The following is a 55,486-nucleotide window of genomic DNA, read 5'->3' on the forward strand; positions in this document are numbered from 1 at the left end:
CCAGGTGGTCGGCGAACTGCCGGTGCTCGGGGATGTCGCCCCCTGGCGCCTCGCCGTGGTGCTCGAATCCTCAGGTGACAGTGCCAAGCTTGGCCTGCATCCGCTGCGCGACAATTCGGGCGCCCTCAACAAGAAGCGCGAGGTCCTCACCCTGGCCGCCGACGGCATCAAATGGACCCGTCGAGCCCGTGTTTCGCAGACCGTCTCCGTCGGCGACGTCGTCTATGTCGAGCCGATCGATAGCCGGCCGGGCTATGCGCGACTGCGGCAGCTGCCGGAGGTCAACGGCGCCATCACCGTCATGGACCCGTTTTCGGGCCGCGTGCTGGCGATGGTCGGCGGCTTCAGCCACGACCAGTCGGAGTTCAACCGCGCGACGCAGGCGATGCGCCAGCCCGGCTCCTCCTTCAAGCCCTTCGTCTATTCGACGGCGCTCGACAATGGCTACACGCCGTCGAGCATCATCCTCGATGCCCCGATCGAAATCGACCAGGGCCCCGGCATCGGCATGTGGCGGCCGGAAAATTTCGACGGCAAGTGGAGCGGGCCTCGTACGCTGCGCTACGGCATCCAGTTCTCGAAGAACCTGATGACCGTGCGCCTCGCCAAGGATGTGGGCATGCCGCTGATCGCGGAATACGCCCGCCGCTTCGGCATTTATGACGACCTGCAGCCCGTGCTCTCGATGGCGCTGGGCGCCGGCGAAACGACGGTGATGCGGATGGCGGCCGCCTATTCGATGCTCGTGAATGGCGGCAAGCGCATCCGCCCGACGCTGATCGACCGCATCCAGGACCGTTACGGCGCAACGATCTTCAAGCACGACCAGCGCGTCTGCGAAGGCTGCAACGCCGAGAAGTGGAGCAACCAGACCGAACCTCGCCTGATCGACAACCGTGAGCAGGTGATCGACCCGCTGACCGCCTATCAGATGGTCTCGATCCTCGAAGGCGTGGTCAACGCCGGCACGGCGACGGTCGTGAAGGCGGTCGGCAAGCCGCTCGCCGGCAAGACCGGCACGACCAACGATGCCAAGGACGTCTGGTTCTGCGGCTTCTCGCCCGATCTGGCGGCCTGCATCTATATGGGTTTCGACAAGCCGAAATCGCTCGGCACCTCGGCGACGGCCGGCCAGTATGCCGCGCCGATCTTCCGCGACTTCATGCTGGCGGCGCTGAAGGACAAGCCGGCGACCCCGTTCCGCGTGCCGGCCGGCATCAAGCTGATCCGCGTCGACCCGAAGACCGGCATGCGCGCCGGCGGCGAGGGCGGCATCCTCGAAGCCTTCAAGCCCGGCACCGCTCCGCCGGACAGCTATTCGGTGATCGGCGCTTCGGCCGGCGACGGCAGCACGCCGTTCGGCGTAGCACCGGGCGCCCGGCCGATCGGCTCGGGGACCGGCGGGCTGTACTGACGCGGTTTGGCGAGCAGCGCGGCCTGATGGCTGGCCGGTCGCCGCTCGCTGTACATCGGGCAAGAGCGTTTACAGCGCCGGCTTTCGCCCCTATCTCAAGCCCCGACAAGAACAGCGCCCCGCAAGGTGGACAGGACCGATGAGACCCGAAATTCAGACGCAGCTCGAAAACGCCAAGCAGTCGATCGGACTGCTGAGGAGGCATCTTTGACTGGGATCAAGCCCAGCGACGCCTCGCCGAACTGAACGCCCTCTCCGAGGGGCCCGACTTCTGGAATGATGCCGACGCCGCGCAGAAGCTGATGCGCGAGCGCACCTCGCTGGAAACGCAGATCGAGGGCATCACGAAGCTCGAACGCGATCTCGACGACGCCCTGACGCTGATCGAACTCGGCGAGATGGAAGGCGACGCCGCCACCGTCACCGAGGGCGAGCAGGCGATCAAGGCCGTCCAGGACGAAGCGGCCCGGCTGCAGGTCGAGACCCTGCTCTCGGGCGAGGCCGACATGCTCGATACCTATATCGAGATCCATCCCGGCGCGGGTGGTACGGAATCCCAGGACTGGGCCGAGATGCTGCTGCGCATGTATCGGCGCTGGGGCGAGCGGCGGAAGTTCAAGGTCGAGACCCTGGAATACCAGGATGGCGACACCGCCGGCATCAAGTCGGCCACCCTCCAGTTCAAGGGGCACAATGCCTATGGCTGGCTGAAGACCGAATCCGGGGTGCATCGCCTGGTGCGCATCTCGCCGTTCGATTCGAACGCGCGGCGGCAGACCTCCTTCGCCTCGGTCTGGGTCTACCCGGTGGTGGACGACCGCATCGTCATCGACATCAACGAGTCGGACTGCCGGATCGACACCTACCGCGCGCAAGGAGCGGGCGGGCAGCACATCAACACGACCGATTCGGCCGTGCGCATCACGCATATCCCGTCTGGCATCGCGGTGTCGTGCCAGCAGGAGCGCTCCCAGCACAAGAACCGCGCCAAGGCCTGGGACATGCTGCGGGCTCGCCTCTACGAGGTCGAGCTGAAGAAGCGCGAGGAGAAGGCCAACGCCGAGCAAGCCTCGAAGACCGACATCGGCTGGGGCCACCAGATCCGCTCCTATGTGCTGCAGCCCTACCAGCTGGTGAAGGATCTGCGCACGGGCGTGGCCTCGACGGACCCGTCAGAGGTGCTCGATGGTGCGCTCGACCCCTTCATGGAAGCGTCACTGGCGCAACGCGTCTACGGCACCGAGGTCGAGGTCGAGGATATCGACTAGGCGGGACGCATCATTCCCGGGCCGCGCTCGCGCGGGCCCGGGAAGCTCGTTCAGAAGACGGCACGATCGATGCCTGAAATGCTCGGGGCGCTCCCGAGCATTTCTGTTTCAGCCGAAGATCCCCGCCAGCTTCGCGCCGGCCCTGAGGAAGCGAGTCGGATCGACGGGCTCCTCGTTGACGCGAGTCTCGTAGTGCAGGTGAGGGCCGGTCGACCGGCCCGTCGAGCCGACCTTGCCGAGAACACTGCCGGCCTTCACGGTCTGGCCGACCGAAACCGAGATGGCCGACATGTGCGCGTAGCGGGTGCTCAGGCCGTTGGCGTGCTCGACCTCGACCATGTTGCCGTAGCCGCCGTTATATTCGGCCACCACGACCTTGCCGGGAGCCGTCGCCAGAATCGGCGAGCCCGGTTCGGCACGGAAATCGACGCCGGTGTGCATGGCGAGGCCGCGCGTGAACGGGTCGGTGCGATAGCCGAAGTTCGAGGTGAAATCGTGCTCTCCGCCCATCGGGCGGGCGAGCGGCATCTGCGAGACCACCCCCTTGAGGCGGAGCAATGTCGCCAGCCGCGGCTGGATGTCGTTGATGGCCGCGCCGAAGGGGCCGGCGGAGGTATCGAGCCTGACGGGAACGAAGGGGCCGCCCGTGCCGCCATCGACGCTCGCCGGGGCTGCCAGGCGGTCGATGTTCAGTCCGGTCTCCGCGAGCGCGCTCTTCAGCTGGGTCTGCGTCGCAGCCAGCTTGTCGTCCATGTCCTTCAGGGCCGCGAGCTGCGCGTCCGAGGTGCGGGCGATCGCATCGTCCAGGCGGGCCAGCGTCGCCTCGACGCGCTTGGCCGGCGGCTCCGGCTGCGGCGCCTCGCCCGATTGCCAGCCGCCCGAGGCCTCTGCCGAGCTCGGCCGCATCGGCAGTGGCGCGCGCTCGGGGGCCGGCATCGGCTTGCCGGGGAGGATCGGCGCGAAGCTGGTGACGCCGGAGGCACGGATCGGCTCTTCGGGCTTGGCGACGCGGGGGCGCAGGGGCAGCTTGTTCGCAGGCGCGATCCCGTTGCTCTGGAGCATATCGGCGAGGGCGCTGACCAGCGACTGGCGTGATTCGAGCTCCGCCTGGCGGGTGGCGAGTTCGTCGACGCGGGATTCGACGCCGTCCTGGTCGAGCAGCGCCTTGCTGGCGTAACGGTCGATATCGGCCCTCAGCGCAGCGATGCGATCCTCATAGGCGTATTGCCGGCTGGTTTCGCGGGCGATCATCCGCGCGGCCAGATCGTCCTTGCTGAGGATGTACCAGCCGGCCGTGCCGCTGCATGCGGTCATCAGAGCCAGCCAGCCGAGCCCGAGCAGTATCGTCGAGCGGCGCACAGTGTAGGTCTTGTGGACGATCAACCCCGCAGTCGGAAGGGCCGGGGCGGGGAACGCGTGGGAATGCATGAGCGGGACCGGAAGTTACGCTGCCGATACCGCTCATCAGGCATTGTTAGGGTTAATCTTTCGCAAACCGGCCAGGGCCTTTTCAGAGCGCCTGCGCCGCCTCGAGCACCTCCTGGGCGTGGCCGGCGACTTTCACCTTGCGCCAGATCCGGGCGATGCGCCCCTCGGCGTCGATCAGGAAGGTCGAGCGCTCCAGCCCCATGTAGCTGCGGCCATACATGCTCTTCTCGACCCAGATGCCGTAAGCCTCGGCCAGCGCCTGGCTCTCGTCGGCCAGAAGGGGGAAGGTCAGTTCATGCTTCTGCTTGAAGCGATCGTGCCGCTTGGCGGGATCGGGCGAGACGCCCACGATCGCCGTCCCGCAAGCCTCGAACGCCGCCCGCAGCCCGTTGAACGCGATCGCCTCCTGCGTGCAGCCGGGCGTATCGTCCTTGGGGTAGGCGTAGAGCACGAGCTTGCGCCCCCTGAAGTCCGCCAGCGACAATTCTCCGCCGCCATCGCGCGGCAGCCTGAAATCCGGGGCGGCGTCGCCTTCCTGCAAGTCCATCGAATTGCCTTCCTTTCGTCGCCTTCGCGGGGCAAGGACCCGGTCTGCCGCTCGGCAGGCCGGGGCGGCATCAACTGGCGACGGAACCGGCAAGCCCGGGTGGGGTTGCCGAATCGTATCGTCAGGCCACATCGACATCCATGACGTCGGGGAACAGGGCGGCAAGGGGTCATCGGCGCTGCCTGTTCGCATTGTGAAAAGTCTCCAGGAGATCACGCGGTTTTGACGGAGCAGCACCCAGCGGGACCGTGGCCGGAGGAAGCGAGGGCGCTCTCTTCCGATGCCGACGCTTGCGAGGCCGCGGTGGTGGAGCGGGCCCGCGCCGGGCTGGCGACGATCTGCGTCGCGATCGTGGTGGCGGTGATGGTGCTTGCCGCCTCCGCGGCCACGCTGCTCGTCACCGGCATCGTCCCGCTGTCCGGGCTGGAAGGGCGGATTTCGAGCGCGATCGAGGAGCGGCTCGGGCCGGGCTGGACGGTCGAGGCGGCCTCTGCCGAACTCGGACGCGCCGATGGCCATTCCCAATTGCGCGTGCGGCAAGTGGCCTTCCGCCACTCCAGCGGCGCCATCATCCGGGCCCCCGAAGCGGTGCTGGGCTATGATCCGCTCTCCCTGCTGCGCGGCGACATCAGGCTGACCTCGGTCGACCTGCGCGGCGTCAATGTCCGGCTTGGCGTGGACAAGGCGGGCGCGCTCGTCGTCAACGCCGATTCGGCGCCCGCAGAGGCGCCGCCTGCTCCCTCCCTGCCGGATGCGGCGCAGTGGAACGCCTTCACCGGCATCATGAGCGCGATCTCCACGCTCGCGCGCGGCGACGGCCTTCTAGGCGCGCTGGAGACGGCCGGCATGAACGGGGCGCGGCTCTCCCTTGTCGATCCGGACGGGCGGCAGACGGCGGGTCTGGAGGATGTCGAGATCAGGCTGAGCCGCGTCGGCGACAATGCGACCCGGCTGACGATGAAGGGGCGCACGGGGCAGCGCTGGAAAGAAATGGCCGTCGACATGTCCACCGACGCCGACGGCTCGCAGCGGGCGGACATCGACATCCGGCGTTTCGAGCCGGCGGAGATGGTGGCGCTGGCTTTCGGCACTGGCGGCGTGCAGCTCGAAGGCCTGCCCCTGCAGGGCCGGGCCACCCTGCGACAGGCGCCGGATGGCCGGAAATCGATCACGGCGTCGCTCGATGTGCAGGCCGGAACGGTGCGGTTCCCCGATGGGCCGCCGCCATTCAAGATCGATGCAGCGCATTTCGAGGTCGCCAGCGGGCAGGACCTCAGCCAGCTTTCGATCACGCAGGCCCGGGTCGATGCCGGGGCGACCCATTTCACGGCGACCGGCGCGCTGGGCGAGGAGGATGGCGGCTGGCGGCTGAAGCTCCAGTCCAAGGGGCAACTCGCCGGCCTCGATGCCGATCCGGCAGTGCCGATCGACCGGCTCGATCTCGAACTGAAGCTCGACCCTGCCAATTCGTCCCTGTCGATCGATTCGATGTCGCTGCGCGGGCCCAACGCCACGGTCGATATGCATGCCTTCATCCAGAAGGTCGGCGAATCGCCGCTGCAGCGCTTCCATGTCGAGGCTCGCGACTCCGATGCGCGGGCCCTGCTGGCGATCTGGCCGGGCTTCACCTCGCCCGATGCGCACGAGACGCTGCGTCGCCAACTCGCCGCCGGCCGGATGAAGTCGGTGGTCGTCGACCTGGACCTTCCGGCGGCCGACCATGCCAGGCTGGTACACGGCGCCGGCATGCCGGACGGTTCGCTCAGCGTGCTCATCGATGGCGAGCGGGTTCGCTACCTGCCCGACCCCGGCCTGCCGCCGCTGATCGACGCCATCGTGACCGGCAAGGTCTCGGGCCGCTCGGTCCAGCTGGCGATCGGCAAGGCCACGGCCGATCTCGGCAATGGACGCACGCTGCAGATGAGCGAGGGCAGCTTCGCGATCCCGGATTTCTGGGTGCATCGCGCGCCGGCCAGTGTCGGCTTCAGAGCGACGGGTTCGATGGATGCTCTGGCGGCGCTGTTCGCCTTTCCGAGCGTCAAGGATTTCAGCCCCGGCAAGATCGACCCGGCTGCGATCAAGGGGATGAGTGACCTCAAGGTCGGGATCACCTTGCCGCTCGCGCCCGACCTGAAGAGCGACGAGATCGCCATTTCCGGCAATGGCAGCCTGTCGAACGTCGCATCGGACACGCTGCTGGGCACCGAAAAGCTCGAAGGCGGAACGTTCGCCGCCAGCTTCGACCGCAACGGCCTGTCGATCCGCGGCGATGCCCGCGTCGGAGGCGACAAGGCGCAGGTCGACATCCGGCAGAATGCCAAGGGACAGGGTGAAGCGACGCTGCAGCTGGCGCTGGATGCAGCCGCCCGGCAGAGGCGCGGCTTCGGCCCCGACGCGGGAATCTCAGGCACGCTTCCGGTCAAGGTCGTGAAAGGCTTCGGCAAGAGCGGGGATGCTCCTCCCCATGTCGAGATCGATCTCGCCAAGGTCGGGCTCGATGCGCCGATTCCGGGCCTGAGCAAGGCCGTGGGCAAGCCCGGCAAGCTGGCGTTCAACTACCTGGTCTCGAGCGATGGACCGGATCTCGAGGACTTCCAGTTCGAGGCCGGAGCGGCGGTCATCAAGGGGCGCATCGAACTCGACAGGAAGAACGGTCTGGAGAGCGCGAGCTTCTCGCAGTTCAGGCTCTCTCCCGGAGACAGCCTGAAGGTCGACGCCAAGCGCGACGGCAGCGTCATCAAGCTGACGCTCCGCGGTTCCGTCGCTGATGTTCGCCCCTTCATCAAGGACCTGCAGAGCGGCGGCGCATCGACGACGCGTGCCGACCGGGCGGGTGGGCCGCAGGCGCAGCGCGGCGGAGACGTCGATATCGACCTCGACGTGCCGATCCTGACGGGCTTCAACAGCGAGGCCATCACCAACGGAACGCTGAAGCTCTCGCGCCGCAACGGCGATATCCGCTCGCTCTCCTTCCAGGGCCGCATCGGCAAGGCCGACGTCACCGCGAGGCAGCCGCGCACGGCCGACAAGCTCGTCGTCCAGTCCGAAAACGGTGGGTCGCTGCTGCGCTTCCTCGACCTCTACAACAAGGCCCATGGTGGCGATCTCGTCCTGACCATGGGCGGCGGCGAAAGCCAGAGCGGAGACCTGCTCTACCGCAACTTCATGGTGCGCAACGAGCCGGCGCTGAAGCGGGTCGTCGCCTCGCAACCCTCCGCCACCACGGGCGACGGCAGCGCCGCCGGGGCGGCACCGCGCATCGATGTCAGCGACGTGGAGTTCACCAAGCTGCGGGCCGAGTTCACCCGTTCGGCGAGCCGCCTCGACGTTTCCGACATGGTGATCTGGGGCCAGCAGATCGGCTTCACCCTGCAGGGCCATGTCGATTACGGGCGCGACAGGGTCGATATCGGCGGCACTTTCGTGCCGGGCTACGCCTTCAACAACGCGTTTGCGCAGGTGCCTGTGGTCGGCGCGCTGCTCGGCGGCGGCAGCCAGTATGGCGGGCTCTTCGCCGTGAACTTCCGCATCTCCGGCGCGGCGAGCGCGCCGACGATGTCGATCAACCCGCTGTCGGCGATGGCCCCCGGCATCCTGCGGCGCTTCGTCGATCCGCTCGGCGGCGCGCCGGCGCAGAAGCCGATCCAGCCCCAGCAGCCGGCGACGCGGCCCTGAGCCTGCGGCCGGCTATTCCGGCCGCAGAAGGACGTGCTTCTTCTTGCCGAAGGAGAGCTTGATCACGCCGTCGGCGGTCAGTTCGGGCAGGCCCAGCGTCGCGCGCTCGTCGGTGACCACGGCGTCGTTGACGCGCAGGCCACCGGCCTTCACCTGACGGCGGGCTTCGCCGGTGGAGGGCACGAGGCCCGCCTTGACGAAGGCGGTGAGCACGCCGAGCCCTGGCTCGAGTTCAGCGCGGGAGACCGCGACGCTCGGCAGGTCCGTCGCGGTTTCGCCCTGCTCGAAGGTCTTGCGGGCGGTCTCGGCCGCAGCCTCTGCGGCCTCGCGGCCATGGACGATGGCGGTGATCTCGGTCGCCAGAACCTTCTTGGCCTCGTTGATCTCCGAGCCGCCGAGCGCCGCGAGCTTCGCGATCTCGTCCAGCGGCAGGCGCGTGAACACCTTCAGGAAGCGGCCGACATCGGCGTCCTCGGTGTTGCGGAAATACTGCCAGAAATCATAGGGGCTGAAGACGTCGGCATTCAGCCAGACGGCGCCATTGGCGGTCTTGCCCATCTTGGCGCCGGAGGCGGTCGTCAAGAGCGGCGTCGTCACGCAGTAGAGCTGCGGCCCGCCCATCCGGTGCGAGAGATCGACGCCGTTGATGATGTTGCCCCACTGGTCGGAGCCGCCCATCTGCAGCCGGCAGCCATAGCGCCGGTTGAGCTCGACGAAGTCGTAGCCCTGCATGATCATGTAGTTGAATTCGAGGAAGGACAGCGACTGCTCGCGGTCGAGCCGGAGCTTGACCGAGTCGAAGGAGAGCATCCGGTTGACCGAGAAATGCCGGCCGACCTCGCGCAGGAACTCGACATAGTTCAGCTTCAGCAGCCAGTCGGCATTATTGGCCATCAGCGCATTGGTCGGCCCGTCGCCATAGTGCAGGATGCGGCCGAAGACCCGCTTGATGCTTTCGATGTTGGTCGCGATCTCCTCGACCGTCAGCAGCTTGCGCTGGTCGTCGCGGAAGGAGGGGTCGCCAACCATCGAGGTGCCGCCGCCCATCAGCGTGATCGGCCGGTGCCCGGTCTCCTGGAACCAGTAGAGCATCGTCAGCGAGATCAGGTTGCCGATATGGATGCTGGTCGCCGTCGCGTCATAGCCGACATAGGCGGTCTGGACGCCCTGACGGCAGAGCGCGTCGAGGCCCTCCGGATCGGAGACCTGGTGGATCAGGCCGCGCTCGTCGAGAACGCGCAGGAAATCGGATTTGTAGGTGCTCATGGTTTCGGCTCTGGTTTCGAGCGAGAACGGTACGGGTCGTCATGCCCGCCCTTGTGGCGAGCGCCCACGTCTTGAACACAGGTCTCGACCAGGAAAGACGTGGATGGCCGGGACGAGCCCGACCATGACGAGCGGGGACCGATCAGACCTGCTCCTGCTCGGACTTCATGATCTCGGGGCCGACATTGCGGTCGAGATAGGCGCCGACCTGGCTCATCAGCACGTCGACCTTGCCGTCGAAGAAGTGATTGGCGCCCTCGACCACGGTGTGTTCGATCTGGATGCCCTTCTGGGTCTTCACCTTCTCGATCACCGCCATCACCTCCTTGACCGGCGCGACGCGGTCCTCCGAGCCGTGGACGAACAGGCCGGAAGACGGGCAGGGCGCCAGGAAGGAGAAGTCGTAGCGGTTGGCCATCGCGGCGATGGAGAGAAAGCCCTCGATCTCGGGCCGGCGCATCAGGAGCTGCATGCCGATCCAGGCGCCGAACTGCACGCCCGTGACCCAGCAGCTCTTCGCCTCGGGGTTCAGCGCCTGCATCCAGTCGAGCGCTGCGGCGGCATCCGAAAGCTCGCCCGCGCCGTGGTCGAAATGTCCCTGGCTCCGGCCGACGCCACGGAAGTTGAAGCGCAGCGCGGAAAAGCCCCGGTTCACGAAGGTGTAGAACAGGTTGTAGACGATCTGATTGTTCATCGTCCCGCCGAACTGCGGGTGCGGGTGCAGGATGATCGCCAGCGGCGCGCCCCGCTTCTTGGCGGGCTGGTAGCGGCCTTCGATCCGGCCTGCCGGCCCGTTGAAAATAACCTCTGGCATCGTCTCACCGGTTCTTGCGGTGGCGTCCGGCGATTCGGCCGGGCAGCGGGCGAAATAGCGCCCGACACCCGGTCCGCCTTGACGGCGCCACCTCTCGCGCCCTAGATGAAGGCGCTTAGAATTGTTCTAACAGCCGTGAACAGGTCGGGAACAAAGGCGAGATCGCCTTGTGGCGAGCGCCGCTCCCGATCCGACCCGGCTGGTTCGGATGGGCGGCTATAGCACGGCGCACTGGTGCAATTTCAAGCATTTCGTCGCGGGCAGCGTCGCGACGGACAGGACGGAGCGGACAGGAACCTTGACGGCGGCACGCGCCTATCTCGACCACAACGCCACCACGCCGGCCCGGCCGGAGGTCGTGGAGGCGATGATGCGTGCGCTCGTGCTGCCGGGTAATCCCTCGTCCGTCCATGGCGAGGGCCGGGCTGCCCGGGGGGCGATGGAGCAGGCGCGCGAGCAGGTTGCGCGGCTCGTCGGCGCCAAGGCCTCGAACGTCGTCTTCACCAGCGGCGGCACGGAAGCGAATGCAACGGCGCTCTCGCCCGGGCTGATGGATTGCGATGGCGGGCGCGATTGCGTGCGGGTTCCGGCCTCCCTGCTGCTCCACAGCGCCACGGAGCATGCCTGCGTGCGCGAGGGGCACCGCTTTCCTTCATCGGCCGCCGAGGCGCTTCCGGTCGATGGCAATGGGGTGGTCGATCTCGGCTGGCTCGATGAGCGGCTTGCGCGCTTCGCCGCGGAGCATCCCGGCGCCCGGGCCCTGGTCTCGATCCATCTGGCCAACAACGAGACCGGCGTGGTCCAGCCGGTCACTGCCGCGGCCGAAATCGTGCATCGCCATGGTGGGCTTCTCCATAGCGATGCCGTGCAGGCGGCCGGCAAGATCGCCGTCGACATCGCCGGTTCGGGCGCCGATGTGCTGACCCTGTCGGCACACAAGCTCGGCGGTCCGAAGGGCGTCGGCGCCATCGTCTTCCGCACCGGCGCGCTGGAACTCGCCGACAAGCCGTTGCGCGGCGGCGGGCAGGAGCGTGGCTGGCGGGCTGGAACCGAGAATTTGCCCGGTATCGTCGGTTTCGGGGCGGCGGCCGAGACCGCCGGACAGGTCATCCAGAGGGAAGCGGCGCGCCTCGCCGGGCTGCGCGACAGGCTCGAACGCGGCCTGCAGGCCCTTGCGCCGGAGACGGTGATCTTCGGCGCCCCCGCGCAGCGGCTGCCCAACACCAGCGCTTTCGCGACGCCTGGCCTCAAGGCCGAAGCGGCTCTGATCCACCTTGATCTGATGGGCGCGGCCCTGTCCTCGGGCTCGGCCTGCTCGTCAGGCAAGGTGAAGCGCTCGCATGTGCTCGACGCCATGAAAATCGACCCTGCCATGAGCGCAGGGGCCTTGCGGGCGTCGCTGGGATGGACCACCTGCGAGGCTGACATCGATCTCTTTCTCGCGGCCTACGGCAAGCTCGTGGCCGCGTCCGCCGATCGGAGCGCCAAGGCTGCCGCCTGACGCGTTCCGCAAGACAAGAAACTGAACCGGCGGGCCTTGAACCCGCGACTGGAGAGTAGACATGGCAGCGGTCCAGGAGACCATCGATCAGGTCAAGTCGATCGACGTGACCGAATACAAATACGGCTTCGTCACCGATATCGAGGTGGACAAGCCCGCCAAGGGCCTGAGCGAGGATACCGTCCGCTATATCTCGGCGCGCAAGAACGAGCCGGAATGGATGCTCGAATGGCGCCTCGACGCCTTCCGTCGCTGGAAGACGATGACCGAGCCGACCTGGTCGCGCGTGAACTACCCGCCGATCAACTATCAGGACATCTACTACTACGCCGCGCCGAAGAAGGGGGCTTCGCCGAAGTCGCTCGACGAGGTCGATCCGGCCATCCTTGAGACCTACAAGAAGCTCGGCATCCCGCTCAGCGAGCAGGAGATTCTGGCCGGTGTCGCGCCTGAGAATCGGGTCGCGGTCGACGCCGTGTTCGACTCGGTCTCGGTGGTGACGACCTTCAAGAAGGAGCTGGCCCAGGCCGGCGTGATCTTCTGCTCGATCTCGGACGCCATCCAGGAGCATCCCGAACTGGTGAAGAAGTACCTCGCCACCGTCGTGCCCGTGACCGACAACTACTTCGCGACGCTGAACTGCGCCGTCTTCACCGACGGCTCCTTCGTCTACATCCCCAAGGGCGTGCGCTGCCCAATGGAGCTGTCGACCTATTTCCGCATCAACGAGCAGAACACCGGGCAGTTCGAGCGCACGCTGATCATCGCGGACGAGGGCTCCTATGTCAGCTATCTCGAAGGCTGCACCGCGCCCAAGCGCGACGAGAACCAGCTCCATGCCGCGGTGGTCGAGCTGATCGCGCTCGACGATGCCGAGATCAAGTACTCGACCGTCCAGAACTGGTATCCGGGCGATTCCGAGGGCAAGGGCGGCATCTACAACTTCGTCACGAAGCGTGGCGATTGCCGGGGCAAGAACTCCAAGATCTCCTGGACGCAGGTCGAGACCGGTTCGGCGATCACCTGGAAGTATCCGTCCTGCATCCTGCGCGGCGACGGCTCGCGCGGCGAGTTCTACTCGATCGCGGTGTCGAACGGCGCCCAGCAGGTCGATTCCGGCACCAAGATGATCCATCTCGGGAAGAACACGACCTCGAAGATCATCGCTAAGGGCATCGCGGCCGGCAAGTCGGACTCGACGTATCGCGGCATGGTCTCGGCTCACCGGAAGGCGACCGGCGCCCGCAACTTCACCAATTGCGACTCGCTCCTGATCGGCGACCAGTGCGGCGCGCACACGATCCCCTATATCGAGGCCAAGACCGCGACCGCGATCTTCGAGCACGAAGCCACCACCTCGAAGATCGGCGAAGACCAGATGTTCTACTGCCAGCAGCGCGGCCTCTCCGAGGAGGAGGCGGTGGCGCTGATCGTCAACGGCTTCGTCAAGGAGGTGCTGCAGCAACTCCCGATGGAGTTCGCCGTCGAGGCGCAGAAGCTGATCACGATTTCGCTTGAAGGCTCCGTGGGCTGACGCCCGATCGTTTCCGAGATGCCCGGGTCAAGCCCGGGCATGACGCCAGGACCAGGCGCGTCATGGTCGGGCCGGACCCGACGATCTCCTGCAGAATGGAACTCTGACCAATGCTCGAAATTCGCAACCTCGTCGTCAAGATCGCCGACGAAGACAAGCAGATCCTCAACGGCCTCAACCTCACCGTCAACGACGGCGAGGTCGCGGCGATCATGGGCCCCAACGGCTCCGGCAAGTCGACGCTAAGCTATGTCATCGCCGGCAAGGAGGACTATGAGGTCCTCGACGGCGAGATCCTGCTGAATGGCGAGAACGTGCTGGAGATGGAGGCCGATGCCCGCGCCGCCGCCGGCATCTTCCTCGCCTTCCAGTACCCGCTGGAGATTCCCGGCGTCGCCACCATGACCTTCCTCAAGGCGGCGATGAACGCCCAGCGCCGCGCCCGCGGCGAGGCCGAGCTGCTGACTCCCGACTTCATCAAGGCCGTCAACGGCGCCGCCGATAAGCTCGGAATCGCCAAGGACATGCTGCGCCGGCCGCTCAATGTCGGCTTCTCCGGCGGTGAGAAGAAGCGCATGGAAATCCTTCAGATGGCTCTGCTTTCGCCGTCCATGTGCATCCTCGACGAGACCGATTCCGGCCTCGACATCGACGCGCTGCGCATCGTCGCCGAGGGCGTCAACGCGCTGCGCGACAAGAGCCGCGGCTTCCTCGTCATCACCCATTACCAGCGCCTGCTCGACCATATCGTGCCCGACACCGTGCACGTCATGTCGAAGGGCCGGATCGTGAAGACGGGCGGCAAGGAGCTGGCGCTGGAGCTCGAGAAGAGCGGCTACGCCTCCTATGTGGAGGCCGCCTGATGGCCATCGTCACCCCGCTGAAGACGGCCGCCGAACAGGCGCTGGTCCAGCAATACGCGGACGCCAAGGCCGAGCTGCCGGGCGGTCCCGCCGTGCGGAAGCTGCGCGAGGACGCCTTCGCCGGCTTCGAGGCCAAGGGCCTGCCGCATCGCCGGCTGGAATCCTGGCGCTATACCGACCTGCGCAGCCTGCTGCGCGAGGCGCGCCCGCTCGCCGATGGCGTCAAGGTGACCGATGCGGTCAAGGCGCGGCTCGCCTCGCTCAAGCTCGACGGGCTGCGTCTCGTGCTGGTCGATGGCGTCTTCGCGCCGGAGCTGTCGATGCTCGACGCCATTCCCGAAGGCCTCACGGTGCAGTCGCTCGCCGATGCGCTCGTGCAGCCCCGCGAGGATCTGGCACGCGTGCTCTCCGGCCCCTCGGTCGGCGCCGATGATGCGGGCCTGGCCCTCAACACAGCCCTGATGCGCGACGGCGTCTTCGTCGAGGTCGCGGACGGCGTCGCGCTGGCGCAGCCGGTCGTGATCGTCTCGCTCGCGTCGGCCGAGGCGGAGCGGGCGGCGTTCCACCGCTCGGTCGTGCTCGCCGGCAAGGGCGCCAAGGCGACCATCGTCGAGGTCAGCGAAGCCGCCGGCCCGGCTGCTCAACAGGTGAACGGCGCCATCGTCTTCGAGACGGGAGACGAGAGCGACATCCAGCATGTCCGCATGATCACCCGCCACCAGGCCGCGAGCGTCGAGGTGCAGAGCCTGCTCGTGACCGTCGGCGCGCATGCGAAGTTCGATTCCTTCGCGCTGGTCTGCAATGCCGGCACGGTGCGCCAGCAGCATTTCGTCCGCTTCGCCGGCGAGCACACCGAGATCGGGCTGCGTGGCATCAACCTGATCAACAAGGCGCAGCATTCCGACGTCACGCTCGTCGTGGATCACGCGGTCCCGCACGGGACCAGCCGCGAGCTCTACAAGACCATTGCGGGCGGCGAGGCCACCGGCGTCTTCCAGGGCAAGGTCGTGGTGCGGCCGCATGCGCAGAAGACCGATGGCGGCATGAAGAGCAATGCGCTCCTCCTCAACGAGGGCGCGGCCATGTTCAACAAGCCCGAGCTCGAAATCTTCGCCGACGACGTGGTCTGCGGCCATGGCGCCACTGTCGCGCAGATCGACTCCGAGCAGCTCTTCTACCTGATGGCGCGCGGCCTGCCGCGGGCCCAGGCCGAGGCTCTGGTTCTCCAGGCCTTCGCCGGGGAAGCGGCGGAGTTCATCGGCGATGAGGCCATCCGCGAGCTGGTGATGGGCGAAGTCGAGGCCTGGCTGAAGGCGCGCGAGGCTGCTGCCGAGGTGAGCACCGTCTGATGCCCTACATCAATCTCCAGATCACGAAGGGCGCGACGCGCGAGCAGAAGGCGCAGATCGTCAAGGAGTTCACCGAGACCCTGGTGAAGGTGCTCGGCAAGAACCCGCAGAACACCCATATCGTGATCCAGGAGATCGAGCGGGAGGATTGGGGGCATGCCGGCGAGCTCGTCGCCGGCCGCCAGCCCGATCCCGGAAAGGCCCGAGCATGAATGCGGTCACCGGCCAGCCGACGTTGCGGCCCTATGACGTCGAGGCGGTGCGGCGAGACTTCCCGATCCTGTCGCGCGAGGTCTACGGCAAGAAGCTCGTCTACCTCGACAACGCCGCCTCGGCGCAGAAGCCGAATGCGGTGATCGATGCGATGTCGACACTGCTGCGCGAGGACTATTCCAACGTCCATCGCGGGCTCCACTACCTTGCTAATGCTTCGACGGAAGCCTATGAATCCGCTCGTGAAAGTGCCCGTCGTTTTCTCAATGCCAAGCATCTCGAAGAGATCGTCTTCACGCGGTCGTCGACCGGCGCGCTGAACCTCGTCGCCTCCTCGCTCGGGCGTCATCTGGACCTCGGCGAGGGCGACGAGATCATCGTCTCGATCCTGGAGCATCACTCCAACATCGTGCCCTGGCACTATTGGCGCGAGCGGTGCGGCGCCGTGATCAAATGGGCGCCGATCGACGCGGACGGCAATTTCCTGCTCGACGAATTCGAGAAATTGATCTCGCCGCGCACCAAGGTCGTCGCCCTGACCCATATGTCGAACGCGACGGGGACGATCATCCCGATCGCGGAGGTCGCGAAGATCTGCCGGGCGCATGGCGTTCCGCTGGTGGTGGACGGCAGCCAGGGCGCAGTGCACCTGCCGGCCGACGTACAGGCGCTGGGCTGCGATTTCTACGCCTTCACCGGGCACAAGACCTATGGGCCGACCGGCTCCGGCGTGCTCTGGGGCCGCAAGGAGTGGCTCGACAAGCTTCCGCCCTATGAGGGCGGGGGCGAGATGATCGTCACCGTCACCGAGGACACGGTGACCTATAACGACCCGCCGCACCGCTTCGAGGCGGGGACGCCGGCGATCGTGGAGGCGGTGGGCCTCGGCGTCGCGCTCGACTACATGATGGCGCTCGGCCGGGAGAACATCGCAGCGCATGAGGCCAGGCTCGGCGCCTATGCCATGGAGCGGCTGGGGGAGATGAACTCCATCCGCATCTTCGGCAAGGCGCGGGAGAAGGGCGCCATCGTCGCCTTCGAGATGAAGGGCGCTCACGCGCATGACGTGGCGACGGTGATCGACCGTGCCGGCGTGGCTGTTCGGGCCGGGACCCATTGCGCCATGCCGCTTTTGGCACGATATGGTGTGACATCGACCTGCCGCGCTTCCTTCGGGCTCTACAACACGCTCGAAGAGGTGGACGCGCTGGTCGATGCGCTGCGGAAGGCCGAAAGCCTGTTCGCGTGACGCATTTTCCGGCGGAGCCGATATCGCTCCGTTCCGCGAAGATGCGATAGGACAACGAACCGGAGCCTCGCGCTTGCTCAAGAAGCGCGGTACGCTCCGACAATCGAGGATTTGAGCCTTGGCCACCTCCGAGCCGATCGCGCTGAAGGAAGACGGTTTCAAGCCGAACGAGCCGCAGGTCGGCTCCGGCACGTCGCTACCGCCCGAAGAGATCGACCGCCTGACCGATGACATCGTCGCGGCGCTGAAGACGGTCTACGATCCCGAGATTCCCGCCGACATCTACGAGCTGGGCCTGATCTATCGCGTCGATATCGCCGACGACCGCCAGGTCGCGATCGACATGACCCTGACCGCGCCGGGCTGCCCGGTCGCCGGGGAGATGCCGGTCTGGGTCGAGAACGCGGTCAGCGCGGTCCCCGGCGTCATGGGCGTGACCGTCACCATGACCTTCGACCCGCCCTGGGACCAGTCGCGCATGTCCGACGAGGCCCGCGTCGCGCTCGACATGTGGTGAGACCTCGCTCCGGTGATGGATCGCATCTCATCGCTGCATTGGTCATGAGCGGGCGCGGCTGGCAGGAATAGGCGCAGCCGCCACGGAGCCTGCCATGCCGACCTATCCCTACGAAACCCTCGATGTCTTCACGGACAAGCCGTTCGGCGGCAACCAGCTCGCCGTCTTCACCGATGCGCGGGGGCTGACCAGCGAGCAGATGCAATCGCTCGCCGCCGAGATGAACTACAGCGAGACGACCTTCGTGCTGCCGCCGGACGATCCGGCCGACGATGCGCGGGTCCGCATCTTCACGCGCACCGCCGAGATGCCCTTTGCCGGACACCCCAATGTCGGCACCGCCTTCGTGCTCGCCCGCCATGGCCGCGACCGCGGCGGCGTGCTGCGTTTCGAGGAGATCGCCGGGCTGGTCAGGGTCGAGGTCGTGCGCGATGCGTCGGGCGCGGTCACCGGCGCGACGATCGCGGCGCCCCAGCCGCTGACCAGGAGCATCGAGCTGCCGGCCGAGGCGATCGCGGCTTGCGCCGGCCTCTCGCCGTCGGACATCGTGGTGACGAACCACCGGCCTGTGCGCGCCTCGGTCGGCGTCTTCTTCGTGCTGGCGGAGGTGACGCTGGAGGCCCTTTCGCGTGCCACGCCGGATCTGAGCCATTTCCGGGCGGTGCGGGACAAGACGCCGGAGCTGGAAGGCCGCTTCTCCCTGTTCCTTTATGCGCGGGACGGAGTCGCCGACATCCGCGCCCGGATGTTCGCGCCGATCAGCGGGACCTGGGAAGACCCGGCGACCGGCAGCGCCAGCGCCACGGTCGCCGCCTTGCTGCTCTCGCTCGATCACCGGAGCGAAGCGCGCTTCACGCTGACGCAGGGCGTCGAGATGGGCCGGCCGAGCCTCCTGCACCTGACCGCGCGGCGTGGCGAGGACGGTATCCGCGCCACGGTCGGCGGCGCCTGCGTGCCGATGTTCCGTGGCGAAGCGCTGCTATAGCCCCAGCTCGGCCCGCGCCCGCCGCGTCAGCCCGGCGGCGACGAGGCGGTGGCTCTCGCGCAGATAATCCTGCAAGGCGTCGTCCGGCATGCTGTCGGGCGAGAGCCACTGGATCCATTTCATGCCGCGCGAGGCGAGATAGGGCGCCGGCCTCAACCCCGGCTGCACGGCGAGGATGTCGAAGGCCATCGGCGAGCATTTGAAGCTCGCCGCCATCTCGCCGCCCTCCTGCACGCGACCGATGGCGAAGACCTTGCCGGCGACCTTCCAGACGACGGCATCGCCCCACTGGACGACGCGATGAGCCGCCGGCAGGCTGGCGCAGAAGCCGTCGTAAGCCTGCGGCGACATCCCTCAGTAGCTTTCGGCATCGATCCCGTGAGCGGCCGCGGCCGCCACGATCTGAGACCACGTCTCGTCATCGAGCGGGATGCCGACGGCGCCGCGCTCGGCCCGCATCAGCCGCTCCTTCTCGCCCGGCACGAGGACCGGGTTGGCCGGGTCCTGCGGCTTGGCCGCATGGACGAAGGCGAGATAGCTTTCGATGCGGCTCTTGCGCAGGGCAGAGTCGGGCTCGAGCCGGGCCGGATCGAGGATCACGCCGAAGAGCGAATTGATGATCCAGGTCTTCGCCGGCTTCTCGTCGATGCGGGCGGCGCCCATCAGTCCGGCGGAGAGCAACTCGGCGATCAACGAGAGGCCCGCGCCCTTGTGGTCGCCGAAGGGAAGCAGCGCGCCGAGCGGGTGGTCGGGGCTGGCGAAGACATGGGCGGGGTCCGTCGTCGGGCGCCCCTCGCCATCGATGATGTAGCCCGGCGGCACCGGCTCGCCCTTGTTGAGCGCGACGCGGGCCTTGCCATGCGCCATCCGGCTCGTGGCAAAATCGAGGATCAGGGGGTCGCCGCCCGGGAGCGGGATGCCGATGGCGTGCGGGTTGGTGCCGAATCGGGCTTCCTTCGCGCCATAGGGTGCGACGATCGGCGGGCGCCCCGCGACATTGACCCAGAAGAACGAGATCAGGCCCGCCGCCGCCGCCACCTCGGCGTAATGGCCGATGCGGCCGATGTGATGCGAGTCGAGCAGGTTGACGATGGCGACGCCATTCGCCTTCGCCATCAGGACGGCGCGGTCCACGGCGTTGCGCGCATTGGGCTGGCCCAGCGCGATCTGGCCGTCGATGATGAGGAAGGGGGCGGCATCGAGCCGGATCGTCCCCTTTGCGGCAGGGCTGAGGTTTCCATCCGCCAGCGACTGGAAATACAGCGGGATCATCCCGACACCATGGCTGTCATGGCCGCTGAGGTTGGCCAGCACGAGATGCTCGGCCGTCTCCTGCGCTTCAGCCTCGTTCCAGCCGGCGGCGACGACCATGTCGTGGACCAGCCTGTGCAGGGCTTCGGGGCGATGAAGGCGGTAGGTCATGGCGTGGCTTCCTTTTCGGCCCCGAACTGTGCATGAGCGGCCCGCCTTCGCAATGCCGGCGGTGGAGGGGCGAGCTGGATCGGGTGCATGACGCCGCAGCATCTCGACGCGGGGCCCCGCGATCCCTATCTTAGGAACTCATCTTGCTTCACCGGGCCTTGAACCCGGTCGAGGAGGGAAACGATGTTCTCCATTCCGGGCCTCAAGGTCGTCTCACTGACCGATGCTGCCGCCGAGCGCATCGGCCAGATCATGGCGCAAGCGAACGGTGATGCGCCGGCGCTGGGTTTGCGCGTCGGCGTCAAGAAGGGCGGCTGCGCGGGTATGGAATACACCTTCGACATCGCGCGGGCGGTCGAGAAGGGCGACGAGGTGGTGACGGAGAAGGGCGCGACGGTGATCGTCGACGCGAAGGCGGTGCTGTTCCTGCTGGGCACCGAACTCGACTTCAGGACGGACCGCTTCTCCTCCACCTTCGTGTTCAACAACCCCAATCAGGTCTCGGCCTGCGGCTGCGGCGAATCGGTCGAGATCAAGCCGCGCGGCGAGGACGCTCTCGCGGCATCCTGACGATGGAGGTCGCGGCGCTGGAGGATGTTTTTGCTCCGCTCGGGCCTGTCCAGATTCGGCGGATGTTCGGCGGGCGCGGTATCTATGCCGATGGGCTGATGTTCGCGCTGGAGATCGGCGGCGTCATCTACCTGAAAACCTGCGAGGCGAACCGCTCGGCCTTCCGCGAGAGCGGCAGCGAACCTTTTCGCTATGTCTCCCGCGGGGCAGAGCGGGAGACCAGCTATTGGCGGCTCCCCGACAATGCGCTGGACGATCCGGACATCTTGGCCGGCTGGGTGACCTTGGCGCGGCAAGCCGCTACGACGACCGCGACGGTCAGGCGACGCGGCTCGCTGGCTCGAAAGCTTCCTCGGTAACGGTGCGGTTGCGACCGTCGCGCTTGGCCTGCATCAGCGCCTGGTCGGCGCGATCGACGAGCGAGCCGGAGGTGTCGCCGCGGCGGTACATCGCCACGCCGAGCGAGATGGTGATGCGGCCGAGATTCTCGTTGGTGGAGCGCTTGATCAGCTCGCGCGTCAGCAGCGCCTGCCGGACCGTCTCGGCGCCGAACTTGCCGGCGATGACGTCCGCCTCCGGCAGGATGATGGCGAATTCCTCGCCGCCGAAGCGGCTGATGACCGCCTTCTCCTTGAACTTGTCCTTCATCGTGCGTGCCACGAGCCGCAGCACCTGGTCGCCCGTCAGGTGGCCATGGGCGTCGTTGAAGCGCTTGAAGAAATCGATATCGGCCATCACGACGGCGAAGGGTTCGCGGCGCAGCGTCGCCTCGTCGATCGCCTTCTGCAGCATCTCCTCGAAATGGCGGCGGTTGGCGAGGCCGGTGAGCGAGTCGGTCAGCGCCTCGGCGCGCGTCGATTCCAGTGCCTCGCGCAGATTGCGGATTTCGTTGGAGCTGTTGCGCAGTTCGGCCTCGAGCTGGGCCTTGCGCGTGATCTCCTCACGCGTCGACATCACCAGCGCCTCGACCCATTCGCGCAGCTTCTGCCGGTCCGTCGTCGGCGGAACCTCCTCGGACATGGCGGTCAGGCGGCCGTGATAGAGCTCGCTGGAGCCCAGCGCCTTGTCGACCAGTGCCATCATCGCGTCGATCTCGCCCATCACCTGCAGGCTGGTGCGTTCGGCCTGCTTGGTGAAGCGCTCGGTGCTGATGAAGCGCTCATAGACGTCGTCGATGTCGGCGGTGGTGACCTTGCCTTCGTTCCCCGCGATGATCGCGTTCAGGGCGTTGGTGACCGAAGGCATCTCGCCGCTGAGATGGGCGTACCAAACCTCGAAGGCGCGCGGGTAGGTCGGCGAATTGTGCTGGCGCATCGCGGCGAGGACGCGCTCGGCGATCTCGTGCTGTGCTGAAACAGGGGCTTCGCTCATGTCAACGCCATCCCGTACGAAGCGGGTCGTGGCCTTCGGCCACGTCAGCTTCGATCCTGAAATCGAAGCGGGACATCCTGTCCGTCTGTACGGCGGCATGCGCCCGTCCACCGCAGCAACTTCTGTCGCTTCGGCGAGAGCAAGTTAGGGGAAAGGCAGTTAAGGACCGGTTGATGCCGCTACGTTATCAGACGCGCACGGGGCGGAGCAGGAAGGCCGGCACATGGTCGCCGAGTCCCTTCACCTGCGGGCCGTCATCATCCTCGCGATCACGGCGGCGGCTGCGGCGGCCATCGCGCTCATGCGCCTCGGCACGGACGGCATCGGGCGCTTCCACCGGCGCGGGCCGGCGGCTCGGCTCGGACCTGATCGGTTCCGGACGTTCCTCGCGCTGGCGCGGCGGCGGCGCCTCCCGCTCCTCGCTGGAGCGCGCGCTGCGCTCGGGCCGGCTGCGCTCGCGGCCGCGGCTGGACGGACGCTTCTCGTCACGCCGGCCCCGGCGCTCCTCGCGCGGCTCGCCGGGTGGCAGTGCATCGAGGCCCGGTCCGTCGAAGGCGATGGACTGGCCGATGAGTTTCTCCACCGCCGCGACGAGCTTCTCGTCATGGCGCGTGACGATGGTGAAGGCGGCGCCCAGCCGGCCGGCGCGGCCGGTGCGGCCGATGCGGTGGACATAGTCCTCGGCATGGGTGGGGACGTCGAAATTGAAGACATGGCTGACCGCGGGGATGTCGAGACCGCGGGCCGCGACGTCCGACGCCACCAGGATCGGGTTCTCGCCGGTCCGGAACGACTCCAGCGCCGCCATGCGGGCGTACTGGTCCATGTCGCCATGCAGGGCCACGGCCGGGAAGCCGTGCTTCTGCAGGGATTTGTGCAGCGTCGCGACATCGCGCTTGCGGTTGCAGAAGACGATGGCGTTCTGCAGGTCGGTCGCGCCCTTGATGAGCTTGCGCAGCGTCTCGCGCTTCTCGAAATCCTGTGCGTTCGATGCGATCAGCCGCTGGGTGATCGTCGTGGCCGCCGTGGCGGGCCGGGACACCTCGACCCGCACCGGATTGTGCAGGAACTGCTCGGAAATCCGGGTGATCTCCGGCGGCATCGTCGCGGTGAAGAACAGGGTCTGCCGCGTGAAGGGCACGAGCTTGCAGACCCGCTCGATGTCCGGAATGAAGCCCATGTCGAGCATGCGGTCGGCCTCGTCGATGACGAGGAGTTCGACGCCGGTCAGCAGGAGCTTGCCGCGCTCGACATGGTCGAGCAGGCGGCCGGGCGTCGCGATCAGCACGTCGACGCCGCGGGTGATCTTGGCGTCCTGGTCGCCGAAGGAGACGCCGCCGATCAAAAGGGCGACCGAGAGCTTCTGATTGACGCCGTAGCGGGAGAAGTTCTCCTCGACCTGGGCGGCGAGTTCGCGCGTCGGCTCGAGGATCAGGGTGCGGGGCATCCGGGCGCGGGCGCGGCCCGTCTCCAGGATGGTGAGCATGGGCAGCGTGAAGGCCGCCGTCTTGCCCGTTCCGGTCTGGGCGATGCCCAGAACGTCCTTGCGGGCGAGGACATGGGGAATGGCCTGGGCCTGGATCGGGGTGGGCGTGGTATAGCCCGCCGCCGTGACAGAGGTCAGAACCTTTTCGCTGAGGCCGAGTTCGGCAAATGACATCGCGTTTGGCGCTTCTTCAGGGTCGGTGACATGCGGGCGGGATGACCTGCTCAACCGCTCGCTGGCGCGACAACAGGATTTGCGCGCCTTCGGACCCCTGTGGAATGCGCAGAAAGCGTGGCAAAGTCAATCTTCTAGCCTGAAAAAGGACGCCCTACGCCTCATGAAGGACCCGCTTGTCTTCGTTCCCGGCCTCAGCTGCAACGCTGCGCTCTACGCGCCGCAATGGAGCGCTCTCGCCGATGGACGCCTGATCCTGGTGGCCGATCACGCCCGAGACGACAGCCTTGGCGCCATCGCCGAGCGTCTGCTGGCCGCCGCTCCGCCGCGTTTCGCGCTCTGCGGGCTCTCGATGGGGGGCTATATCGCCTTCGAGGTGCTGCGGCGCGCGCCTGAGCGCGTCACGCGGCTCGCTCTGCTCGACACCAGCGCCAAGCCGGCGACGCCGGAGACAAACGAGCCGCGGGCGCAGATGATCGTCCTCGCCGAGAAGGGCGCCTATGACAACGTCACCACCCTTCTGTGGCAGCGGCTGGTCGCGCCGGCGCGCCTGACCGACGAGCCGCTGCGGCTGCTGGTAAGGGGCATGGCCGACGACGTGGGTGCCGAGGGTTTCGTCCGCCAGCAAAAGGCGATCATGCGCCGGCCGGATTCACGGCCGCTGCTCGCAGGGCTGGAGAAGCCGACGCTGGTTCTGGTCGGCGAGGAGGACGCAATCACGCCGGTGACCGAGGCGCAGGAGATGGCGGGGCTGGCGGGCGGTGCCGCGGAACTGGTCATCATGCCCCGATGCGGGCACCTGGCAACGCTGGAAGCGCCCGAGCCGGTCACCGGCGCGCTGGCGCGCTGGTTGGCCTGAGCGGGCAGGGCGCCCGTCAGCGCGGCAGGGCGCAGGGGTCGAGCCTGGTCTCGCTCGCGGTGCGTCCGATCGAGCCGGTCGTCATCGGATCGACGGGCTGGCGCTTCGAGGCAGCGAGCGTGGCCTGCGCCATGCGGTCCTTGTCGAGCCCGCTGGTCTGGCTCGATACGAAATTGGCGGCGATGACCGAGAGGAAGGCGATCGCCGCACCGGCCTTGGCGATGTCAGCGGTCATGGTGCCGCGCTCGTTCTTCCAGAAAATGCTGACCAGGCGCATCGCGCTCTCCGTCGCCCAAGACTTGGGTTGATCGCGCGACTATGACGAGGAGCGGTAAAGGCTTGGTTATTCAGGCGTAACCGAGATGGCTTGCATTGCCGGCATTTGCCGTCAGCCTGGTCTTCCCGCGCGTTCGCCGGCGAGCAGGGCACGATGCTCGCGGAAGAGAGCCCGGAGTGCCGCCAGCACTGCTGCGACCCCCGGGCGAGCGCGAGATACCTCGTGCGACAGCAGGTAGATGTCGTCCGCCGTCGTGTCTGGCGGCGGCTCGATGCGTACGAGGCTCTCGTCCCCGTCTGCCATGAAGCACGGGGCCATCGACAGCGTTCCTGAGAGCCTGATGCTCTCGTAACGCGCGGCCGAGTCGCCCACGCGGGCCGCGATCGGCCTGCCGGCCGCGAAACGGCGCAGATGCTCGTCGATCCGCGAGGATGTCTCGCGGCTGACCGAGATGATCGGCGCCGTGGCCGGATCGACGTCGCGGCGGCAGTAGATCGCCTGCATGAGCCGGCCGACCTTCTGCGCGTAATAGCCGGGTCCCTGCGGCGGGTTGCTCATCCGGAGCGCGATGTCGGCCTGGCCCTTCGAGAGGTCGAGGCGCTCGCGCGTACTCAGGATCACGATCTCGACGCCGCCCGCCCGGGAGGAGAGGGTCGTCGCATGCCGGGTGAGAAGGAGGCTGATCGAAGTCGTGGCGGTGACCCGGACCGGCGCTCCGGGCTCCGGACGGGCGGAGGCCGCGCGCGTCCGGAAGCGGGCCATGGCAGCGGAGACCTCGCTCGCCTCGGCGGCGAGACCCAGCCCGATCGCTGTAGGGACGAGGCGGTTGGCGGCGCGGGTGAAGAGCTGCAGGCCGAGGTCGCGCTCCAGTGCCTTCAGCCGGCGCGTGACGGTGGCCTCGCTCAGGCCGAGCCGCGCCGCCGCCAGGGCCATCGACCCGCAGAGGGCGATCGCGTCGAAGATCCGGATATCGTCCCAGGCGGGCGATGCCAGATCGCGGTCGCGTCGAGGTGAAGGTGCAGCAGGCTCGGCCATGCGGTCAGCGGCCAGTCATCGGCGGTGGTGGGGGCAGACCGGTTGCGTCGGACAGGGGATGGTGAGGGCATGGGCTGATGCTGCCCGCGATCCTGTCCTTTCGCAGCCCGGCCGAACTGCCGGCGAGCCCTGCAATTCTGCCGGGCTCGCCAGGGCTCACAGGTCGATCAGTTCGCCGGCAAAGGCGGCCCGCTCCTGGATGAAGGTAAAGCGCGCCTCCGGCTTGTTCCCCATCAGGCGCTCGACCGTGTCGGAGGTCTCCTCCTTGTTCTCATGGTCCACCATGACCTTGAGCAGGATGCGCTTGCTCGGGTCCATCGTGGTTTCCTTGAGCTGCTGCGGCATCATTTCGCCGAGGCCCTTGAAGCGCGAGATTTCCGGCTTCTTGCCCTTGAACACCGTTTCGATCAGCTCGTCCTTGTGGGCATCGTTGCGCGCATAGACGCTCTTGCCGCCATGCTGCAGCCGATAGAGCGGCGGCACGGCGAGATAGAGATGGCCCTTCTCGATCAGCTTCGGCGTCTGGCGCCAGAAGAAGGTGACCAGCAGCGAGGCGATATGGGCGCCGTCGACATCCGCATCGGTCATCACGATGATCTTCTCATAGCGGAGATCGTCCTCGCGGAACTGCGTGCCGATCCCGCAACCCAGCGCCAGGATGAGATCGGCGAGCTGCTGGTTGGCGTTGAGCTTTTCGCGCGTCGCATTGGCGACGTTCAGGATCTTGCCGCGCAGCGGCAGGATCGCCTGGTTGGCCCGGTTGCGCGCCTGCTTGGCCGAGCCGCCGGCCGAGTCACCCTCGACGATGAAGAGCTCGGAGCCTTTCGCGCCGGCATTGCTGCAATCGGCCAGCTTGCCGGGCAGGCGCAGCTTGCGGGTGGCGGTCTTGCGCGACACCTCCTTTTCGAGGCGCCGGCGCAGCCGCTCCTCGGCCCGGTCCACCGACCAGTCGAGCAGGCGCAACGCCTGTTGCGGGGCTGCGGCGAGCCAGTGGTCGAAGGCGTCGCGGACCGCGTTCTCGACAATGCGGGAGGCTTCGAGCGTGGCGAGCTTGTCCTTGGTCTGGCCCTGGAATTCCGGCTCGCGGATGAAGACCGAGAGCATCGCGGCACAGGTCGCCATGACGTCGTCGGAGGTGACCTGCGCCATGCGCTTTGACTGGCCGATCCGCTCGGCATGGTCGCGCAGGCCGCGCAGCAAGGCGATGCGCAGGCCCTGCTCATGCGTCCCGCCCTCGGGCGTCGGGATCGTGTTGCAGTAGGAGGAGGCGAAGCCGTCCTCGCCGGTGGCGAGCCAGGCGATCGCCCATTCGAGCGAGCCGTGGCCGCCCGGCTTCGTGATCTTGCCGGAGAAGATCGGCTCGGCGACGAGGTCCTTGCCCTCGATCTCCTGGGCGAGATAGTCGCGCAGGCCGCCGGGGAACCGGAAGACCGCCTCGCTCGCCACGTCGCCCTCGGGCTTCAGCAGGGCCGGTGCGCAATGCCAGCGGATCTCCACGCCGCCGAACAGATAGGCCTTGGAGCGTGCCATGCGCAGCAGCCGGGCTGGCTCGAACCGGGCGAGCTCGCCGAAAATCTGTGCGTCGGGGTGGAAGGTCACCTTCGTGCCGCGCCGGTTGGCGACGCGCCCCACCGTCTCCAGAGGCCCGAGCGGGATGCCGCGCGAGAAGCGCTGGCGATAAAGCATCTGGCCGCGGGCGACCTCGATCTCCAGCCGGTCGGACAGGGCGTTGACCACCGACGCGCCGACGCCGTGCAGGCCGCCGGAGGTTTCATAGGCCTTCGAGTCGAACTTTCCACCGGCATGCAGCGTCGTCATGATGACTTCGAGCGCCGATTTTCCCGGGAATTTCGGGTGCGGGTCGATGGGGATGCCGCGTCCGTTATCCGTGACCGCGACCGAGCCGTCCTCGAGCAGCTCGACCTCGATGAAGCTGGCGTGGCCCGCGACGGCCTCGTCCATCGCGTTGTCGATCACCTCGGCGAAGAGATGGTGCAGCGCGCGCTCGTCGGTGCCGCCGATATACATGCCGGGTCGGCGCCGGACGGGTTCCAGCCCCTCAAGCACTTCGATCGCCGAAGCGTCGTAGCTCGCCTCAGACAGCGTGCCGTTGCGAGGTGGCGCTGCGGCCGCCGGGCGAGGCCCCTTTGCCGGGCCTGCGGCCGGCGGCGATACTGGAACCGGCATCGCCGAAGCGGGCCGTTCCGGTTCCGCACCGAAGAGATCGCCGTTCTCCGCCATCGCGTCCAATGTTTCCCGATTCGCAACAAGAGAGCCTAGCGCATCGACCAGACCGATGCGCTCGCGAAGCCGCTTATAGCCGGCCTGATCCCCTAGAAAAACACCGGCCCGGCATCTGTCAGCAGCGCGCGCCTTCTGTCATCTCCCCGTCATGGGCGACGGGGAGATTCCGGGGAACTGGCGCCGTTCAGGCAGCGTTAAGTCCGGCGGGTGAGGATGGTCCTCGCTGCGATGCCTATCCGATCTGCTGCTGCATGATAAGATGGGCCAAAGACGGGGGGAAACGTCGTGCGGTCGCGTCAATCTGTACCTGTTGCGAGTGTCGCCGGGCTCGAGCGCTCGGCCCGGCTCGCCGGCGAATCCTTCGGCTACGAAGATGTGAGGGCCCTGCCGACGCGCGCCGAGAGCGGCTCTCGCTGGCTGTGGTGGCTGGTTGCCGCATTGGCGGCTGTCGGCCTTGCAGCCTTGCATTTCGCCTGAGGCTTTGATCGTCGCCGGTCCGCCAGTCCGGCGCCCGTAGCTCCGACGCCAAATATCAACCTTTCGACCCTAAGCCTGCGGGCAGGAGGGTCGCATGCGTTGCGTCATCGTCAGCGATTTCGGGTCGGTCAATGGCGGCGCGGCCAAGGTCGCGATCGAAAGCGCGCGCGGCCTTGCAGAGGCCGGGGTGGAGGTTGTCTTCGCCTGTGCGATCGGCCAGGTCAGCGACCGGTTGAGCCACCCGAACATCGCGGTCGAAGCCTTTGGCGGAGAAGAGGTCTGGCGCGTCGAGGGCAAGCTGGCTGCGGCGCGGCAAGGCATCTGGAACGCGAAGGCCCATGCCTTCCTGGCCATGCTGTTCGGGCGGCAGCCGCGCGGCACCGTGATCCATCTCCACCAATGGACGAAGGCCTTCAGCCCCGCAGCGATTGCCGCAGCCGGCGAGAGCGGGCTGCCGGTCGCGATCACCCTGCACGATTATTTCAGCTTCTGCCCGACCGGCGGGTATTTCGATTTCCAGGCGAACGCACCCTGCCGGCTCGAGCCGATGTCTGCCGGCTGCGTTGTACGCAACTGCGACCGGGCGTCCTATGTCCACAAGCTCGTGCGCGTGGCGCGCCAGTGGCGCTCGAACAAGGCGCTCCACGCGCTGAAGGCACCGCTCTTCATCCATGTCAGCGATTTCGCCCGCCGGTTCGCCGAACCCTTCCTGCCCATCGCGGGGCGCCATGTCGTGGTCGAGAACATGATGGAGGCGCCGCGCCGCGAGCCGGCCCGCGTTGCGGACAATCGCCACGCGCTGTTCCTGGGGCGGTTCACGCAGGAGAAGGCCGGGGACCTTCTTGCGGAGGCTGCCAGGCGCGCGGAGATGCCGGTCCGCTTTGTTGGCGAGGGGCCTTTGCAGGCGCGCATCGCCGCCATCAACCCGCAGGCGCAGATCCGCGGCTGGGTACCGGCCGAGCATGTCTTCGATGAAATCGCGCAGGCGCGGTGCCTCGTCCTGCCGTCTCTGTGGTTCGAACCCGGGCCGCTGGTGGTCGCCGAGGCCCGCTCGCTCGGTGTGCCGGTTGTCCTCGCGCGTACCACGGGCCCTGCAAGCTGGGTCTTTGACGGGGACGATGGCCTGCTGGTGGACGGCGGCGATGTCGACGGGCTTGCGACCGCTTTGTCCCGACTGAAGGATGACGCTCTGGCCAGTACGATGGGCGCGGCCGCCTACCGGCGATACTGGGCCGATCCACTGACGACGTCCCGCCATGTGGAGCGCACGCTGGCAGCGTATTCGCGGCTTGCGGTCGCCTGAAACCAGCTGGCCGGGCACCGACAGGCCGGGCTCGGGCGCGGCCCCACGCTGCGCAGTCTGGCGGCGCAGACGGAACGAGACCGGTGTCCTCGCTCCAAACAAAAAGCCAGGGCGTTTCCGCCCTGGCGTTCAGGTGAGCCACGCGCGCGCGGCCTGGGAGGAGGGCTGGCCGGCACCGATACGGCGCCGGCCTTGATCCTCAGTAGGAGTAGTACATCGAGAACTCGACCGGGTGCGGCGTCATCTCGAAGCGCGCCACGTCCTGCATCTTGAGCTCGATATAGCTCTCGATGAAGTCGTCGTTGAAGACGCCGCCGGCCTTGAGATAGGCGTTGTCCTTCTTCAGCGACTCCAGGGCCTCGCGCAGCGAACCGCAGACCGTCGGGATCTTCTTCAACTCGCGCGGCGGCAGGTCGTAGAGGTCCTTGTCCATCGCCGGGCCGGGATCGATCTTGTTGATGATGCCGTCGAGGCCGGCCATCAGCATGGCGGCGAAAGCGAGGTATGGGTTCGCCATCGGGTCGGGGAAGCGAACCTCGACGCGCTTGGCCTTCGGCGAGGTCGTCCACGGAATACGGCAGGACGCCGAACGGTTGCGGGCCGAATAGGCCAGCAGAACCGGGGCCTCATAGCCCGGGACCAGACGCTTGTAGGAGTTGGTCGACGGGTTGGTGAAGGCGTTGAGGGACTTGGCGTGCTTGATGATGCCGCCGATGTACCAGAGGCATTCCTGCGACAGGTCGGCATATTTGTTGCCGGCCATGATCGGCTTGCCGTTCTTCCAGATCGACTGGTGGACGTGCATGCCCGAGCCGTTGTCGCCATAGATCGGCTTCGGCATGAAGGTCGCGGTCTTGCCGTAGCTCTGCGCGACGTTGTGGATCGCGTACTTATAGACCTGCATCTGGTCGGCCATGTGGGTCAGCGTGTCGAACTTCATGCCGAGTTCGTGCTGCGCCGAGGCGACCTCATGGTGATGCTTCTCGACCTTGACGCCCATGGCCGCCATGGCCGCGAGCATCTCACCGCGCATGTCCTGCGCCGAATCCTGCGGCGGGACGGGGAAATAGCCACCCTTGGTGGCGATGCGGTGGCCGAGATTGCCGCCTTCGTACTCGGTCTGGCCGTTGGTGGGCAGCTCGACGTTGTCGAGCTTGAAGCCCGTGTTGTACGGGTCGGACGAGAAGCGCACGTCGTCGAAGACGAAGAACTCGGCCTCGGGGCCGACATAGATGGCGTCGCCGATGCCGGTCGACTTCAGATAGGCCTCGGCCTTCTTGGCGATGCCGCGCGGGTCGCGGCCATAGGGCTCGCCGGTGGCGGGCTCGAGCACGTCGCAGTTGATCACCATGGTCGGAGCCGAGAAGAACGGGTCCATGACGGCGGTCGTCGGGTCCGGCATCAGCAGCATGTCGGACTCGTTGATCGCCTTCCAGCCGGCGATCGAGGAGCCGTCGAACATCGTGCCCTCGGCGAAGATGTCCTCGTCGATCATGGTGACGTCGAAGGTGACGTGCTGCCACTTGCCGCGCGGGTCGGTGAAGCGGAAGTCGACGTATTTGACGTCGTTGTCCTTGATCGCCTTCAGGACATCCTTGGCGCTTTGCATTTTAAGCATTCCTCTTGCAGCAGTTTTCTCGAACTCGCAGGCCCCCGGCGGATCCAACTCGCCCGGTGACCCTTGATCCAATGACGTGGGAGACGCTTCAGATCGCGTCAGCGCCGGACTCGCCGGTGCGGATGCGGATCGCCCCCTCGACGCTCGATACAAAAATCTTGCCATCGCCGATGCGGCCCGTCTGGGCCGCCTTCATGATGGCTTCGATGGCCCGATCGACCATCTCGTCGCCGAGCACGATCTCGATCTTCACCTTCGGCAGGAAATCGACGACGTATTCGGCTCCGCGATAGAGCTCGGTGTGGCCCTTCTGGCGTCCGAAACCCTTCGCCTCCAGCACGGTGATGCCCTGAAGCCCGACCTCCTGAAGCGCTTCCTTCACCTCGTCCAGCTTGAAGGGCTTGATGATCGCTTCGATCTTCTTCATGCGCCGACCGCCTCCTTTGCGCTTCCGTCCGGCTGCAGGGCTCACCCGCACAGCGGGCGCGCGGCCCGCAACCGGCGGCGTTGCATTGCTCATAGCATCGGCGGCCGCGCCCCGCCATGCGGCAGCCCCCGTTCCGGCGATGGATCGATGGGCAGAAAACAGCATAAAAAAACATCAACTGCACTATTCTTAATCAAATCGCCTTCGGCCGCACCGGATGTTGGCGGCGGGCCGCCCGATGAGCCATGATGAGCCTCGATGCCGAACGGAACGACCATGGAGCGGATGCAGCTGGCGCTGTTGACCACGGCCCAGATGGCCGCCGCCGACCGCATGACGATCGCGCAGGGGACAGCGGGTATCGTGCTGATGGAACGCGCCGGCCTGGCCGTCGCGGACGCGGCGGTCCGTCTTGCCGGAATCCCCAGTTCTGGCGCCACGGTGGCCGTGGTCTGCGGACCCGGAAACAACGGGGGCGACGGGTTCGTCGCCGCGCGGATATTGCGCGAACGCGGCCTCGCTGTGCGTCTCTCCGTGATCGGCGAGCCGACCGGCCTGACGGGGGATGCGGCGGAAGCCTTTGCGCGATGGGGGGCCACGCCGATGCCGATCGGGGAGGCGATGGCGGAGCAGCCATCCTGCGTCGTAGATGCGATGTTCGGCGCAGGGCTCAGCCGGCCGCTGGAAGGGCAGGCGGCGGCTGCGGCCGAGCTGATCAATGCGAGCGGCCGGCCGGTGCTCAGCGTCGATGTGCCCAGTGGCCTCAACGGCGATAGCGGGCAGGCGGCCGGGCCCGTGGTCCGGGCGGACGAAACGGTGACGTTCTTCCGCATGAATCCGGGCCATCTGCTGATGCCTGGGCGGGACCTCTGCGGCACAATCACCCTCGCGGATATCGGGATCAGCGACAGGGTTCTCGATTCGATCTCCCCTCTGGCGTTCCGCAACGGGCCGGAGCTTTGGAAGCACGCCTGGCCGTCTCACGGTCGCGATGCCCATAAGTTCGCCCGCGGCGCCGTCGCCGTCGTCGCGGGCGGGATTTCAGGGGTGGGGGCACCGCGCCTGGGCGCGCGGGCGTCCCTGAGGATCGGTGCCGGGCTCGTCACGATTCATTGCGATCTGTCGGCGCTGGCGGCTCATGCCTCGCGCGGGCCGGACGCGCTGATGCAGCGCCCGCTGGCGGATCTCGACGGGCTGCGTAAGGTGCTTGAGGATCCGCGGCTTAAGGTGGTGCTGGCTGGGCCGGCGCTCGGCCTCGATGCAAGGGCGCACCAGTTCGTCAGCGCTCTCAGCGAGAGCCCGGGCGCCGTCGTGTTCGACGCGGACGCGCTGACGCTGCTCGCAGCCTCGCCTGCCCTGCTGGCGGCAGCAGGAGCTCAAGGAAGCCGCGTGCTGACTCCGCATGAGGGCGAGTTCAAACGCCTTTTCGGCGCGCAGGCTGCCGTGATGGATAAGCCCTCCAAGCTCGAGAGGGCGATCGCTGCCGCGTCGTCGAGCCGCGCCGTCATCGTCTACAAGGGGGCCGACACCGTCATTGCGGCGCCCGACGGACGTGCCGCGATCAATACCACCGGCTCGCCGGCGCTTGCGACCGCCGGTTCCGGCGATGTCCTCGGGGGCATGATCGCTGGCCTGATGGCGCAGGGCATGCAGGCTTTCGAGGCCGCCTCCGCGGCTGTGTGGTTGCATGGGCGAGTCGGCGAGGCGATCGGCTTCGGGCTGATCGCGGACGACCTGCCGGATGCGATCCCGGCTCTGCTCCGCGATACAGGGCTCGAAATGGTCTCCGACAGATGAAAGGCCCGCCGAGAACGGCGGGCCTCCATCATTGCCGGTTGTGGCGATGCGCCGGCTCAGGTGCCGGAATAGGTCACGGCCGGGGCCGCGCTGAGCTGGTCCTTCGTCATGCTGATCTTGCCGTGGTCCGGGTACATCGACGGCGCACTGGAGGCCGAGGAACTGGCCGGAGCCGAGGCCATGCCGCCCGACGTCCGAGCCGTGCCTGCGGTCCCTGTCGCCGCGGTACCCGTCGCTGCACTGCCCGTGCCGGCCGCCCCGGCTGCGCCGGTGGCCGGGGCGGGAGCCGCAGCAGCCATCGGCTGATCGCTCCAGGTGACCTGGTCGAACGGGATGGCGACATCCTTGGCGCCGATGCCGAGGAAACCGCCCACGCCCACGGTGACCATCTCGACCTTGCCGGTCTTGTCGACGATGACCTCTGTCACGTCGCCGACCTTCTTGTCGTCGGGCCCGTAGATGTCCACGCCCATCAGCTTGGAGGCGCGCCACTTGCCCTGTCCGGCAAGATTGGTCTCCTGGCTCTTGGACTGGGTGGTCGTTGCCGGTGCCGTCCCGGTGGAAGACGAGGGCGGATTCGGCGCGCTGGTTTGAGCAATGGCCGCTCCGGCCAGAAGGCTCGCGCTCAGCGTTGCCAGGACTAGGTTACGATTGATCATGGTTTCCTCCTGCCAATCATCGAATGATGGGACGATAAATCCACAACCCGCGAAGGGAGATTTTGTTCAAAGCAGGTTTCCATTTCGATGCCCGGGCGAACTATGACTTCAATTCCGAGCCACGAAGTGGGGACGCCTTTAAAATCTCCGCCACAAAGCTTGCGAGGCCGCGCATGGCGTCATCCCTTGCGCTCATGGAACGCAACCGTTGCTCGGCAGTTCCCTTGAAAATGGAATTCGACATGCAGCCTTTGCTCACGCTCACGCTCGACGACGCGGATCTTGCCAAACTCGATCGGCATATCGCCCGCCACGGTTCAGGCCAGACGCGCGAGGCCGCCGCAGCCGACATCCTGCGCACCTTCCTGCGCTTGGCCGGGGACAAGGCGCAGGACGAGGGCCTGCGCCCTGACGAGCTCAATGCCAGCAACGATTCCTGACAGGCGAGGGGCGCAGCGTTCAGTCGTCGGCGTCGTCGCGCCGCAGCTCGAAGGCCAGCATGGCATCGGCGATCGCCTGCAGTTCACGGTCCTTCTCGGCGCTGTCCGGGCCGGCGTTGAGTTCCGCCACCCGCTGCTGCGCGCGGTCGTAGTCCTCTTCGGTATGGATCACGATAGGTTCCTTCACCGCGGCGGTCCTCTTCGTCAGCAGGCGCGCTGTCCCTGAACAAACATCAGACATCTACGAACAAGGCCGGATTAGGGAGCGCGCCTTGTTAACCGCTTGCGGGCGAAGCTGTTCCGGAAGCAGACCGCGCGGCAGCTTAACGTTTCCGCAACGCCGTGGGCGCATCCAGGCTGCATGGCGGGAGGGCGTCGATGCTGAAATTTCTGATCGCGGTGCTGGTCGCAGGCGCTGCCCTAGCCCCGCAGAGTGCATCCGCCTTCTGGCGCCGTTCGCAAGTGTCCGCCTGTTCGGACGCGACGAGCGAAGCGGAGCGCATGCGCCATCGCTGCTGGGAGCTGGACCCCTATCTCGACCGCGGTTGGCCGGCCTTGGGTGTCGGCTTCGGCGGCGCGCCCCGGCCCCATGGCGAAGGCGCCCGGCACGGGCAGCCTTCGTTCCGCAGCGGGGTAACCCGCCGCCTGGGCTGAGCCCTGCATCCGCTCGGGCAGCGACGGTCCCCACACCGGAACCGCGGGTGTCCGCCGGGGTCGACATCCCAGGCGGTTTGTTGGAGGGTCCAAGCGCATCATCCCGAGGATACCCGTCATGGAAGCTCTCGCAGGATTGGGTTTCCTGGTGCTTTTCTGCCTGAGCGCGCTCGTCGGCGTGATCTTGCGGGGCAGGCTGGCGGAGCATCATCTGTCGGCGGAAAATATGGATGCCCTGCGGCTGGTCACCGGCCTGCTCGTGACCTTCTCGGCCCTGGTCCTGAGCCTGCAGCTGTCATCCTCACGTTCGGCCTTCGACGGCGCCAACCGCAACCGGGTGCTCCACGCCGGCGAACTGGTGCGTCTCGACCTGTGTCTGCGCGATCTCGGCCCCGGTCTCGCCGAGACGCGCATGCAGCTCCGGCAGTACACGGCGGCCGTCATCGGCCAAACCTGGCCGGGTGAGCCGATCCCGCCCGTCGAAGGGAGGCCGGATGCAAGCGCCATGACGGTCCGGGGCGAGGGTGTCGTACTCGCGCGCCTTCTCGATGCCGTGGGTCTCGGTGTCGAGGCCGCCAATCCTGCCGAGCCCCCCGCCGCGCATACCGCCGCCCGATGCCGCGCCGACTATGCTTCGCTCCAGCGCAGCCGCTGGACGGTGATCGAGGACGCGGACCAGGCATCCGGCGGCCTGTTCATCGGGATCATCGGCTTCTGGTTGGTGCTGGTCTTCCTGAGCTTTGGACTGCAGGTGCCGCGTCGGCGCCTCAGCGGAATCGTCTTGGCGGTCGGCGTCGCCTCGATCGCCAGCGTGATGTTCGTCATCGTCGATCTCGGCACGCCCTATAGCGGGCTGTTCGGCATCCGCAGCACTGCGATGCGCGCTGCCCTGGTGGATATGAGCCGCTGAGCCCTGCCGGGCCGGTCGTTCCAGCCTGGGCAGCCAGCCGCCGCGGCCAGCAATCGGGGCAAAGCCGCGCGCCTGCGTGTTGACCCGGCCGATGGACCTCCGTATGTCAACGCCGCGTGAGGGCGGGTAGCTCAGTGGTAGAGCACGTGACTTTTAATCATGTGGTCGTGGGTTCGATCCCCACCCCGCTCACCAGCCCGGCCCGCCGCGAAGCGGCTCCGCGCGCCAATCGTTAACCCCCCGGAAACCAGGCCGTCCTAGCTTTCCGCCATGGTCATCCGTCGCGGACTCAGGTCGGTCTTCATCACGCTCGCGCTCTACGCGGTGTCGGGCGCGGCGGTATCCTATTTCCTGTTCCATGCGCAGCATGGCGCGCGCGGCCTGGAGGCGCGCGGCGCTGTTCGGGAGCAGATCCGCACCATGGAGACCGAGCTCGCGGCGCTGATGAAGGAGCGGAAATCCTGGGAACATCACCTGTCGCTCGTGCGCGACGACGCGGTCGATCGCGACCTGCTCGAAGAGAATGCGCGCGCTGTCCTCGGCCGGACGAACAAGAACGATGTGGTGATCCTTGGGCGCTGAGCCCGGGAAAAGAGCCGGCTCTTAGTCGCAGGCGTATCGATCAACCGAAATCCAGTTAATTTCATCTTGTTGAATGATTTCAATGAGATGGTAGATGTTGCAATGCGAGATAGCGCCCTCGCCAGTGGATTTTCGATCCTTTACAACAAAGGTCAAAGACCCCTGGAGGATCGCTCATGGCCGTTGCTGCGCGTAAATCGAAGGCTCCCGCAGACCCGAAAGCCGCCGCCAAGGCGCCGAAGGCTCGCGCCGCCAAGGGGCAGGCCGAGCGGGGTGCCCCCGCGCCGAGCAATGTCACGCCCTTCAGCAAGGAGGAAGACCTCCACGCCTATCGGGAGATGCTGCTGATCCGCCGCTTCGAGGAAAAGGCCGGCCAGATGTACGGCATGGGCCTGATCGGCGGCTTCTGCCATCTCTATATCGGCCAGGAAGCGGTCGTCATCGGCATGCAGATGGCGTCGAAGGACGGCGACCAGGTCATCACCGGCTATCGCGACCATGGCCATATGCTGGCCTGCGGCATGGAATCGCGCGGCGTGATGGCCGAGCTCACCGGCCGGCGCGGCGGCTATTCGCGCGGAAAGGGCGGCTCGATGCACATGTTCAGCCGCGAGAAGAACTTCTATGGCGGCCACGGTATCGTCGGCGCGCAGGTCTCGCTCGGCACGGGCCTCGCCTTCGCCGACTGGTATCGCGACGACAAGACCGTCTCGATGACCTATTTTGGCGACGGCGCCGCCAATCAGGGCCAGGTCTACGAGAGCTTCAACATGGCGCAGCTGTGGAAGCTGCCGGTGGTCTACGTCATCGAGAACAATCGCTACGCCATGGGCACCTCGGTCAGCCGCGCCTCGGCCCAGACCGATTTCTCCCGCCGTGGGCTTTCCTTCGGCATCCCCGGCGAGCAGGTCGACGGCATGGATGTCCGCGCCGTGCGCGAGGCCGCGACACGCGCCATCGAGCATGCCCGCTCCGGCCAGGGCCCCTACATCCTCGAAATGCAGACCTACCGCTATCGCGGCCACTCCATGTCCGATCCGGCGAAGTATCGCTCGAAGGACGAGGTACAGCGCATGCGCGAGGAGCACGATCCGATCGAGCAGGTGCGGGCCCGCCTGCAGCGCGAGTTCAAGGTCGGCGAGGACGAGCTGAAGGCGATCGACGCCAAGGTCCGCGAGATCGTCAACGACGCGGCCGAGTTCGCGACGCATGATCCGGAGCCCGACGTCTCCGAGCTCTACACCGACATCCTGCTGGAGCCGGCGCAGGGCTAAAGGCCCGCGCCCGCGCTCCGTTTACGTTCTTCCCGCGTCTTAAATCCGGGTACCCCCATGCCGATCGACATTCTCATGCCTGCCCTTTCCCCCACCATGGAGGAAGGAAAACTGGCCAAGTGGCTGAAAAAGGAAGGCGATTCGGTCAAGGCCGGCGATGTCATCGCCGAGATCGAGACCGACAAGGCGACCATGGAAGTCGAGGCGGTCGATGAAGGCATCCTGGCCAAGATCCTGGTGCCGGATGGCAGCGAGAACGTCGCGGTCAACACCAGGATCGGCGTGATCGCCGCCGAGGGCGAGGACGTGAATGCCGCCGCGAGCGCCGGGGGCGAGAGCGCCAAGCCGGCCGCGAGCGACCCGAAGGTCGCGCAGTCCGCCCCGCCGGCCGCCGTCGGCGAGGCACCGGTCGTCGCCGCGCCAGCCAAGGCCGAGACCGGCGTCGGCAGTGCCCCGGCTCAGGCCAAGGCCTATGACGCCTCCTCCGAATTCCCGGCCGGCGCCGAGATCGTCAGCCAGACGGTCCGCGAGGCGCTGCGCGACGCGATGGCCGAGGAGATGCGCCGCGACGGCGATGTCTTCGTGATGGGCGAGGAGGTCGCGGAATATCAGGGCGCCTACAAGGTGACCCAGGGCCTGCTGCAGGAATTCGGCCCCAAGCGCGTGATCGACACGCCGATCACCGAGCACGGCTTCGCCGGCATCGGCGTCGGCGCGGCGCTGTCGGGCCTGCGGCCCATCGTCGAGTTCATGACCTTCAACTTCGCCATGCAGGCGATCGACCAGATCATCAACTCCGCCGCCAAGACGCTCTACATGTCCGGCGGCCAGATGGGCGCGCCGATCGTCTTCCGCGGCCCCAACGGCGCGGCCGCCCGCGTCGGCGCGCAGCACAGCCACGACTACGCGGCCTGGTACTCCAACGTGCCCGGCCTCAAGGTGGTGATGCCCTACAGCGCGTCTGACGCGAAGGGCCTGCTCAAGAGCGCCATCCGCGATCCGAACCCGGTGATCTTCCTCGAGAACGAGATCATGTACGGCAAGTCCTTCGAGGTGCCGAAGGGCGACGACTTCCTGATCCCGATCGGCAAGGCCAAGGTCGTCCGGCAGGGCACGGACGTGACCATCGTCTCCTTCGGCATCGGCATGACCTATGCGCTCGGCGCCGCCGAGGCGCTGGCCAAGGAGGGCATCGAGGCGGAGGTGATCGACCTGCGCACGATCCGCCCGATGGATATCGATACCGTCGTCGCCTCCGTCCAGAAGACCAATCGCTGCGTCGCCGTGGAGGAAGGCTTCCCGCAATCCGGCGTCACCGCCGAGATCGGCATGAAGATCATGGAGGCGGCGTTCGACTATCTCGACGCCCCCGTCGTCCGCGTCACCGGCAAGGACGTGCCGATGCCGTATGCGGCGAACCTCGAAAAGCTTGCGCTTCCGAACATCGGCGAGGTCGTCGCGGCGGCCAAGTCCGTCTGCTATCGCTGAGAGGGCCGACCGATGCCGACCAACATCCTGATGCCCGCGCTTTCTCCCACCATGGAGAAGGGCAATCTCGCCAAATGGCTGAAGAAGGAAGGCGACGCCATCAAGTCCGGCGACGTCATCGCCGAGATCGAGACCGACAAGGCCACCATGGAGGTCGAGGCGGTCGACGAGGGCATCCTCGCCAGGATCGTGGTGCCGGAAGGCACGGCCGATGTCGCGGTCAACGAGGTGATCGGCATCATCGCCGGCGAGGGCGAGGACGCCAAGAGCGTGTCCGCCCCGGCAGCTGGCGGCAAAGCCGATGCTCCTAAGGCGGAAGCGGCCAAGCCCGAGGCCGCCAAGCCGGCAGCTACGGCCGAACAGGCCAATCCAAAGGTCGCGGCACCGGAGGCCTCTGCTTCAGGGTATGGCGGCAGCGTCGCCGGCTCGACCCCGACGGCTCCGAAGGCCGACGGCTCGCGCCCCTTCGCCTCGCCGCTGGCGCGCCGCATCGCCAGGGAGGCCGGGCTCGACCTCTCGTCCGTCCAGGGCTCCGGCCCGCATGGCCGCATCGTCGAAAAGGATGTCGAGGCCGCGAAGAAGGGCGGCGGTGCCAAGGCCGCGCCGACTGCGGCGTCCGCAGCCAGCGGTCCCGCGGCGGCGAAGCCGGCCGCTGCCCCTCTGGCCGCCGCTCCGTCCGACGATGCGGTCAAGAAGCTCTTCGCGCCGGACTCCTATGAGGAAATCCCGCATGACGGCATGCGCAAGACGATCGCGCGCCGTCTGCTCGAGGCCAAGCAGACCGTCCCGCATTTCTACGTCACGGTCGATTGCGAGCTCGACGCGCTGCTCAAGCTGCGCGCGGAGCTGAACGCGGCTGCGCCCGAGAAGGATGGCAAGCCGGCCTACAAGCTCTCGGTCAACGACATGGTGATCAAGGCTCTCGCTCTGGCTCTGAAGGCCGTGCCGGACGCCAACGTCTCCTGGACCGAGAACGCCATGCTCAAGCACAAGCATGCCGATGTCGGCGTCGCCGTCTCGATCCCCGGCGGCCTGATCACCCCGATCATCCGCGACGCCTGCCACAAGACGCTTTCGCAGATCTCCAACGAGATGAAGGACTATGCTGCCCGCGCCAAGGCCCGCAAGCTGAAGCCCGAGGAGTACCAGGGCGGCACGACGGCGGTCTCCAACCTCGGCATGTTCGGGGTCAAGGACTTCGCGGCCATCGTCAATCCGCCGCATGCGACGATCCTGGCGGTCGGCGCCGGCGAACAGCGCGCCGTGGTCAAGGGCGGCCAGCTCGCGGTCGCGACGGTGATGTCGGTGACGCTCTCGACCGACCACCGCGCGGTGGACGGCGCGCTCGGCGCCGAGCTTCTGGCGGCGTTCAAGGGCTATATCGAGAAGCCGATGGCAATGCTGGTTTGAGGCCCGAGAACGATCATGGCTGACTACGACATCATCGTCATCGGCTCCGGTCCCGGCGGCTACATCGCCGCCATCCGGGCGGCGCAGCTCGGCTTCCGGACCGCGATCGTCGAGCGCGAGCACCTCGCCGGCATCTGCTCGAACTGGGGCTGCATCCCGACCAAGGCGCTGCTGCGCTCGGCCGAGATCCTGCATTACGGCCAGCACGCCAAGGATTACGGGCTGGTGCTGGAAGGCTCGTTCAAGGCCGATCTGGAGGCCATCGTGAAACGTTCGCGCGGCATCGCCGCGCGGATGAACAACGGCGTCCAGTTCCTGATGAAGAAGAACAAGGTCGACGTGATCTGGGGCGAGGCGGTGCTGACCAAGCCCGGCACGATCACCGTCGCGCCGACGAAGAAGCCGGCGATGCAGCCGCAGGTGCCGCCGCCCAAGAACGCCAAGGGCGAGGGCACCTACACCGCCGACCACATCATCGTCGCGACCGGCGCCCGGCCGCGCGCGCTGCCCGGGATCGAGCCGGACGGCAAGCTGATCTGGACCTATTTCGAGTCGATGGTTCCGGCGAAGATGCCGAAATCGCTCCTGGTGATGGGTTCGGGCGCCATCGGTATCGAGTTCGCCTCCTTCTACCGGACGATGGGCGTCGAGGTGACGGTGGTCGAGGTGATGCCGCAGGTCGTTCCCGTCGAGGATGCCGAGATCGGCGCCTTCGCCCGCAAGGCCTTCGAGAAGCAGGGCATCAAGATCCTGACCTCGGCCAAGGTCACCAAGGTCGAGAAGGGCGCGGACAGCGTCACGGCCCATATCGAGGACGAGAAGGGGGCTAAGCAGACCATCACCGCCGAGCGGATGATCTCGGCCGTCGGTGTCGTCGGCAACATCGAGAATCTCGGGCTGGAAGCGCTCGGCGTGAAGACCGATCGCGGCTGCATCGTCATCGACGATTTCTGCCGCACCAATGTGAAGGGGCTCTATGCCATCGGCGACGTCGCCGGCCCGCCGATGCTCGCCCACAAGGCCGAGCATGAGGCAGTGATCTGCGTCGAGGCGATCAAGGGCCTGCATCCGCATCCGATGGACAAGGCGATGATCCCGGGCTGCACCTATTGCCACCCGCAGATCGCCAGCGTCGGCCTGACCGAGGCGAAGGCCAAGGCGGCCGGGCACGAGATCAAGGTCGGGCGCTTCAACTTCGTCGCCAACGGCAAGGCCGTCGCGCTGGGCGAGGATTCCGGCCTCGCCAAGACGATCTTCGATGCCAGGACCGGCAAGCTGCTCGGCGCCCACCTCGTCGGCCCCGAAGTCACCGAGCTGATCCAGGGCTTCGTCGTCGCGATGAACCTCGAGACGACCGAGGAAGAGCTGATGCACACCGTCTTCCCGCATCCGACCCTGTCGGAGGTGATGAAGGAAAGCGTGCTCGACGCCTATGGCAAGGTGCTGAACGCCTGATCAGCCGCCGCCTCGCGAGCCCGGAAGACGTGGCGTCCCGGGGGGCGGGGCGAGTCCCATGCCGAATGGAGAGGTCGACGATGGGTGTTGCCCTGCTTTTCCGCGGCATGGCCCACAACAATGCCTGGGCCAACCACCGGCTGCTTAGCGCCTGCGCCGGACTTTCACAGGATGAGTTCATCGCCCCGCGGACAGGGTTCTTCCCGAGCCTGCGGGCGACACTGAACCATATCCTCGTCATCGACCGGTTCTATATCGATGCGATGGAGGGCGGCCGGCTCGGGCCGGACGCCTGGGCCGATCCTGAGCCCTGCACGGATGTTGCGGCGCTGCGGCAGGCGCAAGGCGACATCGACCGGAGGCTGATCGCCATCGTCGAGCAGGCTGGCGAAGCCGGCTTCGACCGCATCGTGTCGGTTCACCGTCGCAGCCACATCCAGCGCGAGCGACTGGGCCGCCTGCTCCTGCATCTTGTCCAGCACCAGATCCACCATCGCGGGCAGGCGCATGCGATGCTGAGCGGCACATCGGTGGCGCCGCCGCAGCTCGACGAGTTCTATTCGGTGGGAGAAGCGCCCCTGCGTGCGGCCGAGTTCGCCGAACTCGGCTGGACGGAGGAGGGCGTCTGGGGGCAGGCGGCCGCCGCCCCCTAGCTCAGGCGGCGAGCCCGCCCTGCGAGCTTGCATCGCCGCGCAGGGCATTGCGGAGCCGATAGGCGAGCGCGACCGGCTTGGGGAAGCGCTTGCGGCAGAAGGCGATCTTGCGGACATAGGTCTCGATGCGCCAGGTCGCCCAGGTGCCGCCTGCGAAATAGCCGATATCGCCGGTGCGCAGCACGCGCTCGGAGCCGTCCGCCGCCGTGACATGCACCTCGCCCTCGAGGATCACGACCGTCTCGTCCCAGTCGAAGTACCAGCGGAAGGTGCCGGCCGAGCAATCCCAGACCGCCGTGCTCGCCGCGTCGTCTCCGGCGCGCGAATGCAGGGCCACCCGCGCCTGCGGGTCACCGGCCAGGACCCATGAGGGCTCGATGGGCGCCGCCTTCATTTCGAGATCGCCGAGGGCATGGGCGACCAGAGGAGGCTGCTCGGGAGCGGCAGCGACGGCAGGCATCTGGCGCAGCATCGTGGCGGCAGCGCTGGCGATCATGAATTTGAGCGACATGGGTCCTCCTTGAGCCAAAGCCCTCATAGGATGCCGGCGTGAAGGTGCGCTTTCGGGAATGGACTGCATTTGAGCGATCGGCCACCATTGGCGCCAGCCTCGATAAAACAGGGGACAACCGGCGCGAAAGGGCTTGAACAAATCAAGAACATGATTGATCGTGGGGCGTCGGGCGCGTAGGGTCCCGCACCGGTCGCAAGACCGTTTCGTGATGAAGTGCGCAGGAAGGGAAGCCGCCATGGCTGGCAGCGTCAACAAGGTCATTCTGGTCGGCAATCTCGGGCGCGACCCTGAAGTGCGCCGCCTCGGCAGCGGCGAGCCGGTCGTCAACCTGCGCATCGCCACCTCGGAGACCTGGCGCGACAAGCAGTCGGGCGAGCGCAAGGAGCGCACCGAGTGGCACTCCGTGGTGATCTTCAACGAGAACCTCGCCAAGGTGGCCGAGCAGTATCTCAAGAAGGGCTCGAAGGTTTACATCGAGGGCCAGCTCCAGACCCGGAAATGGCAGGACCAGTCAGGCGTCGAGAAGTACACGACCGAGATCGTGCTCCAGCGCTTCCGCGGCGAGCTGACCATTCTCGACAGCCGCCAGAGCGGCGGGAGCGAGGAATATGGCGAGGGCTCGGGCGGCGGTTATGGCGAGGAGCGCTCGGGCGGAGCCGGCGGCTCCTTCGGCCGGCAGGGCGCGATGGGCGGTAGCGGTGGCTCGCGCCAGCCAGCCATGTCGAGCGGCGGCGGACGTTCATCCTCCAGCCATCTCGACGACGACATCCCGTTCTAGGATCAGTTGGGACGGTCTACGCCGTCAGAGTATCGCGATCGCAGACGGTAGTGTGCGTCATCGTTCGGCCGGCTGCGCCGGCTGCCGAGGTGAGGAGGCGCGGCACCATGTTCGAGGCGCGCAGCATCGAGACAGGCGACAAGGCGGTATTCTATCGCGAACTCGCTGCCCAGCTCGAAGCGCTTCTCCATGGCGAGACCGACGCGGTCGCCAATGCCGCCAACACTGCCGCGCTGCTTTACCAGACGATGCCGGATCTGAACTGGGCCGGCTTCTATTTCATGCGTGATGGGGAGCTGGTGCTGGGTCCGTTCCAGGGCAAGCCGGCCTGCGTGCGCATTCCTGTCGGCAAGGGTGTCTGCGGCGCGGCCGTCGCGCGGCGCAGGACGATGCTGATCGAGGATGTTCACGCCTTTCCCGGGCATATCGCCTGCGATGCCGCCTCGCGCTCGGAACTCGTCGTGCCGTTGCCAGGCCCTGACGGCGTCATCGGCGTCATCGATCTCGACAGCCCGTCGCCTGCGCGTTTCGACGAGGCGGACCGCGTCGGAATCGAGCGGATCGCGGCGCTCTACCTCGTCGGCTGCGGCGTTGTGGCGCTGACCTGACCCGTGCCGTCGCTGCTCCTGCGGATCGACCTCGACCCGGCCGGCCGTATCGGCCCCGGCAAGATCGAGCTTCTCGAGAAGATCGAGGCGCTCGGTTCGATCTCGGCCGCAGGCCGGGCGATGGCGATGTCCTACCGGCGCGCCTGGGAACTGGTCGAGGAATTGAACGCCCTGTTCGGCAAGCCGGTGGTCGAGCGACAGGTCGGCGGCCGCAATGGCGGAGGCGCCAGGCTGACCGCGCTCGGCCGCAGGCTCGTCGAGCACTTCCGCGCGATCGAGGCCGCGGTGGCGCTGGCCGCCGGCGAGCATCTGGCGGCGCTGCAAGCCGAGATCACCCCGACCGAACCTGTCTGAGTCGGCTGCCCGTCCCGGCGCGCCCAAGCCCCCCGGCACGGCTCGCGAAGCGGGCCTCCGTGGTGATGCCACGCCCCTTTCGCACCCCCTCATCGTGCGCGGTCGGGGCCGCCAGGGAATGCGAGGGGTTGACAGAGCGAGCTGATTCCAACACTGGGTTTGGCATACAAGCCATTGATAATGCTTGTATTTTTTAATTATTCCAATGTGGAAGACCACCATCGCCTTCGAATGGCCAGGCCGTCCGGTTTCTCGCCGGGGACCTGCCCGAGGGGCGGCGGGCCGGAGCCAGGGCGCTTCGGAGAATGGGACTTGTCAGGATGAGCGTGCTTCGTTCGGCCATCGTCGCGATTGGCCTCGTGATCCTTCCCTTATCGGCCGGGCAGGCCCAGACGCAGCTGCAGACCGCGCCACCGGCGGGCGCCGCAGCGCCGAGCAACCCGGTGCCGCAAGCCCTGCCTGGGATGGGCATCGCCCCGCCCAGCACCGCGCATCCCGCGTTCTCGGCGGAGGCACCTGCGCCAGCAGCGCCGCCGGCCGCGGCCGCGACAGCCGTCCTGCCGCACGATCTGTCGCCGTGGGGCATGTTCATGGCCGCCGACATCGTCGTGAAGGCGGTGATGATCGGGCTCGCCTTCGCCTCCCTCGTCACCTGGACGATCTGGCTTGCCAAGGCGATGGAACTGGCCGCGGCCAAGACCGCCGCGACGCGCGCGTTGCGCCGGCTGGAACAGGCGGACAGCCTTCAGGCCGCGGCGCAGGCGATGCAGGCCAGGAGAGGGCGGCTGAGCGGGGCGGTGGGCAACCTTGTTTCGTCCGCGCTCGACGAAGCGCGGCGCTCAGCCGATCTCGGCACGGACGGCACCAAGGAACGCGCTGCCATTGCCCTGTCGCGGGTCGAGGCCCGGGCCGGGCGCAACATGGCGCGCGGAACCGGCCTGCTGGCGACGATCGGCTCGACGGCGCCCTTCGTCGGCCTGTTCGGCACGGTCTGGGGCATCATGAACTCCTTCATCGGCATCAGCCAGGCCAAGACCACCAACCTCGCCGTCGTCGCGCCCGGCATCGCCGAGGCGCTGCTGGCGACGGCGATCGGGCTCGTCGCGGCAATCCCGGCCGTGATCATCTACAACGTCTTCGCCCGTGCCATCACCGGCTATCGGGCGACGCTGTCGGATGCGTCGGGGGAAATCCTGCGGCATCTCTCGCGCGATCTGGAGCGCCGGCAGCGTGGCGGCGCGGTCCCGCCCCGCATCGCGGCGGAGTGAGCCATGGCCGTCTCGCTCAAGGAACCGCAGGACGGCGAGCTCGGCGAAGTGGCCGATATCAACGTCACGCCCTTCATCGACGTCATCCTGGTGCTTCTGATCATCTTCATGGTGGCGGCGCCGCTCTCGACGGTCGATGTCGCGGTCGACCTGCCGGTCTCCAATGCGCAGCCTCAGCCGCGGCCGGACACGCCGGTGTTCCTGACCGTGAAGGGCGACCTCTCCCTGGCGCTGGGCAATGACGCCGTGCCGCGCGAGGCGCTGCAGGCGACGCTCGACCAGCGCACGAACCACGACCGCGAGCAGCGCGTCTTCCTGCGCGCCGACGGCGCCGTCTCCTATCGCGATCTGATGGAGGTGATGAACCAGTTGCGCAGCGCCGGCTATCTCAAGATCGCGCTGGTCGGGCTGGAGGATACGGGCCAAGGCGCGGCGGGAACCAGGCCGTGAGTGCGGGCCGCACCACGACGCTCGATCGCTATGGCCTCGCGACGCTGCGCTGGGGGCTGGCGGCATTGCTGGTCGCGGGCGCGCATGGCGGCGCCGGCTGGGCGATCGCGACCTGGCAGCGCGCCGAAGCCGCGCCCGGCGCACCGTCGGCGGCGGTCATGATCGAGCTCGCGCCTCTGGCCGTCGCGCCCGAGATGCCGCAGCAGGATCTTGCGCCGGGGCCCGAGACGGTCGAGGCGCAGCCCGAACCACAGCCGCCGAAGCCCACCGACCCGCCGAAGGAGATGGAGCCTCCGCCGCCGGAGGAGGAGCCGGAGCCTGTCGCGGTGCCGGAACCTGAGATCAAGATCCCCGAGCTGCCGCCGCTGCCCGATGCCGCCGCGACCCTCGCGCCGCCGCCGAAGCAGGAGCCACCACCGCCGCCGAAGAAGATCGAGCGCAAGCCTCTGCCCAAGCCGAAGGTCGTCGAGCGGAAGAAGCCGATCAATCCCGACAAGCCCCGCGCCGAACGCACCTCCGCCCCGGCCGCGCAGGCGCAGATCGCCGAGCGGGCGGCTGCGCCCGCCTCGGGAGCCTCCTCGGCCTCGCCGGCGGCTGCCGCGAGCTGGCGCGGATCGCTGATCGCGCATCTCAACCGCTTCAAGCGCTTCCCGAGCGGGGCCGCCCCCGGTACGGTTCAGGTCGCCTTCAGCATCGACAGGGCCGGGCGCGTCACCTCGGCGCGGCTCGTGCGCGGTTCGGGCGATGCGGCGCTGGACGAGGAAGCCGTCGCGATGATCCGCCGTGCGAGCCCCGTCCCCGCGCCGCCGGAAGGGCTGGGCGGCGGCGGGGCGGTTTCGCTGGCCGTGCCGATCCGCTTCTCGCGCTGACGTCGTTCGCACTGGTTGCCTGCCGCGTCCGCTCGCGCGAAAACGGACGAACCGCCTGCGACGCCAGCGGTTGATCGGGAATGGGCGCAGATAGGAGAATCACCATGGTGGCACCGAAACTCGCTGCGGCGCTCCTGATCGGCCTGGCCTGCAGCGGCTGCGTCACGACCGAGGATCTGCGGGCCGCCGACGAGGCGCGTTGCCGCAGCTACGGTTTCCGCGTCCCGAGCGAAGCCTTTTCCAACTGCCTGCTCCAGCTCGATCTGGACCGCTCCGCCGAGCGGCGCGCCCGGTTCGACCGCATCGATGCCGGCTTCGGCGGGCCGCCCTGGTATGGCTGGCGGCGCTGGTAAGAGCGCACGATCGCTCCGACAAGAAAAAAGGGCCGCGCAGAGCGCAGCCCAAGTCTAGGGAGGAAACGCCCAAGGAGGGCGACGCAACATCTCTGCTGCGCTGCGATATAGATAGGCCTGAAAACGTTTTCCCGCAAGGGCAAAAGGGAAGCAAGACTGACCTGTTTTATAGCCAGACGAAGAGACGCGAATTCAACGGCTTACCTCTCAGTCTCGACAGATATGATGGTTTCTTAGGCAGCGTCGCCCCGGCCGCCGCGACCACGAGGCGGTCGCAGGCCTGGCCGCGCCGCATTCGCCTTGCAGGCGCCTACGAAAAGGCCGCCGGAACTCAGGCTCCGACGGCCCTGTTACCTGAATGCGCGGATACCATGCGGAGCCGTCGGGTCGCTCCGGATGGGGACTGCGCTCAGCCGAGAGACATCGTCAGCGGCGGCTTCACCTCGGGCGGCAGCGGGGAGGTGTAGCCCTCCTTGCCGAGGCGCGACTTGTGATCCGCCTTGGCGGCTTCCATCAACTTGGGATCGCTCAGGACAGCCGCGCCGGTCGCGGCCATCGCCTTGGCGACATGGACCATCGCCTTGTGAGCGGCGGGCTGCTTGCCCTGGGCCACCACCTGCCAGGTGTGGAAGGGGGTGCCCATCGCGACAGTCGGCGCATGGGCCTGGACCGTCGGAACGGCCCAGCTGACATCGCCGATATCGGTCGAGCCGATGGCGGGGTTGCGCTTGGCGTCACGCGGCACGAGGAAGTCTGCGAGCGGCGCGCCGGTGTCGGTCATGCCGACCGTACGCCAGATCGCGGCGATGTCCTGAGGCGAAAGCGTCTTGCGGATTTCCTCGGCGAAAGCCTTGTCGGCGTCGTCGAAATGCGGCGGGCCGAGATCCTCCATCACCCTGTGCATTGCCTCCTCGAGCGGGGTGTTGGCGACAAGGTCGGAGACGGCGCTGACGATGCGCATCTCCATCTTGGTTTCCGTCATCAAAGCCGCGCCTTCGGCGATCTTCTTCACGCGCTGGACGAGCTCCAGCATGCCGCGCAGATCACGCGCGCGGATCGAATAGCGCACGCGGGCATGGGCCTGCACGACGTTGGGGGCGATGCCGCCGGTATCGAGCAGGGCATAGTGGACGCGTGCATCGGACGGCATGTGCTCGCGCATGTAGTTCACGCCGACATTCATCAGCTCGACGGCGTCGAGCGCCGAGCGGCCGAGATGCGGCGCGGCAGCGGCATGCGAGGCGCGGCCGGTGAAGACGAAATCGGCACGGGTGTTGGCGAGCGCCAGCGCCGGCGCCACCTCCCAGAAGCTCGACGGATGCCAGGAGATCGCGACATCGGCGTCGTCGAAGGCGCCGGCGCGGACCATGAAGGCCTTGGCGGCGCCACCTTCCTCGGCCGGGCAGCCATAATAGCGCACGCGGCCGGGGATCTTGTTCTCGGCCAGCCAATCCTTCATCGCCACGGCGGCGAGCAGGGCGGCCGAGCCGAGCAGGTTGTGGCCGCAGCCATGGCCATGGCCGCCGGTCTCGATCTCCTTGTGCGAAGCAATGCCGGCCTCCTGCGACAGGCCGGGCAGGGCGTCGTACTCGCCGAGAAAGGCGATGACCGGGCCGCCTTCGCCCGCCTCGCCGATCACGGCGGTCGGAATGTCCGCGACGTTCTCGGTGATGCGGAAGCCATGATGCTTCAGCTCGGCGACATGCTCGGCGACCGAGCGCTTCTCGGTGTAGCACACCTCGGGCATGCCCCAGACCCGGTCGCTGAGCGCGATCAGGCGCTCCTTGTTCGCGTCGACATGCCGCCAAAGATCGTTTCGATTGTCCATGCTCGTTCCACTGGCGCCCGGCCGGTCACCGGCGAGCCGCCATCCTCGTTGTGAGATCGATCCGCCGGGCGCCGGCGGCGCGGGCGGACGCGGCATAAGAGCAATCCCAGCCGCCCGCGTCCACCGCGCAGGCGCATGACGGAGCGGCGTCTCAGGCCTTGTCCCGCATGGCGGGCGCAGCGGCGAAATCGGCCAGGATGGGGCAATCGGGCCGATGGTCGCCATGGCAATGCGCCGCAAGGTGCCGCAGCGTGTCGGCCATCGCCTGCAGTTCGGCGGCCTTGGCCTCCAGATCGCGGATATGGTCCGTGGCCAGCTTCTTGACGTCGGCGCTGGCGCGGCTGCGGTCGTGCCACAAGGCGAGCAGCTCGCGCGTTTCCTCCAGCGAGAAGCCGAGGTCGCGGGCGCGGCGGATGAAGCGCAGCGTATGCACCTCGTCCTCGGCATAGACGCGATACTGGGACGCCGTACGCGCGGCTGGCGCGATCAGCCCGATGCTCTCGTAATAGCGGATCATCTTGGCGCTGACGCCCGAGCGCGCCGAGGCTTCGCCGATATTCATCTCACGACTCCACCTTGAAGCGCCTGAGCCTTAGCGCGTTGGCGAGCACGCTCACGCTCGACATCGCCATGGCGAGCCCTGCGAAAACCGGCGACAGCAGGATGCCGAAGGCGGGGTAGAGCAAGCCGGCCGCAACCGGGATCAGCACCGCATTGTAGCCGAAGGCCCAGCCGAGATTCTGGTGGATATTGGCGATCGTCGCCTTTGAGAGCGCGATCGCGCGCGGCACGCCCATGACGTCGCCGGACATCAGCACGACGTCGGCGCTCTCGATCGCGATGTCGGTTCCGGTGCCGATGGCGATGCCGACATCGGCCTGGGCCAGCGCCGGGGCATCGTTGATGCCGTCCCCGACGAAGGCCACTTTGGCACCGCCCTTCTGGAGGTCCCTGACGACCTGGGCCTTGTCGGTCGGCAGCACCTCTGCGCGGACGTCGTCGATGCCGAGCCGGCGGGCGATGGCCGCGGCCGTGCGCCGGTCGTCGCCCGTCACCATCGCGACCTTCAGGCCGAGCCCGTGCAAGGCTGCGATGGCGGCCGGCGAGGTGTCCTTGATCGCATCGGCAACGGCGATGATCGCCGCGAACCGGCCATCGATCGCGGCATAGAGCGGGGTCTTTGCGGCTTCCGCCAGGGACTGCGCCCGGCCCGAGAAAGAGGCGATCTCGACGCCGATCCGCTCCATCAGCCGCGGGCCGCCGATGGCGACGGACCTGCCTTCGATCATGGCGGTGACGCCGCGACCGGCATCGCTGGCGAAATCCGCCGGGTCGCTCAGGGCGAGGCGCTTCTCCCGGGCGGCGGCGACGATCGCGAGCGCCAGCGGATGCTCCGAGCGGCTCTCCGCGGAGGCGACGAGCCACAACACCTCATCCGCCTCGAAACCTTCCGCCGGCTCGAGATCGGTCAGCTCGGGCCGGCCCCTGGTGAGCGTGCCGGTCTTGTCGAGCGCGACGACCTGAACGTCCTTCAGCGCCTGCAAGGCATCGCCCTGCCGGAACAGGATGCCGAGCTCGGCACCCCGGCCGGTCCCGACCATGATCGAGGTCGGCGTCGCCAGACCCATCGCGCAGGGACAGGCGATGATCAACACCGCGACGGCATTGACCAGCGCATAGGAGAGGGCAGGGCTCGGCCCCAGCAGAAGCCAGGCGAGGAATGTCAGGGCCGAGAGCGCCATGACGGCCGGCACGAACCAGAGCGTGATGCGGTCGACCGCGGCCTGGATCGGGAGCTTGGTCCCCTGTGCAGCCTGCACCGTGCGCACGATCTGCGCGAGCAGCGTGTCGGAACCGACCTTGCGCGCAGTGAAGCTGAGCGCGCCCGAGCCGTTGACCGTGCCGCCGGTCACCACACTCCCGGCTTCCTTGCGGACCGGGGCAGGCTCGCCGGTCAGCATCGATTCGTCCACGAAGGAGGTCCCGTCGATGACCTCGCCATCAACGGGCACCCGCTCGCCGGGCCGCAGGACCACCGTGTCGCCGGGCTTGACCGCCTCGACCGGGATGTCGGCCTCCGTGCCGTCCCGCAGGATGCGCGCCGTCTTCGGCTGGAGCGCGATCAGGCTGCGGATCGCTGCGCCGGTGCGGCCCTTGGCGCGTGCCTCGAACCAGCGGCCGAGCAGGATCAGCGTGACGATGACGGCACCCGATTCGAAATAGGTCAGCGCCGTACCGTCCGGCAGCAGGCCGGGCCAGAAGGTCGCGATGCTGGAGGAGAGCCATGCGGCCCCTGCGCCGAGCATCACCAGCGTGTTCATGTCGGGAGCGCCGCGCAGCAGGGCGGGAAAACCCTTGCGCAGGAACACCAGTCCCGGCCCGAACAGCACGATGCTGGCGAGCACGAAGGAGAAGACGCGCAGATTGCGCTCGCCGAAGGTCTCGGCGAGCCCGTGATGAAGGGCAGGGACCATGTGGCCGCCCATCTCGATCACCAGCAGGGGAACCGTGAGGATCGCCGCAACAGCGACCGAGCGCAGAAGCCTGGCCTGCTCGTCCTGCTTCGCCATGGCCGCAGGGTCATGGCCATCCGCAGCGCGCCCGTCATCGGGTGCGACAGGTTTTGCCTCGTAGCCGGCCTTTGCCACCGCCGCGACGAGAGCGGGAACGAGGTCGCCACCGGCAAGCGCCGTCACGCTGGCCTGTTCGGTCGCGAGGTTGACGTTGGCGTCGATCACGCCCGGCACTGCGCGCAGGGCCTTTTCGACATGTCCGACGCAGGACGCGCAGGTCATGCCCGAGACCGAGAGCTCGACCCTCTGCTGCTCAGGCTCATAGCCTGCCTGCCGCACGGCCTCTCCGATCCGGGCCACGGTCTCGCCGCCCGCAGCGTCGCGCCCGGAGAAGCGGATCTGCGCGCGCTCGGTCGCGAGGTTGACCGAAACCGTATCGACGCCGGGCACGGCCGCGATGGCGCGCTCGACCCGGCCGACGCAGCCCGCGCAGGACATCCCGCCCACCGCCATGTCGAGCGTCGCGAGCCCGCTTCCGTTCTTGTCGATCACCGCCATCGCCGTCTCCACTACCGTGATGACGGCTCATATGGGGATTCCCATCATGGGAAGGTCAAGGGCATCGTGAGGCTGGTTGTGCGTTTCCGCCGGGAGGCCTGTCAGGCGTCTCGATCGAGACGCCCTTGATGATGGCGTGGACCGGCGTGCCGAGGTCGAGGCCGAGGCTGGAGACCGACTTCGCCGTCAGCCGCACGGCCAGCATCTGGCGCCCGCACGCGACCCTAAGATGCACCGCGCTGCCCCCCGCGCCGGTGCGCTCGCCGATCTCGGCGACGGTGCCGGGCAGGGCGTTGAGCGCGCTCGTTCCCGTTGGCGTGGCGAGGCTGAGCATCACGTCGCTTGCCATGATCCGCACGCGCAGCCCTTGGCCGGCCACCAGGCTGCCGCGCCCGACCAGCAGCTCGCCCGCCGGCGTCGCCAGCCGGGCCAGGCCGAACGGCTCGTCGAAGCCGAGGACTTCGGCGGGCAGGAGCGTGCTCGCCTCCGGCGCGCCGGGCCGGCCAGCAAGATCGATCCGAGAGAGAATGTCCGCCGTCGGGCCGCAGGCGACGATCCGGCCGGCCTCGACGAGCGCAACGGTGTTCGCGAGCCGGGCGACCTCCGCCATTGCATGTGAGACATAGACGATGGGGATTCCGGCTTCGTCACGCAGCCTTTCGAGATAGGGCAGGATTTCGGCCTTGCGCGCCTCGTCGAGCGACGCCAGCGGCTCGTCCATCAGCAAGAGGCGCGGCTGGGCGAGCAGGGCCCGGCCGATGGCGACGCGCTGCTTCTCGCCGCCCGAGAGGGCGCCCGGCCGGCGCCTTAGCAGATGGCCGATGCCGAGCAGGTCCAGTACCTTGTCCAGTTCGGCCGGCCTGCGAACGGCCCGCGGCACGAACCAGTGGCCGAAGAGCAGGTTCTGCCGAACGGTCAGATGCGGAAACAGCCGCGCTTCCTGGAAGATATAGCCGATCCGGCGCCGATGCGGCCGCACGAATCTGCCGGCTTCGACATCGACCAGGGTCTCCCCCTCTATCCGGACATGGCCGGCATCCGGTCGGATCAGCCCGCCGATCACGTTGACGAGCGAGCTCTTGCCGGCTCCGGAGGGACCGAACAGCGCGGTCACGCGGCTCTGCGATTGCAGCGCGGCGTCGAGCGTGAAGCCGCCCAGCCTGTGGCTCACGGCAATATCCAGGATCGGCGCCGTCATGTCGTGGCGATCCGGCGCCCGACGAGCCGCGCCAGCGCCTCCGACAGGATCAGGGCGGCGACCGAAATCGCGATCGAGATCAGCGTCAGCCGCATCGCGCCGCTCTCGCCGCCTGGCACCTGGGTCAAGGTGTAGATGGCCGAGGGCAGGGTCTGGGTTTCGCCCGGGATGTTGGAGACGAAGGTGATGGTCGCGCCGAACTCGCCCATCGCCTTGGCGAAGCAAAGGACCATGCCGGCGACGATGCCGGGCAGGCACAAGGGCAGGGTCACCACGAGGAAGACCCAGGCGGTGTTGGCACCGAGCGTCCCGGCGGCAGCCTCCAGCCTGCGATCGACCGCCTCGATCGAAAGCCGCATCGCCCGGACCATCAACGGAAAGCCCATCACGGCGCAGGCCAGGGCCGCGCCCGTCCAGCGGAAGGAGAGGGTGATGCCGAACCCGTCATGGAGAAGCTGGCCGATCGGCCCGCGCCGCCCGAAGCCGATCAGCAGAAGATAGCCGGTGACGACAGGCGGCAGGATCAGGGGCAGGTGGACCAGCGCATCGAGCAGCGTCTTGCCCCAGAAGCGCCCGCGCGCCAGCAGCAAGGCGACGGCGAGCCCGATGGGCAGGCTCGCGAGCGTCGCCATGGTCGCGACGAGCAGGCTCAGCCGCACCGCCGACCATTCCTCGGGCGTCAGCCAGTCAGTCAAGCCCGTCGGCTCACGATGACGAGGCTGGCTTGTTCAGCACGGTGAAGCCCTGCTTCTCGAAGACGGATCTCGCGCCCGATCCCCGAAGATAGCCGAGGAAAGCCTGCGCGTCCGGATGGGCCGACTCCTTCGTGAGAGCGACCGGATACACCACCGGCGGATGGGACCCCTCCGGGAAGGTGCCGACGATCCTGACCTGCGGGTCCGCTGCGGCGTCGGTGGCGTAGACGATGCCGAGCGGGGCCTCGCCGCGCGAGACCAGCAGCAGCGCCGCCCGGACATTGTCAGCCTG

General features: G+C 67.5%; 55 protein-coding genes and 1 tRNA gene (2 of these 56 only partly in view). 34 read left to right on the top strand and 22 right to left on the bottom strand.

Annotation, left to right across the window (positions count from 1 at the left end; translation table 11 throughout):
• Both BW981_RS07810 and prfB read left to right on the top strand, forming a co-directional pair.
• On the top strand, nt 1–1,414 hold the 3' portion of the coding sequence (locus BW981_RS07810; protein WP_076437891.1) for a penicillin-binding protein 1A. 1,034 nt of this gene lie to the left of the window's left edge; the window shows 1,414 of its 2,448 coding nt (coding positions 1,035–2,448); the start codon falls outside the window, past its left edge; the stop codon is at nt 1,412–1,414.
• A 139-nt stretch (nt 1,415–1,553) separates the two neighbouring features.
• Nucleotides 1,554–2,682, top strand: a protein-coding gene (gene prfB, locus BW981_RS07815; protein WP_139333679.1) for a peptide chain release factor 2 whose coding sequence is annotated in 2 segments (ribosomal slippage) — nt 1,554–1,622 and nt 1,624–2,682 — 1,128 coding nt in all. Because the reading frame shifts where the segments join, the coding sequence is not laid out codon by codon here.
• A gap of 108 nt (nt 2,683–2,790) precedes the next feature.
• Here prfB and BW981_RS07820 read toward each other — a convergent pair.
• Both BW981_RS07820 and BW981_RS07825 read right to left on the bottom strand, forming a co-directional pair.
• Complete coding sequence (locus BW981_RS07820) at nt 2,791–4,110, bottom strand: peptidoglycan DD-metalloendopeptidase family protein (protein WP_076437895.1); 1,320 nt, start codon at nt 4,108–4,110, stop codon at nt 2,791–2,793.
• Between the two features lie 82 nt (nt 4,111–4,192).
• Nucleotides 4,193–4,657, bottom strand: a complete 465-nt coding sequence (locus tag BW981_RS07825) for a peroxiredoxin (protein WP_076437897.1) — start codon at nt 4,655–4,657, stop codon at nt 4,193–4,195.
• Nucleotides 4,658–4,879: 222 nt separating this feature from the next.
• On the opposite strand from BW981_RS07825, the gene BW981_RS07830 reads away from it, so the two are divergent.
• On the top strand, nt 4,880–8,332 hold the full coding sequence (locus BW981_RS07830; protein WP_139333680.1) for a DUF3971 domain-containing protein: 3,453 nt from the start codon (nt 4,880–4,882) through the stop codon (nt 8,330–8,332).
• Between the two features lie 12 nt (nt 8,333–8,344).
• Here BW981_RS07830 and tyrS read toward each other — a convergent pair whose 3' ends face one another.
• Together tyrS and BW981_RS07840 are read right to left on the bottom strand one after the other, a co-directional pair.
• Entirely contained in the window at nt 8,345–9,598 is a 1,254-nt protein-coding gene (tyrS, locus tag BW981_RS07835) for a tyrosine--tRNA ligase (RefSeq protein WP_076437900.1), read from the bottom strand.
• A gap of 142 nt (nt 9,599–9,740) precedes the next feature.
• The gene (locus tag BW981_RS07840; RefSeq protein WP_076437902.1) at nt 9,741–10,412 is read right to left on the bottom strand and encodes an alpha/beta hydrolase; all 672 of its coding nucleotides are present in this window, start codon (nt 10,410–10,412) and stop codon (nt 9,741–9,743) included.
• Nucleotides 10,413–10,710: 298 nt separating this feature from the next.
• Between BW981_RS07840 and BW981_RS07845 the strand changes: the two genes are divergently transcribed.
• From BW981_RS07845 to BW981_RS07880, 8 genes are all read left to right on the top strand, one after another.
• Nucleotides 10,711–11,913: a cysteine desulfurase family protein gene (locus tag BW981_RS07845; RefSeq protein WP_076438353.1), complete on the top strand. Its 1,203-nt coding sequence runs from the start codon at nt 10,711–10,713 to the stop codon at nt 11,911–11,913.
• 61 nt (nt 11,914–11,974) lie between these two features.
• Nucleotides 11,975–13,447: a Fe-S cluster assembly protein SufB gene (gene sufB, locus BW981_RS07850; protein WP_076437904.1), complete on the top strand. Its 1,473-nt coding sequence runs from the start codon at nt 11,975–11,977 to the stop codon at nt 13,445–13,447.
• Between the two features lie 110 nt (nt 13,448–13,557).
• Nucleotides 13,558–14,310 (top strand): Fe-S cluster assembly ATPase SufC, encoded by a 753-nt coding sequence (sufC, locus tag BW981_RS07855; protein ID WP_076437906.1) that lies wholly within the window; start codon nt 13,558–13,560, stop codon nt 14,308–14,310.
• A complete protein-coding gene (sufD, locus tag BW981_RS07860; protein ID WP_076437907.1) occupies nt 14,310–15,659 on the top strand; it encodes a Fe-S cluster assembly protein SufD in 1,350 nt (449 codons plus the stop codon). Before sufC ends, sufD begins: the two co-directional genes overlap by 1 nt.
• Complete coding sequence (locus BW981_RS07865; protein ID WP_076437909.1) at nt 15,659–15,871, top strand: tautomerase family protein; 213 nt, start codon at nt 15,659–15,661, stop codon at nt 15,869–15,871. Before sufD ends, BW981_RS07865 begins: the two co-directional genes overlap by 1 nt.
• Entirely contained in the window at nt 15,868–17,121 is a 1,254-nt protein-coding gene (locus BW981_RS07870; RefSeq protein WP_076437911.1) for a cysteine desulfurase, read from the top strand. The genes BW981_RS07865 and BW981_RS07870 overlap by 4 nt, the downstream gene beginning before the upstream one ends.
• A gap of 136 nt (nt 17,122–17,257) precedes the next feature.
• Nucleotides 17,258–17,638 (top strand): SUF system Fe-S cluster assembly protein, encoded by a 381-nt coding sequence (locus BW981_RS07875; RefSeq protein ID WP_076438354.1) that lies wholly within the window; start codon nt 17,258–17,260, stop codon nt 17,636–17,638.
• A gap of 94 nt (nt 17,639–17,732) precedes the next feature.
• On the top strand, nt 17,733–18,623 hold the full coding sequence (locus tag BW981_RS07880) for a PhzF family phenazine biosynthesis protein (RefSeq protein ID WP_076437913.1): 891 nt from the start codon (nt 17,733–17,735) through the stop codon (nt 18,621–18,623).
• Here BW981_RS07880 and BW981_RS07885 read toward each other — a convergent pair.
• Both BW981_RS07885 and BW981_RS07890 read right to left on the bottom strand, forming a co-directional pair.
• Complete coding sequence (locus tag BW981_RS07885; RefSeq protein ID WP_076437915.1) at nt 18,618–18,974, bottom strand: MmcQ/YjbR family DNA-binding protein; 357 nt, start codon at nt 18,972–18,974, stop codon at nt 18,618–18,620. The genes BW981_RS07880 and BW981_RS07885 overlap by 6 nt on opposite strands.
• 3 nt (nt 18,975–18,977) lie before the next feature.
• Complete coding sequence (locus tag BW981_RS07890) at nt 18,978–20,045, bottom strand: malate/lactate/ureidoglycolate dehydrogenase (protein ID WP_076437917.1); 1,068 nt, start codon at nt 20,043–20,045, stop codon at nt 18,978–18,980.
• 183 nt (nt 20,046–20,228) lie between these two features.
• On the opposite strand from BW981_RS07890, the gene BW981_RS07895 reads away from it, so the two are divergent.
• Both BW981_RS07895 and BW981_RS07900 read left to right on the top strand, forming a co-directional pair.
• On the top strand, nt 20,229–20,615 hold the full coding sequence (locus BW981_RS07895) for a HesB/IscA family protein (RefSeq protein ID WP_076437919.1): 387 nt from the start codon (nt 20,229–20,231) through the stop codon (nt 20,613–20,615).
• 2 nt (nt 20,616–20,617) lie between these two features.
• Entirely contained in the window at nt 20,618–20,974 is a 357-nt protein-coding gene (locus tag BW981_RS07900) for a TfoX/Sxy family protein (RefSeq protein WP_076437921.1), read from the top strand.
• Here BW981_RS07900 and BW981_RS07905 read toward each other — a convergent pair.
• Nucleotides 20,934–21,986, bottom strand: a complete 1,053-nt coding sequence (locus BW981_RS07905; protein WP_076437923.1) for a GGDEF domain-containing protein — start codon at nt 21,984–21,986, stop codon at nt 20,934–20,936. The genes BW981_RS07900 and BW981_RS07905 overlap by 41 nt on opposite strands.
• Nucleotides 21,987–22,173: 187 nt before the next feature.
• Nucleotides 22,174–23,646 (bottom strand): DEAD/DEAH box helicase, encoded by a 1,473-nt coding sequence (locus BW981_RS07910; RefSeq protein ID WP_076437925.1) that lies wholly within the window; start codon nt 23,644–23,646, stop codon nt 22,174–22,176.
• Between the two features lie 163 nt (nt 23,647–23,809).
• Here BW981_RS07910 and BW981_RS07915 point away from each other — a divergent pair, with 163 nt between their 5' ends.
• Nucleotides 23,810–24,505, top strand: coding sequence for an alpha/beta fold hydrolase (locus BW981_RS07915; RefSeq protein ID WP_076437927.1), 696 nt, complete (start codon nt 23,810–23,812; stop codon nt 24,503–24,505).
• A gap of 16 nt (nt 24,506–24,521) precedes the next feature.
• On the opposite strand, the gene BW981_RS07920 is transcribed toward BW981_RS07915, so the two are convergent.
• The 3 genes from BW981_RS07920 to parE form a co-directional block, all read right to left on the bottom strand.
• On the bottom strand, nt 24,522–24,782 hold the full coding sequence (locus BW981_RS07920) for a hypothetical protein (RefSeq protein ID WP_076437929.1): 261 nt from the start codon (nt 24,780–24,782) through the stop codon (nt 24,522–24,524).
• Nucleotides 24,783–24,893: 111 nt separating this feature from the next.
• Nucleotides 24,894–25,817 (bottom strand): LysR family transcriptional regulator, encoded by a 924-nt coding sequence (locus tag BW981_RS07925; RefSeq protein ID WP_076437932.1) that lies wholly within the window; start codon nt 25,815–25,817, stop codon nt 24,894–24,896.
• 156 nt (nt 25,818–25,973) lie between these two features.
• Nucleotides 25,974–28,058, bottom strand: a complete 2,085-nt coding sequence (parE, locus tag BW981_RS07930; protein ID WP_076437934.1) for a DNA topoisomerase IV subunit B — start codon at nt 28,056–28,058, stop codon at nt 25,974–25,976.
• Between the two features lie 288 nt (nt 28,059–28,346).
• Between parE and BW981_RS22520 the strand changes: the two genes are divergently transcribed.
• On the top strand, nt 28,347–28,538 hold the full coding sequence (locus BW981_RS22520) for a hypothetical protein (protein ID WP_139333681.1): 192 nt from the start codon (nt 28,347–28,349) through the stop codon (nt 28,536–28,538).
• Nucleotides 28,539–28,632: 94 nt separating this feature from the next.
• Complete coding sequence (locus tag BW981_RS07935) at nt 28,633–29,841, top strand: glycosyltransferase family 4 protein (protein ID WP_076437936.1); 1,209 nt, start codon at nt 28,633–28,635, stop codon at nt 29,839–29,841.
• Between the two features lie 199 nt (nt 29,842–30,040).
• Here the strand turns inward: BW981_RS07935 and glnA are convergent, their stop codons facing one another.
• Entirely contained in the window at nt 30,041–31,450 is a 1,410-nt protein-coding gene (glnA, locus tag BW981_RS07940; RefSeq protein ID WP_076437938.1) for a type I glutamate--ammonia ligase, read from the bottom strand.
• A gap of 97 nt (nt 31,451–31,547) precedes the next feature.
• Nucleotides 31,548–31,886 carry a P-II family nitrogen regulator gene (locus BW981_RS07945; protein WP_076437940.1) on the bottom strand — a complete coding sequence of 113 codons (339 nt, stop codon included), beginning with the start codon at nt 31,884–31,886 and terminating at the stop codon, nt 31,548–31,550.
• A 258-nt stretch (nt 31,887–32,144) separates the two neighbouring features.
• Here BW981_RS07945 and BW981_RS07950 point away from each other — a divergent pair, with 258 nt between their 5' ends.
• Nucleotides 32,145–33,683, top strand: coding sequence for an NAD(P)H-hydrate dehydratase (locus BW981_RS07950; protein WP_244560266.1), 1,539 nt, complete (start codon nt 32,145–32,147; stop codon nt 33,681–33,683).
• A gap of 56 nt (nt 33,684–33,739) precedes the next feature.
• Here BW981_RS07950 and BW981_RS07955 read toward each other — a convergent pair whose 3' ends face one another.
• On the bottom strand, nt 33,740–34,342 hold the full coding sequence (locus BW981_RS07955) for a PRC-barrel domain-containing protein (RefSeq protein WP_076437942.1): 603 nt from the start codon (nt 34,340–34,342) through the stop codon (nt 33,740–33,742).
• A gap of 62 nt (nt 34,343–34,404) precedes the next feature.
• Here BW981_RS07955 and BW981_RS23385 point away from each other — a divergent pair, with 62 nt between their 5' ends.
• Nucleotides 34,405–34,782 (top strand): hypothetical protein, encoded by a 378-nt coding sequence (locus BW981_RS23385; RefSeq protein WP_244560267.1) that lies wholly within the window; start codon nt 34,405–34,407, stop codon nt 34,780–34,782.
• A gap of 19 nt (nt 34,783–34,801) precedes the next feature.
• Here BW981_RS23385 and BW981_RS23025 read toward each other — a convergent pair whose 3' ends face one another.
• Nucleotides 34,802–34,954 (bottom strand): hypothetical protein, encoded by a 153-nt coding sequence (locus BW981_RS23025; RefSeq protein ID WP_175624079.1) that lies wholly within the window; start codon nt 34,952–34,954, stop codon nt 34,802–34,804.
• 206 nt (nt 34,955–35,160) lie between these two features.
• Here BW981_RS23025 and BW981_RS07965 point away from each other — a divergent pair, with 206 nt between their 5' ends.
• The 9 genes from BW981_RS07965 (at nt 35,161) to BW981_RS08005 (ending at nt 43,208) form a co-directional block, all read left to right on the top strand.
• Entirely contained in the window at nt 35,161–35,436 is a 276-nt protein-coding gene (locus BW981_RS07965; protein WP_076437945.1) for a hypothetical protein, read from the top strand.
• A 118-nt stretch (nt 35,437–35,554) separates the two neighbouring features.
• Nucleotides 35,555–36,346, top strand: coding sequence for a bestrophin-like domain (locus BW981_RS07970; protein ID WP_076437946.1), 792 nt, complete (start codon nt 35,555–35,557; stop codon nt 36,344–36,346).
• 120 nt (nt 36,347–36,466) lie between these two features.
• Nucleotides 36,467–36,541 (top strand) — tRNA-Lys (locus BW981_RS07975).
• A gap of 75 nt (nt 36,542–36,616) precedes the next feature.
• Nucleotides 36,617–36,928, top strand: coding sequence for an FtsB family cell division protein (locus tag BW981_RS07980; protein ID WP_076437948.1), 312 nt, complete (start codon nt 36,617–36,619; stop codon nt 36,926–36,928).
• Nucleotides 36,929–37,104: 176 nt separating this feature from the next.
• Entirely contained in the window at nt 37,105–38,202 is a 1,098-nt protein-coding gene (pdhA, locus tag BW981_RS07985) for a pyruvate dehydrogenase (acetyl-transferring) E1 component subunit alpha (RefSeq protein ID WP_076437950.1), read from the top strand.
• Nucleotides 38,203–38,259: 57 nt separating this feature from the next.
• Nucleotides 38,260–39,690: a pyruvate dehydrogenase complex E1 component subunit beta gene (locus BW981_RS07990; RefSeq protein ID WP_076437951.1), complete on the top strand. Its 1,431-nt coding sequence runs from the start codon at nt 38,260–38,262 to the stop codon at nt 39,688–39,690.
• A gap of 12 nt (nt 39,691–39,702) precedes the next feature.
• Entirely contained in the window at nt 39,703–41,100 is a 1,398-nt protein-coding gene (locus BW981_RS07995) for a pyruvate dehydrogenase complex dihydrolipoamide acetyltransferase (protein WP_076437953.1), read from the top strand.
• A 15-nt stretch (nt 41,101–41,115) separates the two neighbouring features.
• Nucleotides 41,116–42,555, top strand: a complete 1,440-nt coding sequence (lpdA, locus tag BW981_RS08000) for a dihydrolipoyl dehydrogenase (RefSeq protein ID WP_076437955.1) — start codon at nt 41,116–41,118, stop codon at nt 42,553–42,555.
• Nucleotides 42,556–42,635: 80 nt separating this feature from the next.
• Entirely contained in the window at nt 42,636–43,208 is a 573-nt protein-coding gene (locus BW981_RS08005; RefSeq protein ID WP_076438358.1) for a DinB family protein, read from the top strand.
• Between the two features lies 1 nt (nt 43,209).
• Here the strand turns inward: BW981_RS08005 and BW981_RS08010 are convergent, their stop codons facing one another.
• Nucleotides 43,210–43,719 (bottom strand): cupin domain-containing protein, encoded by a 510-nt coding sequence (locus BW981_RS08010; protein WP_076437957.1) that lies wholly within the window; start codon nt 43,717–43,719, stop codon nt 43,210–43,212.
• Between the two features lie 238 nt (nt 43,720–43,957).
• On the opposite strand from BW981_RS08010, the gene ssb reads away from it, so the two are divergent.
• The 7 genes from ssb (at nt 43,958) to BW981_RS08045 (ending at nt 48,402) form a co-directional block, all read left to right on the top strand.
• Nucleotides 43,958–44,500, top strand: coding sequence for a single-stranded DNA-binding protein (ssb, locus tag BW981_RS08015; RefSeq protein ID WP_076437959.1), 543 nt, complete (start codon nt 43,958–43,960; stop codon nt 44,498–44,500).
• Nucleotides 44,501–44,607: 107 nt separating this feature from the next.
• Complete coding sequence (locus tag BW981_RS08020) at nt 44,608–45,108, top strand: GAF domain-containing protein (protein WP_076437961.1); 501 nt, start codon at nt 44,608–44,610, stop codon at nt 45,106–45,108.
• Between the two features lie 3 nt (nt 45,109–45,111).
• On the top strand, nt 45,112–45,462 hold the full coding sequence (locus tag BW981_RS08025; RefSeq protein ID WP_076437963.1) for a winged helix-turn-helix domain-containing protein: 351 nt from the start codon (nt 45,112–45,114) through the stop codon (nt 45,460–45,462).
• Nucleotides 45,463–45,782: 320 nt separating this feature from the next.
• Complete coding sequence (gene exbB, locus BW981_RS08030) at nt 45,783–46,730, top strand: tonB-system energizer ExbB (RefSeq protein WP_175624080.1); 948 nt, start codon at nt 45,783–45,785, stop codon at nt 46,728–46,730.
• A 3-nt stretch (nt 46,731–46,733) separates the two neighbouring features.
• On the top strand, nt 46,734–47,180 hold the full coding sequence (gene exbD / locus BW981_RS08035) for a TonB system transport protein ExbD (RefSeq protein ID WP_076437966.1): 447 nt from the start codon (nt 46,734–46,736) through the stop codon (nt 47,178–47,180).
• Nucleotides 47,177–48,049, top strand: a complete 873-nt coding sequence (locus tag BW981_RS08040) for an energy transducer TonB family protein (protein WP_076437968.1) — start codon at nt 47,177–47,179, stop codon at nt 48,047–48,049. Before exbD ends, BW981_RS08040 begins: the two co-directional genes overlap by 4 nt.
• A gap of 104 nt (nt 48,050–48,153) precedes the next feature.
• The gene (locus tag BW981_RS08045) at nt 48,154–48,402 is read left to right on the top strand and encodes a hypothetical protein (protein ID WP_076437970.1); all 249 of its coding nucleotides are present in this window, start codon (nt 48,154–48,156) and stop codon (nt 48,400–48,402) included.
• A gap of 409 nt (nt 48,403–48,811) precedes the next feature.
• Here BW981_RS08045 and BW981_RS08050 read toward each other — a convergent pair whose 3' ends face one another.
• From BW981_RS08050 to modA, 6 genes are all read right to left on the bottom strand, one after another.
• Nucleotides 48,812–50,230, bottom strand: a complete 1,419-nt coding sequence (locus BW981_RS08050; protein WP_076437972.1) for a M20 family metallopeptidase — start codon at nt 50,228–50,230, stop codon at nt 48,812–48,814.
• 151 nt (nt 50,231–50,381) lie between these two features.
• The gene (cueR, locus tag BW981_RS08055; protein ID WP_076437974.1) at nt 50,382–50,792 is read right to left on the bottom strand and encodes a Cu(I)-responsive transcriptional regulator; all 411 of its coding nucleotides are present in this window, start codon (nt 50,790–50,792) and stop codon (nt 50,382–50,384) included.
• Between the two features lies 1 nt (nt 50,793).
• On the bottom strand, nt 50,794–53,301 hold the full coding sequence (locus tag BW981_RS08060) for a heavy metal translocating P-type ATPase (protein WP_076438360.1): 2,508 nt from the start codon (nt 53,299–53,301) through the stop codon (nt 50,794–50,796).
• A gap of 55 nt (nt 53,302–53,356) precedes the next feature.
• The gene (gene modC, locus BW981_RS08065) at nt 53,357–54,499 is read right to left on the bottom strand and encodes a molybdenum ABC transporter ATP-binding protein (protein WP_175624081.1); all 1,143 of its coding nucleotides are present in this window, start codon (nt 54,497–54,499) and stop codon (nt 53,357–53,359) included.
• Nucleotides 54,496–55,194, bottom strand: coding sequence for a molybdate ABC transporter permease subunit (modB, locus tag BW981_RS08070; protein WP_076437976.1), 699 nt, complete (start codon nt 55,192–55,194; stop codon nt 54,496–54,498). Before modB ends, modC begins: the two co-directional genes overlap by 4 nt.
• 10 nt (nt 55,195–55,204) lie before the next feature.
• Nucleotides 55,205–55,486 carry the end of a molybdate ABC transporter substrate-binding protein gene (gene modA / locus BW981_RS08075; RefSeq protein ID WP_076437978.1) on the bottom strand. 519 nt of this gene lie beyond the right edge of the window, so the window shows 282 of its 801 coding nt (coding positions 520–801); the start codon falls outside the window, past its right edge; the stop codon is at nt 55,205–55,207.

This window comes from Allobosea sp. TND4EK4 (genome assembly GCF_900156025.1).
Taxonomy (GTDB): Bacteria; Pseudomonadota; Alphaproteobacteria; order Rhizobiales; family Beijerinckiaceae; genus Allobosea.

Bases quoted from the DNA above. Each gene is read 5' to 3' on its own strand.
- BW981_RS08005 (WP_076438358.1), top strand. From the start codon at position 42,636: ATGGGTGTTGCCCTGCTTTTCCGCGGCATGGCCCACAACAATGCCTGG.
- BW981_RS07910 (WP_076437925.1), bottom strand. From the start codon at position 23,646: ATGTCATTTGCCGAACTCGGCCTCAGCGAAAAGGTTCTGACCTCTGTC.
- modC (WP_175624081.1), bottom strand. From the start codon at position 54,499: ATGACGGCGCCGATCCTGGATATTGCCGTGAGCCACAGGCTGGGCGGC.
- BW981_RS08050 (WP_076437972.1), bottom strand. From the start codon at position 50,230: ATGGACAATCGAAACGATCTTTGGCGGCATGTCGACGCGAACAAGGAG.
- sufB (WP_076437904.1), top strand. From the start codon at position 11,975: ATGGCAGCGGTCCAGGAGACCATCGATCAGGTCAAGTCGATCGACGTG.
- BW981_RS07925 (WP_076437932.1), bottom strand. From the start codon at position 25,817: ATGGCCGAGCCTGCTGCACCTTCACCTCGACGCGACCGCGATCTGGCA.
- BW981_RS07885 (WP_076437915.1), bottom strand. From the start codon at position 18,974: ATGTCGCCGCAGGCTTACGACGGCTTCTGCGCCAGCCTGCCGGCGGCT.
- sufD (WP_076437907.1), top strand. From the start codon at position 14,310: ATGGCCATCGTCACCCCGCTGAAGACGGCCGCCGAACAGGCGCTGGTC.
- BW981_RS07840 (WP_076437902.1), bottom strand. From the start codon at position 10,412: ATGCCAGAGGTTATTTTCAACGGGCCGGCAGGCCGGATCGAAGGCCGC.
- BW981_RS07870 (WP_076437911.1), top strand. From the start codon at position 15,868: ATGAATGCGGTCACCGGCCAGCCGACGTTGCGGCCCTATGACGTCGAG.
- BW981_RS07965 (WP_076437945.1), top strand. From the start codon at position 35,161: ATGCTGAAATTTCTGATCGCGGTGCTGGTCGCAGGCGCTGCCCTAGCC.
- parE (WP_076437934.1), bottom strand. From the start codon at position 28,058: ATGGCGGAGAACGGCGATCTCTTCGGTGCGGAACCGGAACGGCCCGCT.
- BW981_RS07890 (WP_076437917.1), bottom strand. From the start codon at position 20,045: ATGACCTACCGCCTTCATCGCCCCGAAGCCCTGCACAGGCTGGTCCAC.
- BW981_RS07980 (WP_076437948.1), top strand. From the start codon at position 36,617: ATGGTCATCCGTCGCGGACTCAGGTCGGTCTTCATCACGCTCGCGCTC.
- tyrS (WP_076437900.1), bottom strand. From the start codon at position 9,598: ATGAGCACCTACAAATCCGATTTCCTGCGCGTTCTCGACGAGCGCGGC.
- BW981_RS07820 (WP_076437895.1), bottom strand. From the start codon at position 4,110: ATGCATTCCCACGCGTTCCCCGCCCCGGCCCTTCCGACTGCGGGGTTG.
- BW981_RS08045 (WP_076437970.1), top strand. From the start codon at position 48,154: ATGGTGGCACCGAAACTCGCTGCGGCGCTCCTGATCGGCCTGGCCTGC.
- BW981_RS08020 (WP_076437961.1), top strand. From the start codon at position 44,608: ATGTTCGAGGCGCGCAGCATCGAGACAGGCGACAAGGCGGTATTCTAT.
- BW981_RS07825 (WP_076437897.1), bottom strand. From the start codon at position 4,657: ATGGACTTGCAGGAAGGCGACGCCGCCCCGGATTTCAGGCTGCCGCGC.
- cueR (WP_076437974.1), bottom strand. From the start codon at position 50,792: ATGAATATCGGCGAAGCCTCGGCGCGCTCGGGCGTCAGCGCCAAGATG.
- BW981_RS07945 (WP_076437940.1), bottom strand. From the start codon at position 31,886: ATGAAGAAGATCGAAGCGATCATCAAGCCCTTCAAGCTGGACGAGGTG.
- BW981_RS07920 (WP_076437929.1), bottom strand. From the start codon at position 24,782: ATGCGCCTGGTCAGCATTTTCTGGAAGAACGAGCGCGGCACCATGACC.
- ssb (WP_076437959.1), top strand. From the start codon at position 43,958: ATGGCTGGCAGCGTCAACAAGGTCATTCTGGTCGGCAATCTCGGGCGC.
- glnA (WP_076437938.1), bottom strand. From the start codon at position 31,450: ATGCAAAGCGCCAAGGATGTCCTGAAGGCGATCAAGGACAACGACGTC.
- BW981_RS07880 (WP_076437913.1), top strand. From the start codon at position 17,733: ATGCCGACCTATCCCTACGAAACCCTCGATGTCTTCACGGACAAGCCG.
- BW981_RS07970 (WP_076437946.1), top strand. From the start codon at position 35,555: ATGGAAGCTCTCGCAGGATTGGGTTTCCTGGTGCTTTTCTGCCTGAGC.
- lpdA (WP_076437955.1), top strand. From the start codon at position 41,116: ATGGCTGACTACGACATCATCGTCATCGGCTCCGGTCCCGGCGGCTAC.
- pdhA (WP_076437950.1), top strand. From the start codon at position 37,105: ATGGCCGTTGCTGCGCGTAAATCGAAGGCTCCCGCAGACCCGAAAGCC.
- BW981_RS07895 (WP_076437919.1), top strand. From the start codon at position 20,229: ATGTTCTCCATTCCGGGCCTCAAGGTCGTCTCACTGACCGATGCTGCC.
- BW981_RS07950 (WP_244560266.1), top strand. From the start codon at position 32,145: ATGCCGAACGGAACGACCATGGAGCGGATGCAGCTGGCGCTGTTGACC.
- BW981_RS07995 (WP_076437953.1), top strand. From the start codon at position 39,703: ATGCCGACCAACATCCTGATGCCCGCGCTTTCTCCCACCATGGAGAAG.
- BW981_RS08010 (WP_076437957.1), bottom strand. From the start codon at position 43,719: ATGTCGCTCAAATTCATGATCGCCAGCGCTGCCGCCACGATGCTGCGC.
- BW981_RS07935 (WP_076437936.1), top strand. From the start codon at position 28,633: ATGCGTTGCGTCATCGTCAGCGATTTCGGGTCGGTCAATGGCGGCGCG.
- BW981_RS08060 (WP_076438360.1), bottom strand. From the start codon at position 53,301: ATGGCGGTGATCGACAAGAACGGAAGCGGGCTCGCGACGCTCGACATG.
- exbD (WP_076437966.1), top strand. From the start codon at position 46,734: ATGGCCGTCTCGCTCAAGGAACCGCAGGACGGCGAGCTCGGCGAAGTG.
- BW981_RS07990 (WP_076437951.1), top strand. From the start codon at position 38,260: ATGCCGATCGACATTCTCATGCCTGCCCTTTCCCCCACCATGGAGGAA.
- BW981_RS07905 (WP_076437923.1), bottom strand. From the start codon at position 21,986: ATGAGCGAAGCCCCTGTTTCAGCACAGCACGAGATCGCCGAGCGCGTC.
- BW981_RS07915 (WP_076437927.1), top strand. From the start codon at position 23,810: ATGAAGGACCCGCTTGTCTTCGTTCCCGGCCTCAGCTGCAACGCTGCG.
- BW981_RS07865 (WP_076437909.1), top strand. From the start codon at position 15,659: ATGCCCTACATCAATCTCCAGATCACGAAGGGCGCGACGCGCGAGCAG.
- exbB (WP_175624080.1), top strand. From the start codon at position 45,783: ATGAGCGTGCTTCGTTCGGCCATCGTCGCGATTGGCCTCGTGATCCTT.
- BW981_RS07955 (WP_076437942.1), bottom strand. From the start codon at position 34,342: ATGATCAATCGTAACCTAGTCCTGGCAACGCTGAGCGCGAGCCTTCTG.
- sufC (WP_076437906.1), top strand. From the start codon at position 13,558: ATGCTCGAAATTCGCAACCTCGTCGTCAAGATCGCCGACGAAGACAAG.
- BW981_RS07900 (WP_076437921.1), top strand. From the start codon at position 20,618: ATGGAGGTCGCGGCGCTGGAGGATGTTTTTGCTCCGCTCGGGCCTGTC.